The organism is Prevotella sp. AGR2160, assembly GCF_000424185.1.
Classification (GTDB): Bacteria; Bacteroidota; Bacteroidia; order Bacteroidales; family Bacteroidaceae; genus Prevotella.
Genome location: NZ_AUJK01000003.1, coordinates 57,672 through 115,342 on the forward strand (window position 1 = coordinate 57,672; position 57,671 = coordinate 115,342).

Here is a 57,671-nt window from a genome sequence, read left to right on the forward strand (position 1 = left end):
GGCATTGTGGAAGGCCTTTTCGGTGAATCCATACAGCTCCATCAGGATTATCTCCTGGGTGACGTGTTTCTTGGACGACCCATTGACGTGACTTATTCCTCATGGATCAACTATGTAGTGGAAACCATCGTCTTTCTGCTTTTCATGGCTGGTATCTGTTGCGGTTACAAAGACCGTATCCTTCAGATGCTCCTTTCCTGGTTTGCCATAGATCTGCTGATTCATGTCGTCCTCGGCTTTGGCCTCAATGAGGTAGCCATCAACGGCGGCCATTGGATGTTCATCATCCCCGTAGCCCTCGCTTGTCTGCTCCGAAAGCTTCCGACCCGTTATGTCTCCGGCTTCAGTTTCGCCATCAAGCTCCTGACGGTGTATCTCTGGGGATATAATGGTTATCTTATTGCGTGGTATATGGTATAACGTAGGGACATGATTTATCATGCTCCGAAGGGCGGAACATGATAAATCATGTCCCTACGATAGTGCCACCATTCTCTATTTTCCATTCTCCATTATACATTTCTTCAGCCTTCCTCCCCGACGGAGGATCTCGCCCTGGGCACGGCAGCGGTCAAGCATTCTGCTGTATTCCTCATCGGTGATGGCAGCGATGCGCTCCGGCAATTCCTTCAGACTGGCCACAGCGATGCCAAGGCCTTCACGCGTGATAAACTCTGCCTCAGCACTCTCCTTCCATACAATGACCGGGATACCCATAGCGAGATAGAGCGACAACTTATGAGAGGCGATAAGCCGGAGATACTCGCCGAGGTCGCCCTCGCAGGTATCTATCGACGTGCCGTCCCATACCAGTCCCCAGCCGCCGAGGACCGTTGCGGTATGATTGCTTTGGAAAATGCCGCAATACTGCGTATTACCGCCAGCCTGAAAGCCCTCATCCACCTTTCCATAAAGATGAAACGTGAGATCACCGAAATCATACGCCGACAAAGGGGCGAAGAATGATGACTTCTTGAGATACCCGGCAAAAACAATCTCATTCTTCCGTTTCAGCAAGTCCTCCTTCGGCCGGAAATCATCATCGGTATAATAGTCAAAAAGCTGCGTGAATGCTGTCGGTGTCTTTACGCCATGATCCTTTATCCAGCGACTCATGGCCTCGGTGTGGGCAATGAGTTTATTGGCCAGCCGAAAGACACGGAGGTCAGGTTTAAGATCACGGCCGTTGCGTATGGTCTGAATATCATGAATAAGGATGGTCACCTTGTTTCCCAACAGCCGCTGCAGCCGCAGCACCCAGGGAAAGATTACCTTACTCGACACGGGATACTGCACAATATACTCCGTCCCCAACGGATGGCGGAGGATCATGGCGATATTCTTCAACAGTCCCATCACATTGGAAAGGAACGGCACACGATATTGTTTGCAGAGAATCACCTCCACATCATAGCCGCAATCCTTCAGCGTGCGGTTGACATCATCACGGGCCTTGCCCAAAGCGCTGATCTTCGAATAGGCCTTAAACTGGATCGTCTGGTTGACAACAACTTTTTTTGCTTTCATGATGCAAAAATACAACTATATTTTGTTCCTTCAAAGAAAATATCGTACTTTTGCAAAGATTTCATACGAACAATGAACATTTGGCAAACCATCAATACGACCCTTTTCCATATCAACCGGAAAAAGGATCTCAGCTCCTGGGAGCACGCTTACACGGGCCATCAGCCCATCTACGGCGTCTACCATATCTTCTGTGCCGAGGGATGGGAGCAACTCGTGCCCCTGCAGTTGGACCGGCTGCGCAGAAGCGGCCTCGCCGCGCAGACGAAGACCTTATTGGTCAGCATCATCTATCGTCAGGAAGAAGACCTCGTGAAGCTCCGTGAGATGCTTGAGGGTATCCGTTATGAAATTGCCGCCAGCACCACCGAAGCCCATCAGTTCGAATATCCCGCTTTGGATATCGTCTATCGAAAGGCACAGGAGGAAGACTGTCTCATCTATTATTTCCATACGAAAGGCGTATCCTACCATGGTCCCCAACAGACCGACCGCCACTGGCTCTATTTCAAGAAGAAGGTGGAGGCCTGGCGTGAAGTGATGGAATATTACAACATCGACAAATGGCAAGTTGCCGCTAATGTCCTCAGCGACGGCTACGACACCTACGGTTGCCTGCGCTATCCACCCCGTCCTGCCACCTACACCATGTATGCTGGAAATTTCTGGTGGGCCCGTGCCTCTTATCTCCGCACCCTACAGCCCCTCTGCGAAGAAAAGCGAAAAGACCGCATGCTAGCAGAGACTTGGATCTTCACCGGCAAGCATCGCGACTATAGCCCCTTTGATACCCTCGCCTTACTCTATCGCACATCTCCCATCTGAACTATACAAAGAAGGACAAAAGGCAACGCTAAAGGAGCGCTTACTTTTCGTTTGGGATTTCAACTACTCAAAATTACACAAGAAATTATTCCATTACAATTTCATCAAACGTAATAACGCTATTTATCAAAAGATTGGATGAGCACACTGAAAGAAAAGACTGCATCAGGACTCTTCTGGGCAGCCATGAATAATGGCAGCATGCAGATACTGAATGCCGTCATCGGCATCTTCTTAGCACGCCTGCTTGACCCCGCCGACTACGGATTGGTAGGCATGATCACGATCTTCACCGCTATTGCCGGTTGTTTGCAGGACAGCGGGTTTACAACAGCCCTTATCAACCTCAAAGAGCCTGAGCACAAAGACTACAACTCCGTCTTCTGGTTCTCTCTGCTCATGGGCTGTAGCCTTTATCTCCTTCTATTTTTTTGTGCGCCATTGATTGCAGAGTTCTACCATCAAGAGAAGCTGACTTTACTATGTCGTATTGCCTTTCTTTCTCTGCCTCTTTCAGCCTTTGGTATCGTTCCTCAGGCATATCTTTCGAAACGCCTCATCATCAAGCCCGTCACCATACAACGGATCGTCGTCCTCACTATCAGTGGTATAACAGGCATAACTTTGGCTCTCAAAGGCATGGGCTATTGGGCACTCATAGTTCAGCAACTTGTCTACACCGGTCTGCAAAGCTTTGGCAAATATTTTCTTATGCCCTTCCGACCTACCCTGGACATCGACTTTACTCCCGTGAAACGGATGTTCGACTTCAGCAGCAAGATTCTGATTACGAATATCATCTCACAAGTCAGCCAAAATATCCTCACCGTCATCTTCGGACGCATCTTCCCCGTCAAGACCGTCGGCAACTTCACCCAAGGATGGAAATGGAACAATATGGCTTCCGGATTCGTCTCGGGAATGTTGGCGCAGGTAGCTCAGCCAGTGTTTGTCTCAATACAAAATGAAGAAGACCGGCAACTGCATATTCTGCGTAAAATGACACGCTTCACTGCCTTTCTCGCCTTTCCGGCTATGTTCGGCCTCGCCATCATTGCCCCAGAGTTTATCGTCCTGCTTATCTCTGATAAATGGATCGACAGCGTCCCTATCTTGCAGATTCTCTGCATTAGCGGAGCATTCATCCCCATCTACCTGCCCATGCAACAGCTCATCGTCAGTCAAGGCCGGTCCGACATCTTCATGTGGGCGAACATCGCACAAATTGCCATTCAGATAGGTGTCATCCTCATCTTCGCACAGCAAGGCATCATCGCCATGGTAACAGCTTACTCGGCCTTTATCGCCCTTTGGACTATCGTCTGGCAGTTCTTCACGAAGAAAATCGTCGATTACCGTTTCCTCGACCTTCTCAAGGATCTTCTGCCATTCTTGTTGTCGGCTCTTGCTGTCTGTGCCATTGCTTATATCGTTGCAAGTCTTCTCCCCGGCATGCTGCTCCGCATGGTTGCGAAGATTGTCATTGCCGTAATACTCTATGCTATCGTCATGCAGATAGCCGGTGCGCAGGTTATGAAAGAATGTTTAGGCTATCTACTGCATAAGAAAGGAAAGAAGTCTACAGAATCAGGTCTTGGGCAATAAATTACGCAAATACCAACAAGAAGTTATGGGGAAAATCAATGCATAAATGATATTAAAAGGATCACGTCCTTTCGTATGGAAAATCTGCTCCCTGTGCTTCAGACAGAATTTCTGTAATCTAAAGAAACCGATGAGTCCAGGCTCTTGTAGTAGCCTGTTTAACTCTAATCCGTCCTGTGCAATCTGCGTATGTGCATTCAAATCACAGATAAGCCTTTCCTTGGTAACATAGGTTGGCCTTCCGCATTTTCTTAACTGACGGTAATGGCATGTACACCAAAGAAAGATTCTTAAGGCATTAGACTTCTTAGGAATCTCATTCTGAGGTATATAGGTTGCCTCCTCCTGAAAGTACCTATGCCATACTAACGGATGAAGTTGGCGGTCATCCTCGACAGAAGGAGTTACCCACACGATGTCATCGGTAACAGCGGCTGTAAAAGACAAAGCATAGTCATACATTCGTTCTTTAAAGATGGGATTACTGAAGGGAAGACTCTCAAACCAATCCCGACGCATCAAAATAGTATGCCCAGGTATTTCAGCATCGCATGTGATACGCAGTAAATTATAGTTAGGCGTACGTGTATCCGATTGAGGCCTCCGGTCGTCGCCATTAAATCTGATACTTAGGCCTGAACACATGGCCTTATCGCCAATGGCATTGATCTGCCGTTCTATCTTGTCAAGACTCCAAACATCATCTTGATCACTAATGGCAATGTAATCGCCGGTTGCCCGATGCATAGCTGAATAAAAATTTTGGTTTATACCGTGTTCTCCCTCATTATGGAAAAGCTTGACCATGGCGTTTCTTGCTGCATATTCCTTGAGAATAGCAACAGTCGAATCCGTCGATCCGTCATCCTGTATGATCATCTCATAGATAGGATAGGTCTGTCGGAGAATGGAGTCGAGTTGCTCGCGAATATATTTTTCGCCATTATAAGTACACATGACGATAGAGACTAACTTTTTATTCATTTCTATTTTGACCACAGTTTAACTCAAACATCTTCATGACCTTCTCAATGACCGGGGCCATGTCGTAATACTTATATTCTGCCAGACGGCCACCGAAGATGACATTCTCCTGGCGGGCGGCCAAAGCACGGTATTTCTCAGCCAGTTCATTGTTCTTCTCGTCATTGACGGGATAGTAGGGTTCCATGCCCGGCTTCCACTCCGTACTGTACTCACGGCTGATGACGGTCTTCGGATTGTCGTAGACGGCCTGACCGAAACTCTCAAAATGCTTATGCTCGATAACACGGGTGTAAGGGACCGTTGCCTCCGTATAGTTGACGACGGCATTGCCCTGATGGTTCGGCTCACCGAGTACTTCGGTCTCAAAACGGACGGTGCGGAAGTTCAAATGTCCGTATTGATAATCGAAGAACTCATCGAGCTGGCCCGTATAAACGATCTTGTCGGCCAAGGCGTCGAAGGCTTTGCGATCAGAGAAATAATCGGTATTCACACGCGTCTCCACGCCGGCCAGCAACGCCTCGATCAGTTTGTTGTATCCGCCGATAGGGATGCCCTGGAAACTGTCATTGAAATAATTGTTGTCGAAGACGAGACGCACGGGGAGGCGCTTGATGATGAAGGCGGGAAGATCCGTACATTTCCGGCCCCACTGCTTCTCGGTATATCCCTTGATGAGTCGCTCGTAAACACTCTTACCGATGAGCAGCTGCGCCTGTTCCTCCAGGTTCCGCGGCTCCTTCACGCCCTCGGCATCCAGACGGGCACGCATCTCGGCACGCTCCTCGTCGAGCTTGGCCTGCGCCTGGGCAGGTGTCGTCACGCCCCACATCTGATAGAAGGTGTTCATGTTGAACGGCAGATTGTAGAGCTTACCCTGATAGTTGGCCACGGGAGAATTGGTGTAACGGTTGAACGGTACGAGCGCGTTGACAAAGTCCCATACCTTTTTATTAGAGGTATGGAAGATGTGGGCGCCATACTGGTGGACATGGATTCCCCCCACATCCTTGCAGTAGACGTTACCGCCGAGCTGCGGCCGCTTGTCGATCACGAGACAGCGCTTGCCCTGTTTGTGGGCGAAATAGGCAAAGGTCGCGCCGAAGAGACCAGAGCCGACAATGAGATAATCGTATTCCTTCATAGAAACCATGGTTCTTTTTTCTTCGACAAAAGTAAGGAAAATTGCTGAAAGTAACAACATTTGCAGGCGCCCTTCATGTTAAATATACGGAATTGAGTTAATAATTCATAAATATAGTATCTTCTCCTCGCGCGATCTTAAATAAAAGTTGTACCTTTGCACACCGATTGTGGGGACGCGTCTTAGAATCCCCGCAGCCCGATGGTGTTAATAGCTCTTTCCATGGCCGGGAAGAGTGGTTAGTGAATCCAGCGGACATCAGAGAGAATGCTGTGGATGGTCTCTTTTAGACTGGAGGCGCCGCGAGGTCTCTGTTATCATGTGTTTAATTCATATTTACATTAAAATTTCAAGTTCAAAAAATGGACACATTAAGCTACAAGACTATTTCCGCCAACAAGGAGACAGTAAAGAAAGAGTGGGTCGTAGTAGACGCCAGCGACCAGATCGTCGGTCGCCTCTGCTCTAAGGTTGCAAAGCTGCTCCGCGGAAAGTACAAGCCGTCTTTCACTCCCAACGTAGATTGTGGAGACAACGTCATCATCATCAACGCCGCCAAGGTCGTCTTCTCCGGTAAGAAAGAGACAGACAAGATCTACACGCGTTATACTGGTTATCCTGGTGGCCAGCGTTTCAATACTCCTGAGGACCTCCGCAAGCGTCCGGGCGGTATCGACAAGATCATCCGTCACGCTGTGAAGGGTATGCTCCCCAAGGGCCGTCTCGGTCGTGCCCTGATGGACAACCTCTATGTATTCGAAGGCGCTGAGCACGACAAGGAGGCTCAGAAGCCCAAGGCTATTGACATCAACCAGTACAAATAAAGAAGAAAGATGGAAATCATTAACGCAATCGGTCGCCGCAAGAGCTCTGTCGCTCGTGTTTACCTCACAGAAGGTACCGGCAAGATCACTATCAATAAGAAAGATATCGAAACATACTTCCCCTCTGCTATCCTCCGTTACATCGTGAAGCAGCCGCTGAACCTCCTCGAGGCTGACGGAAAGTATGATATCAAGGTAAACCTCGACGGTGGCGGTTTCACCGGTCAGAGCCAGGCTCTTCGCCTCGCTATCGCCCGTGCCCTCGTCAAGATCAATGCTGACGACAAGAAGCAGCTCAAGGATGCCGGCTTCCTCACCCGCGACAGCCGTGCTGTTGAGCGTAAGAAACCGGGTCAGCCGAAGGCTCGCCGTCGCTTCCAGTTCAGTAAGCGTTAATCTACTGGACCTCCGTTTAGTATCTAAACCGACAGGATTCCTATGGACTACCTGTCGGCTGATTCTGAACTTCTCCCTTGTAGGGACATGATTCATCATGTTCCGCCAAGGGAACAAAATTAGAATTCAAAAAGAAAGTAAACAATTTAAAAGGAAAACAATGTCAAGAACAAATTTTGACCAGTTACTGCAGGCAGGTTGCCATTTCGGTCACCTCAAGCGCAAGTGGAACCCCGCTATGGCTCCCTACATCTTCATGGAGCGTAACGGTATTCATATCATCGACCTCAACAAGACCGTCGCCAAGATCGACGAGGCTGCAGAGGCTCTCAAGGGCATCGCCAAGAGCGGCAAGAAGATCCTCTTCGTCGCTACGAAGCGTCAGGCTAAAGACATCATCGCCGACAAGGCACAGAGCGTCAACATGCCGTATGTCAACGAGCGTTGGGCCGGTGGTACGCTGACCAACTTCCCGACCATCCGCAAGGCCGTGAAGAAGATGACAAACATCGACAAGCTCATGGCTGACGGTACCTTCTCTAACCTCAGCAAGCGTGAGCTCCTGCAGATCAGCCGCCAGCGCGCTAAGCTGGAGAAGAACCTCGGTTCTATCGCTGACCTGACTCGCCTGCCCGCTGCCCTCTTCGTCGTCGACGTCATGAAGGAGCACATCGCTGTCAAGGAGGCTAACCGCCTCGGTATCCCCGTATTCGCTATGGTTGATACCAACAGCGATCCGAAGAACATCGACTACGTTATCCCCGCCAACGACGATGCTAAGGACTCCATCGAGGTCGTCCTCGACGCTGTCTGTGGCGCTATCGCCGAGGGTCTTGAGGAGCGTAAGGCTGAGAAGGCTGACGAGAAGGCTGCTGCTGAGCAGAAGGAAGAGGCTGCAGACGCTAAGCCCCGTCGTGCCCGCAAGGCAGAGGCTGCTCCCGCTCAGGAAGAGCAGGCTCCCGCAGCAGAGTAATCCGCACACCCTTTGGTAGGTGGCCGCCATGTTGCGGCCACGCGCCCATATTGCCGGCCACCTACTGTCAAACAAAAAGAATATTTAACCGCCTCCTGAAGCCTTCCCTAAAGGGGGAGGATTTTGAAGAGGCTCCAATAAATCAATAATTATGGCTTACAAACCAAGTATGGACGATATCAAGAAGCTGCGCTCCATGACGGGTGCAGGTCTTGGTGATGTCAGAAAATCATTGATTGAGGCAGAAGGCGACTTCGACAAGGCCAAGGATCTCCTCCGTGAGCGTGGCCTCGCTATCGCTGCCAAGCGTTCCGACCGTGAGACTTCCAATGGTTGCGTCCTCGTCAAGAAAGTTGCAGGCTTCGCCGCTATGGTGGCTGTGAAGTGTGAGACCGACTTCGTTGCCGCAGGCAAGGATTTCATCGATATGGTACAGCAGATCCTCGACGCTGCCGTCGCTGCTAAGGCGAAGAGCATCGATGAGGTGAAAGCTCTCAAGCTCGCCAACGGCGAGGATGCCGCTACCGCTGTTCAGCAGCGCTCCGGTATCACGGGTGAGAAGATGGAGCTCGACGGCTACAACTTCATTGAGGGTGACAACGTGGAGGTCTACGACCACATGAACAAGCACACCCTCTGCACCATGGTTCAGCTCAACAAGGACAATGCAGAGGCCGGCCATAAGGTCGCCATGCAGGTCGCTGCCATGAAGCCCGTCGCTCTCGACGAGGCCAGCGTTCCCCAGTCTGTCAAGGACGAGGAGCTGAAGGTCGCCATCGAGAAGACGAAGGAAGAGCAGGTAGAGCGCCAGGTTGTCAACGCCATCAAGAAGGCTGGCATCAACCCGAACCTCGTTGACTCTGATGATCACATCGAGAGCAACATGGCTAAGGGCTGGCTCACGCAGGAAGAGGCCGACAAGGCTCGCGAGATCAAGAAGACCGTCGGTGAGCAGGCTGCCGCCAACCTCAAGGAGCAGATGATCCAGAACATCGCTCAGGGCCGTATGAAGAAGTTCTTCAAGGAGAACTGCCTCGTCGACCAGGAGTTCCAGTTCGGTGACGGCGACAAGATCTCCGTCAGCCAGTGGCTGAAGAACCAGGACAAGGATCTGACGATCGTTGACTACAAGCGTTTCTCTCTCTCCGCAGACTAATTGGTCGTTGTGACCACCTGAAAATAAGATTGCCTCCCACGAGTATAACTCCGTGGGAGGCGTTTTTTTAATGGAGAATGGAAAATGGAGAATAGAGAACGGAAAATGAAAAAGGGCGGGTTTCACAACTCGCCGTTTCCGTAACTTATATCAGATCGATTCAAATTAAATGAAGATGAAAGGTTGAGGAAAAGATTAACAAACTATACTTAATCGCATGAATAAAGGAGGTTATGGAATGATTACAGCCTTACCCTTATGGATATAGACGCCATGGAAAACGGGCTTGGCGATACGGACGCCCTGAAGGGTATACCAATTTTCATCCATGGGCTTCTTCACGCCGGAGACCGTGCGGATATCCGTGGTGGGATCTTCGCGGAGATACTGCGCACGTAGCGTCTTCATCTCATCCATGGTAATGACATTATCCATGCTGAACCAGTTCTGCCACCAGTCACTGCCGGCCCACTGGTGTTTCTGTCCCATCTGATACTGATAGTGATACCACGGCATGGCATAGAGCCATCTAGCGCCGGCAGCCCACATATCCGTCATCATCGGGGAGTTGCCGCACTCGGAGAGCGTCAGCATCTTATGCGGATAATAGGTGTGCATGAACTCGAAAGACCAACTGGCGGAGTTGTATTTCGCCTGTTCATCAGTACTGTCTTTCGGTGTGGCTGTATAATTGTAAAGATCACGGCCAATGATATCGACATAGTTATCACCGGGATACCAGTCATCATCATTGATCTGACAGTTCCATACCCAGATGAGGTTGTGCAAGCCACGCTGCTGGAAATAGTCGTACATGATATGCCAGAGCTGCTTACAAGGCTCCGGGCCGTCGGCTCCCCACCAGAACCACGCCTTTCCATCAGGGTAGATGCCGCTGTTGCCGGCAGCCTCATGGAAGGGGCGCCAAAGGACAACGATACCCGAATCCTGGAGAATCTCCAGTCGGTCGGCAACCTTCTTCAGGTCTGCCATGAGGAAGTTATGCTGCCAAGTACCTTCCTTCACGGCCTCTTTGGGTGAGAAAGTAGTTGAGGGGGAGCCGCCGCTCGGAGCATAGAAACCATCATACGATGGCGGGTCTTTCACGGTGTCTTTTTGATAAGCGTCCCACTGAGCCTCTGTGCTCGGCGCACGCCAATGCCAGCAGATGGTGACGAGGCCGCCCATATCCCACCATTCCTTCACAGGCGTGATGTCCTTATACGGTTCCCAGCCGTAGGTGAGATGAATATAGTCAAAGCCATTCATGGCAGGATACTTGCCGGTCCAAGCCTTCACGTAACCGGCTTCCTTATAGTTCCAGTTGACTTCCGCCATGGAGCAGGATATGGCTTTCTTGCCATAGACATCCCGCAAGAGTTGGTAGATCTGCCGTGTGCGCCATGATGCATTCTTGTCGCAGAGGTCATCATAGCCCACGCGGGTATCGGCGGGACGGGAAGTACGCAGCACGATCTTCGTAATGGTGAAGTTCGAGCCCGAGAACATCATGGAGTGATGCTTCATCTGCTTGGCGATAGAGTCAGTAATGGCAAAGAAGAAATCTCCCTTGACGAGGAAATAGGACAGCGCGGGAGTGAGTTCCTTCCATCCGTTCTGCTTGTCGCGAACGGAGCACTGGGGATAATTACCGAGATCCTTGACAGAAACGAGGATCGAGTCACCGGCAGCAAGGCCGGCATATTTCATGGGGTCGATGCAACACTCGGGGCCCCATGTCATCTTATATTCTCCTTCAAGCAAAGTAATATTCCTCGCCGACAGTGCGCTCACTGCCAGCAGGGATAAAAGGAGAGAGAAAATAGCTTTTCTTATCATTTAAACGATCGAATTTTCAAGTAATGAGGACCTGTCCGCCAAGGGACAGGTCCTTGGATATTAACGGATAACCTTCATGGTCTTACCACCCTGCTTGATGATATACATCTGACGACGACTGTTGTCGAAGTGATAGATGCGCTGTCCAGAGAGGGTATAGATCTCTACAGGAGTGTTGTCATCGAAGCGGCTGTCATCGGCCGTGATATTATCGATACCGGTGATCACGTCGTTGCGGTGCCATACCTCTACGGATTTCAGAATGCACTTCGTACCCTTCAGGCCCATACCGACACTGTTCAACTGCGCAGCCTCATCAGCCGTGACGGTGAACCAGAAGCGCGGAGCCTGAACACCAACATTCTTGAAGTTAGAGCGGATAGCCTCCCAGCCCTTGAGGTAGACAATCTGCAGCTGAGCCATCTCCGTGGCATTGGTCTCCGTGAGGTTAAACACCACACGGTCGCCTTCCTGCAGCCCGGCAGCCTTGAACTTAGCAGGCTGGATCTTCGTCAGGGCGTCATCACTCCACATACCCATATCGAGACCGCCACCCTTCGGTGAGAACACAGCCTTTGTGGTATATTCATACTGCGGAGAGGCCGTCTCAAGGACAACACTCGTCAGCGTACAGTTCTGGCCCTTGATACGGAGGCCACCATCCTGTTCGCCATTGAGGAGGTCATCGACGTTCTCGGCGTTAAGCGTGAACTCATAAGTGGTCTTTCCCTTCTTGATATCCACGCAGCCCTGGCCTTCCTTGCCTTCAACCATGGCACTGTAGCCACTGTTGCCGATCTGCAGCTGCGGGCCCTTCTTGCCGGAGTAGACAGGATCTGAGATCGTGAAGATCAGCTTATCACCCTTCTGAGCACCATCGAAACGGTAACCGAGGAGTTTCAGGCCGTTGCCGCTCCACTCAATGGGGAACGAGCCTTCCCAAACCGTCACGCGATAGCCATTCTCAACGGGAACGATAGGATCGTTGCCACCCTTGACATAGCGCTTCTTGTTCATGGCGGTGATGGTATAGCCACTGCCGGCGAGCTTCCAGGTACTTGTCAGTGCGGAGAAGTTGGCATCGGTGATCGCCAGACGATAGTCACCATTGAAGGAACCGGAGGCGATGGTCTTGCCAGCCTTCGTCTGAATCGTCAGCGTGCCGCTGCCGGAGCCCTTGAACTGGATGGTATCACCTACCGCAAAGCCGGCAGCAGAGAAGATCTTACCGTCACCCGCCGTAGCGCTACCCGTCCAAGGCAGATAGTTGGCATCGGGATCGGTTGTGCCACCACCCTTGATACCGCTGAATAGGGAGCACTCCTTAGAGGTCTCTTTAATACCGTTGTGTCCAAGGATGATGCACTTACCATTCTCCTTCATGTCGGAGTCATCATAGCCACCGAACATATCGCAGGCCTCCGTGCCATCACCGTTACCGGTCCATGACCAGCCGAGATAGCCGACGCTCTTAGCCTGACAGTGATCGAGGATCTCCTGCCATGCCACGCTCTGTCCCTTGTGATTATAGGAGAACTCGCCGACGATGACGGGCGCGCCTACCGTGAGGGCATTGTCGATAGCCGCATCCACCTTGGCAGCGGTGGGGAAGCAGTCGTAGAGATGCTCGGAGAAGATCATATTCTTATCGGGATCGGAAGCGAGGACGCCAGCGCCGGCCTCAGGAATAGAAGCGGGATACTGGCCGTAGCCGGCACAGTCAACGATGAGGGTATTCTTGATACCCGCGTTACGCAGCATCGGGATCACCTTCTCATAACCGGCAGCCCAGGAAGAAGCCTCCCAGTTGCCGTACCACTCATTACTGATATTGATGAGGACATAAGCGCGGTTAGCGTTGAGAATATCCTTCATGGAAATCCAGAAGTTAGCGGCGCGCTCAAGATCAGACTCCTTGTTGGAACCAGTCTCGTCATGCGTATTGAAGATTGCGATCAACTTGTTGTCCTTACAGAGCTTGATCAGATTGCTCAGCTCGGCTGCCGTAGGCTTCTTCCAGGAACGGTTGCCGCCATCAGCGAGCTGAATACGGATGACGTTAGCGCCCTGACGCTTAGCTGCGGGGATGACATCATCGGCGGTGTTACCATCGCCATTGCCATACTGCCAGCACCAAGAGTAGTTGACACCACGCATGATGAACTCATTGCCATTGGCATCAAGAAGTTTCGTGCCACTGGTATGGAAGCCCTTACCAGAATAGTTGGAGCTGCTGCCGGAGTTACCGCTGTCACCACTGGTACTGCCCCCCGTATTACCGCTGTCGTCACCACCGGAGATGACGGTCACTGAGGTGAGCTTGAAGTTCTGTCCTTTCACATTAACGCCCTGACTAAGGGTGGAGGCGTTGGAGGACGTCACATCGATGGTATAGGTACCATCGAAAGAGGCGTAATCGCCGGTGAACTTCGTCTGCCAGTCCTTCGAGCAGATCTGAATCTGCGCGTTGGAATAGGCGTCACCCTTGAAAACAATCTTGTCACCGCTGGAGACGGATCCGATGCTCACTTCCTGACAACTGTTCCAGTTGTTAGCATCGAAAGCACCGCTCCATACGACGGAAGATTTTGCGTAGACCATGAGCGTGAAGAGGACCACACCCAGGAATAGCAAGTTTAACTTTCTTAGCATGATAAATAAATATTAGTGAATATTAAAGGATAACTTTTTTCACTGTTCCGTCCGACAACTTGACGACCGTAAGGCCATGATGACGGCTGCTGACCCGACGGCGACTTCATATAGTCCCATTTCACGCCCTGAGGTCCGGAGACACGGAACTGAATCTCGCAACGGCTCGGATCCTGTCCACCCGGCATGATCTTGTCGCCCGTAAGGTCGAGGTCTACATAGTAGATGCCATCCTTTCCTGTCGGCAGCAACTTGGAGATCTTCACCGGCTTCTGAGCGTAGTTGCTCTGCGTAGTGAAGTCGTTGGCTGTCTTGCCGGCCTTCAGAACATCGCTGATATCATAGTAGACACGCACATGAAGCTTATCCGACACGCGAGCGGGCCATGCCGTATGGTTGCGTACGATGATCTTCAACTCCACGAAGTTCGTCTGATTCTGAGAATCCTGGCAGTTGATACCACTCTCTACGAAGAACTCCTTGCCGTCGGGTGTCTCGATGGCGCTGGGATCAGCGACCTTCTTCACACCGTTATTTTCAAAGACGGCAGCGACCATACCCGTATAACAGGCATTGTAGTCGCAGGCCACCTCATTAGTCTCGTAGTTGTTGCGGACATCCTTATAAGAGCTGTCATCGCCACTGGAAGGACCACCGACGACGGCGCCTTGGAGGACATGACGGTTCTCATCGGGCAGATCAGCCATATTGTTGTTCCAGGAGCCGTGAGCCGTACGGTGATGCTCATGGGTAGGATAGTTCGTGCCGTAGCCGACATGGAACACCTGACCGCTGCTGCCGAGGACATAGTTGGTGACGGTCTGGGCAAATTCATTGGCAGCCTGCTTATAGTCAGCCTTGGCCTTGCTCCATTTGGCGTAAACCTCACCCATGAAGGCGGCACCGGCGGCATATCGGATGGAACCCCAGTTACTCATCACGGGCAGGCCGCCCTGCGTGCGGTTGATCGGATTGGAGCCTTTCACGCCGTTGCGTCCGTTCCAGTAGTCGATCATGTTCTCAATCGGCTTGGCGTAGGTCTCGTCGCCCGTCAGCTCGGCGAGCTTCATGCAGGCACCGAGATGCACGTCATCCCAGCAGATCGGCCAGGAATAGGATGTCTCCGTACCGCCCTGGAACTCCTTACCGAAGTGAGTAGCGTAGTCCTTGGCCTTGTCGAGGTAGGTTTTGTCGCCCGTAGCCTGGTAGAGCCAGCAGGAGGCGAGGGCGTCCACCTCATAGACGCCGTTATCCTCCGTACCGGCCCAGAAGGTCCCATTCTTCGTGGGGAAGAGGCTGATGACATCCTCGGAGACGTAATGGTTCCGCTCGTCCTGGATATGGATCAGACGGGACTGGTTGCCGGCAGAATGCAAGAGGGAGAAACTGCTTTTGTGATATCCGATGAAGATCGTACGAGTCTGTGGATCCGCATACAGTGACTGGATATGATTACTAGACAGTCCGTTGACGAGAGGAGCCGTCTGCTCGATCTGCTGACAGAAATTGCCATAGGCGTCAAAGACATACAGTCCGTGGTTGGAGGTCGCCACGACGATTTTTCCTGCCGCGTCACGCTCAATGCCCATGATATCGGGGGCAACGTCACCATAGGTCTTCCACTGCCGGTGGGCAACGTCGTAACGCATGAGCTTACCATTTCCGCGCAGCCATATATTCTGACGGCTATCAGTGGCAAACTGTATCTTCGGATCATAATCAATCGGTTCCGGTAGGGATGTCAGAACATGACAGGAGACGCACCCACCCTGCAGCGACGCCGTGAAGAGATGACGGGTCGTAACGACATACATCCGCCCGCCGGCACGGGCGACATCAACGATGCGGCCCGAAGAGGCGGGGAAGGCATAAAAGGCACGCTTGCGGCTTTTGAAGTCAAAGACGGTCAGGATCTGCTGAATGATGATCGACAGGTCGTGAGGACGTTTGTAAGCGGTAGGATTACTGCTGAGAAGCTGCGGATAGGTCATCAGTCCTTTCGACGTGCCCACCCACAACAATCCGGTATGGTCCTTATACAGACTATACACACATAGCGACCGCGTCTCTATACGCTGGTAGAGATTGTCACCTTTTACGGAAAGTGCCACCACACTCTCCAACAGAATGAGAAACAGGATAATCACCTTGTGAATATTCCGGTTCATAAGATTTTAATTAGTTTTGTTTTTGCTAAAATAACAAAATGTACATAATTATGCAACAATTTTCTTAAAATAAACAACTATGGGATAAATCAACCCCAAAAAATAGACAAATAAACGACCACAATCGTAACATAAAAATCATTGACTACACTGCAGCAGATTGATTTCAACTTTTTTGTTTTTGTTTCCACTGTTTTTCTTGTATGCCTCAAAAAAAATCACGACCTTTGCAGACAGAAATATAAAAGATTACAATTATGAAGATATTCGCCATCGGGATGAACTACTCCCGGCACAATAAATCGATGGGACACCCGTTATCCAGACCACAGGAGCCCGTGATCTTCCTCATGCCCGACACGGCCCTGCTGAAGGACCACAAACCCTTCTTTATCCCCGATGACCTCGGGCGGATAGAGTATGAGGCGGAGGTCGTCGTGAGGATCTGCCGCCTCGGCAAGACGATTCCCCAGCGCTTCGCCCACCGCTACTACGACGCCGTGACTGTCGGCATCGACTTCACGGCCCGGGAGCGCCAGCAACAGGCCAAAGCCGCCGGAAAGCCCTGGGACCTCTGCAAGGGCTTCGACGGCGCCGCACCCATCGGCGAATGGATCCCGAAGGACCAGCTCCTCGACCTGCAGCACCTGCCCTTCCACCTCGACATCAACGGCCGGACGGTGCAGGAGGGCTGTACGGCCGACATGCTCTTCAAGATCGATGAGATCATCGCCTATATCTCCCGTTTCTGGACCCTCCGCACGGGAGACCTCCTCTTCACGGGCTGTCCCGCCGCCTGTGATGCCGTCCACGAGAACGACCATCTCGAGGGGTTCATTGGAGATAGGAAAGTGTTGGAGTTCGATTGCAAGTAGGGACATGATTCATCATGCTCCGCACCCTACGGTGGAAGAAATATAAAATTTATGAGAAAGATACTATCCCTTATCATACTGTTGCTCACTGTGCTCCCCCTGGCTCTTCAGGCCCGGGAGATCAGGGAGATGGTATACCTCGGCAGCAACACGGCGCGCGTCGACTCCACCCTACCCGCCTATGTCTATGCCCTCCCCGTGGACGGCAGCTACCGCGACAGCACCTATACCGCCACCCTCCTCTATCCCGAGTTCATCGACCTCGCCCCCTCGGAGGTGGAGCGTTACCAGCGGCTCAGCGACGGACAGCAGACCGGCGACATGCCCGCCGTCTCGCAGCGCCTCTCCTTCGACCGCAAGCGCGGCTCCATCGTCTTCTCCTTCTGTCCCGTCGTCTTCCGTAACGGTAAATACCAGTTTCTCGTCTCCTTCCTCCTTGACATCAAGGCCGAAGCGAAGGCCACGCCTACGGCCCGGAGCAAGGCCGCCCGGACGGCACACCTCAGCAGTACGCCCTCCAGCGCTGCCTCGACGACATCAGCCGCCGACCGCTATGCCACCACCTCCGTCCTCGCAACAGGCTCCTGGGCGAAGATCCGCGTGAAGAACACAGGCGTCTACCAGCTCACCGACGCCCTCATCCGCAAGGCCGGCTTCTCCGACCTCAGTAAGGTGAAGATCTACGGCTGCGGCGGCAACCTCATCCCCGAGAAGCTCACCGAGGAGAGTCTGAAGGCCCATGACGACCTCAAGCAAGTGCCGCAGTGCATCATCGGCGGCAAGCACCTCTTCTATGCCCGCGGCCCCGTGAGCTGGGCCAGCAAGACCAGTGGCGTGCGTACCCGCAACCCCTATTCCTCCTACGGATATTATTTCATCACCCAGAACAACGACACCGTCGCCACCGTCGACAGTGCCGCCTTCGAGGGCGCGCAGCATCACAACGACGACTACCACGCCCTCTACGAGAATGACGGCTACAGTTGGTATCCCGGCGGCCGGAACCTCTTCGACGCCGACGCCATCGCGGCCGGGAAGACGAAGACGCTCACGTTCACCGTCCCCAAGGGCACCACGCAGACCACCCTCTATGTCGGTATCTCCGGTAATACCAAGAAAGGTGCCACGGCACAGATCCTCGCCGCCGACTCCATCCTCGGCACCATCACCACGAAACAGCTCGGCGATTACGACAAGGGCGCTGCCGCCTACCGCACCTATGTCCTCCGTGACTCCCTTGCCTCGGCCGCCATCACGATCAAGAATACGGGCAATGAGGACATCCGCCTCGACTATGTCTCCGAGACCTGGAACGTACCCATGGACCTGCCCCTGCTGAGCAAGGTCACGCAGGCCCCCGAATACGTCTACAACATCAGCAACCAGAACCACCATGGCGACAGTCAGGCCGACATGATCATCATCATCCCCGCCTCACAGAAGCTCAAAGCCCAGGCCGAACGGCTGAAGGCCTTCCACGAGAGCCATGACGGACTGCGCGTGAACATCGTGCCCGCCGACGAGCTCTACAACGAATTTTCCAGTGGCACCCCCGATGCCGCCGCCTACCGTAACTATCTGAAGATGCTCTACGACCGTGCCGGGACGGAGAGCGACCAGCCGAAATACCTCCTGCTCTTCGGCAACGGCGTCTGGGACAGCCGTCTCCTCACCCCCGAATGCAAGAACCTCGATGCCGACGATCTCCTACTGATGTATGAGAGTGAGAACTCCTTCAATGAGATCTACTGCTATTTCGATGACTCCTGGTTCGGACTCCTCGACGACGGCGAAGGCGACAACCCCGCCCAGCAGCAGATCGATGTCGCCGTGGGACGTTTCCCCGTGGCCAATGCCGACGAGGCGAAGATTGCCGTCGACAAGACCATCAACTATGCCGCCAACAGCAATGCCGGCAACTGGGAGAACAGCCTCGTCTTTATGGGGGATGACGGCAACAACAACCTCCACATGAACGACGAGAACAACACCGCCGAAATCATCAGCAGTGCCTATCCCGACTATGCCGTCCATAAGGTGATGTGGGACGCCTATACCGAGAATTCCACCTCCACGGGCAACAGCTATCCCGACGCTACGAAATATATCAAGAAACTGCAGAACAACGGCGCGCTCATCATGGACTATGCCGGTCACGGCAATGCCACGCAGCTCTCCCATGAGGCCGTATTGAAACTCAGTGACTTCACCTCCTTCGCCAACGAGAACCTGCCGCTGTGGATCACGGCAGCCTGTGACATCATGGCCTACGACGGCGTGGAGCAGAATATCGGCGTGTCGAGCTTCCTCAATGCCAACGGCGGTTCCATGGCTTTCTACGGTACCACCCGTACCGTCTATGCCAACTACAACCGCTTCATCAACCGCGCTTTCCTCCGCCGCGTCCTCAGCTTCGACAGTGATGGCAAGGCCATGACGATCGGTGAGGCCCACCGCCTCTCGCAGAACGACATCATGCTCGGCCGCTATCAGGACCTGGAATGGCAGTATACCAACAATCAATGGGAGTTGAAAACAGTGACAGAGCTCGACAATACCGTCAACCACCTGCAGTACTCCCTCATCGGTGATCCTGCGCTGCGCCTGAACCTCCCGTCGATGAAGGTCGTCATCGACTCCATCAACGGCACTGCCGTAGCCTCCGCCGCTACCCTGCCGGCCCTCAAAGCCGGTGGCATCGCCTCCGTGAAGGGGCATATCGCCAAGACGACGAGTGCCACGGACGCTGCCACAGCCACGACAGCCACGGACTTCAACGGCCTCATCACCCTCACCGTATGGGACAACAAGGAGCTCGTCACCTGTAAGGGCAACACCTCCGCTGCCGTCACCGACACCGTCTTCACCTATTACGACCGCACGAAGACGATCTACCAAGGGCAGAACACCGTGAAGGACGGCACCTTCGCGTTCTCCTTCGCCGTTCCGAAAGATATCAACTACAGTAATGAGAACGGACTGATTACCGCCTTCGCCGTCAACAGCGACAAGAGCGTGACGGCACAGGGATCCTCCACGGCCTTCACCGTCGGCGGCAGCGCCCTGGCCGAGAACGACTCCATCGGGCCCAAGGTCTACGCCTATCTCAACAGTCCCACCTTCGTCGACGGCGGCAGCGTGAACAGCACGCCCTATTTCGTTGCGGAGATCAGTGACAGCGACGGCATCAACGCCTCCGGGGCGGGACTCGGGCACGACCTGCAGCTCGTCATCGACAACAGCGCGGCGATGACCTACAGCCTCAATGTCAACTTCACCTATGCCTTCAACTCCTACACCGAGGGCACGACCTGGTATTCCATCCCTGAGCTCACGGCCGGCAGACACCAGCTGCGCTTCACGGCATGGGATATCCTGAACAACGCCACGACGACAGTGCTCAACTTCAATGTCGTGAAGAACCTCGAGCCGAACATCCTAGAGATCACGGCCACGGAGAACCCCGCGAAGACCTCCACGACCTTCATCATCTCGCATGACCGCGCCGGAAGTACCGTCAACACGGACATCGAGGTCTACGACATGGCCGGACGCCTCGTATGGGAGCATAACGAGGAGAGCACTTCGTCGGACGGCACGACAGCAGTAACGTGGAATCTCTGTTCCTCCGCCGGCTCACGGCTGCCCGGTGGCATCTATATTTACCGCGCCAAACTAGGCTGCGAGAGCAGCAGCAAGGTCTCGAAGGTGAGAAAACTCATCATACAATAAAAGTATGATCTTTCCGTTATCCCAGAAAACAAGAAAGAATGAATCGAAATCGCATCGCTACACTCCTCCTGCTGGCCCTTGCCGCTACCGGCGCCAAGGCTGATGACGGCTCGGGGGACTATAAGAGAAGCACTTACAACCCCGTGGAATATTCCGTCATCTCACAGATGATCGCCCCTGACGCACGCGCCGGTGGTATGGGTGATGTCGGTGCCGCCACGGATCCGGACGTCAACTCCCAGGCCTGGAACCCGGCAAAATATCCGTTCTGTATCTCACGGTCGGGGGTCGCCCTGAACTATACGCCATGGCTGCGGAAACTCGTCAACGATATGAATATGGCCTATGTCGCCGGATACTACCGCATCGGTGACTACAGTGCCATCTCCTCCTCCCTGCGCTATTTCTCCCTCGGTGATGTCTACTACTCCAGTGCCGGGGATGACAACTACGACATGACCATCAAGCCTTATGAGATGTCCCTCGACGTCGCCTACTCCCTGATGCTCAGTGAGAAGTTCTCCATCGCCGCTGCCGTGAGATGGATCTACAGTGACCTGCGCTTCAACCCCACGGAGGACAGCTCTCCCGCCTCCGCCTTCGCAGCCGACCTCGCCTGTTACTATCAGAACTATATCACCCTCGGACAGCGGGAGTGTCAGCTCGGGCTCGGACTGAACATCTCCAATATCGGTAGTAAAATCACCTACTCCGGTGAGGAGGACAGCCACTTCATCCCGACGAACATGCGTATCGGTGCCTCACTGATGGTACCTATCGACAACTATAACCGCATCTCCTTCTCCGCCGATGCCAACAAGCTCCTCGTGCCCACGGTGCCGACGATGCAGCAATTTGACGACTATATCGACCAGCATAAGGATGATGCCAACGCCGAATATACGGAGGCCGACAAGGACCAGCAGAGTCCCTACCGCCAGTGGGTGCTCGAACAGTATAATAACGTGTCGAGCATCAGTGGTATCTTCAAGAGTTTCCATGATGCCCCCGGTGGCTTCAAGGAGGAGCTGAAGGAGATCCAGTGGAGTGTCGGCGCGGAATACAACTACAACGACCGCTTTGCCGTTCGTGCCGGTTATCACGACGAGAACAAGGACAAGGGTAACCGAAAGTATTTCACTGTCGGTGCCGGTTTCAAGATGAGCGCCTTCAGCCTCGATGCCGGTTATGTCATCGCCACGTCGAAGAGCAACCCTCTCGACGAGACGCTCCGCTTCACCCTCACCTTCGATATGGACGGCATCAAGGATTTACTGCACAAATAATATACAACCATGTTTAGAATCGGAATGGGATATGACGTCCACAAACTCGTGGACAACCGCGACCTCTGGCTCGGCGGTATCAAGATTGACTATGATAAAGGCCTGTTGGGCCACAGCGATGCCGACGTGCTCATCCACGCCATCGCCGACGCCCTCCTCGGTGCCGCCAACCTCCGCGACATCGGCTACCACTTCCCCGACAACTCGGAGAAGACGCTGAACATGGACTCGAAGATCATCCTCCGGGACACCGTCAGACTCCTCGCCGACAAAGGCTATGCCGTCGGGAATATCGACGCTACCGTCTGCGCCGAACGGCCGAAACTGAACCCGCACATTCCCGCCATGCAGCAGTGTCTCGCTGAGGTCATGGGCGTGGATCCCGATGTTGTCAGCATCAAGGCCACGACAACGGAGAAACTGGGTTTCACGGGCCGCCAGGAGGGCATCTCCGCCTATGCCGTGGCGTTGATTGTTAACAAGAATTGATATAAATCAAGAAGATTATAATATTTCTAAATTTCTTATCGGAATATTTGCAGCGTACGGAAAAAGTCCGTACCTTTGCAAACGTCAAAAGGTTAATAGATTGTTTAGGTTAGTAGTAATAGATTTAGGTTTTTAGTTATTAGGTTAAGGTAATTAGATGATTGTTTAACGGTAACATAAGGTGTCGCGAGACAACTTAAATTACACGAAATTATTTTTCAAGTTAAACATAAAGTTTAGGCCGCAGCTCGCTGAGAGTTGCGGCCTAAATGTTTTTAGCCCCCATTGCGGCCTGAATGTCTTATTTCCCGTAAATCATGAATACGAATGTCAACACCCACGCCAGGACATCGAGCTGCACGAAATGATCCGTCAGGATGAGCTTCGTCGGGTTGCCACTCTTCTCGTCAACCACCGTCACCTGGATATACCGCAGCAGACCGATGAGGACGAAGACGGACGTCAGATAGAGGTTGCTGTTATGATAATGGTTCTGCACCTCCGGACTCACCGTATACATGATATAACAGACGAGGGTCACCGATGCCGTGATGGTGATGGCCTGGTTGATGAACGTGAGGTTATAACGGCTCGTATTCTTCCGCGGCGCCTCCCCCGTGGCATTCATCCGCAGCACATCATCACGGCGCTTGGCAAAGCCCATGAAGAGAGTGATGAGGAACGTCATGAGCACAATCCATTTGCTCAGTACCACATCCGTGGCAAAACCTCCGGCGAAGAGGCGCAGCACGAAGCCAAAGGCAACGATGCACACGTCGACGACGGCATACTGCTTCAGACGGGCACAATAGGCCAGGTTCATCAGCCAATAGAACACGATGACAGCCCCCACGCGCCACACACGACCGTCACCGGCCTCCGGAATCAGCGACAGGACACCCACGAAAGTCAGTGAGAGGAGGAAAAGGACGGCCATGAGACCATAGGCCGTGGTAACGGAGATAGCCCCCGAGGCGATGGGACGGTGACATTTCTCAGGATGACGGCGGTCGTCGGCGACATCATGGATATCGTTGAAACAATAAATGGACGACGCCACACAGCTATAAGCCAGGAACGTCAGCAGGCCTTCCACGAGGGAACAGCCGTTGAACAGTTCACCGCCGAAGAACAGCGGTCCAAAGACAAAGAAATTCTTCACCCATTGTTTCGGGCGGATCAATTTTAGATATGCTTGCATAGAGTTTAATACTTCTGCCTTTTGCAGGGGTCTGCCCCTGCAAGAGGATCATATTTTTACTTTTGAGACAATCTTGTGTAAAATCCACGCCAAGGGCAGCGTCAGCGCGATACATCCGAAGAAGGTCGGCCAATACGACCAATTACCGGGCAGCCATGTCAGTACGAAATGGAGATGGATAAGGTAAGCCTCGAGACTCAGTGAGCCGACGAAACGGAACGCGTAATTGATCTTATCCGGCAACCGGCGGAACACACGGTTGAGCAGAAGGATCGTCGTAATCGTCAGCGGGATATAGAGCATCCGTTCCACATAGAGCGGGAAGAGACCGTGGAGCCGCTGCTCAAGGAAGATGCTCGAGAGGAGCGACATGAGGAACATGAGTATGATCATCCATATCGACGCGCCGTCCATCGTCTGTTTCTGACGGACCATCTCACCCATATTGATACCAATGAAGAAGATCGGCACACGGCTCCAGAAGATCTCCAGATGGCCCACGACGGCATGGATCGGCGTGACATACTGTACGAGGATGCACCACATGATCATCACCACAGGAAGCCAACGATAGATGGGATGGCGGCGGATAAGTTCCATATACGGTGGCGCGAAGAGATAGAGCACCATAATGGCGGGGATATACCAGAACGTCAGCTCGTCGCGCAACCAGAACTCCCAGTTGAAGAGGACCTCACCGATCGTATCGATCAACGACCAGACTGAATGACTGCCCCTTATATAAATAGGTACATAGTAGAGCAGCGCGATGATCAGCCACGCGGGATAGATACGCAGCAGACGGCGCCGGTAGAAATGCTTGTAAGACGGTGTCTTCACCCACGAGAACCACAGACCGATGCCGGAGAGGAAAAGGAACATGTCCACTCCGATATTTCCCATCCGTCGCAGACCGAAGAACAGGTCATTACGGGCCAGGTCGATATGAAACAGGATGATAAACACCATCGCTATTCCCATCAGCTCACCACGGAACCGAGAGATATTCGCCAGTTCTATATCTTTGATCTTCATCATATTTTCGTTTTTGTCGGAACATGATCAATCATGTCCCTACATCTTCGGATTCGGGATCTTCCGCATCAACTGCTTGAACAACCACGCCAGACAGACAGACGCCACGATATACAGCAGCAAGCCCGCATAGAGATCTCCCCCACGGCTGATGGGGATAAAGATTTTTCGTGTGATGGGATGGCAGACGAAGAGGGCCGCGCTGATGCCTCCCATCCACTCCAGCCAGTGGGCCAGTGTACGTGGCAACAGTTTCCCCATTGCCACAGCACCCGTACAGATAAAGACGGGCACGAAGGTCCAGCCGATGAAACTCATACTAAGGAAATAGCTGAGCAAGACGGAGAATATCAAGATGATGCCATCGGCCTGACGGGCATTATGACGCTCACGCCATGCCATGATCTGCTGTTGGTAGCGGCCCATCAAGAGGCCCAGACCGAAGGGCAGCATACCGCCCATGAAGTTATAACGGTAACGGTTCATCGCCTCGCCCTCAGGATCGAGGAAGAGCTGCAGCAAGACACAGACAGCCATCAGTACCACCGTCACCCAGGTCTTCTTTCGATAGAGGAAGAGGCGGTAGACGAGGTAGAGCTGCAGCATCAAGCCAAAGAACCAGTACGGCCCCGGCCAGATGATCTTGTCCGGATGGGGTAATACATTATTGAACATGCCAAGCTGTGCCACAACATCCATGGCCGCATAGTGATGAGCTCCGGGCGTAATCTGGTCGAGCATGGTGAAAGCCACGAACCCGACGATCATCATCTTGAAGAGTTTCAGAAAATGATAGCGTACGAAATCGAAGGCATTCGGCTCCACACGCCGCTCTCCTTCCGGCAGGCCCAGTCCGTCCTCATATTTCATCACGAGACCGTAAGCACTCAGGAAGAGGAATACGGGCACGCCATAATGACCGAAGAACGACAACAGGTGAGCCGGGAGGGAGGCATCGGGCGACACGAGGACTCCGTTGAGTCCCGTGACATTCGAACGGAAGAACTGATATTCGTTCTCCTTCACCATCGGCCCGAGCCAGTGGCAGTAGTTATGCAGGAAAATGCCGATGATGGCGATTCCGCGCAACACGTTACATTCAGCACGCGATAAGAATTCAGCGTTCATAATCAAATCGTTGCGGATCATGATAAATCATGTCCCTACGTTTACTTTTTTAATTTTTTACTTTTTACTTCTCAATACGTCGTAGTCGGCACTGTTCTTCAGGATGCGCGGACGGTTCTCATCATACTCCGGACTGATGAGATCATACTTCGCATGATAGTCCTTCGCATGAATACCCGCAAGGTCGAGGAGCAGATGCGGCAGAGCATCCGTCATGAACTTCTTATGACGGGCACGGATGATGCTGCGGAAGATCTCACGATGCTGACGGCGGTAGGACGGTGAACAGTAGATCCAGAACGGAATCTCAAACTCATAATGGGCCAATGGCCAGTCGATCTTCGCGCTATGGTTGCGGCAGATAAAGCCACGGTTGCCCTCGTAACATTCCTCTCCATGATCAGGCATATAGATCACGACGGCATTCTCACGACGAAAACGTCTGACAATCTGGTTGACGATGGAGTCGTTATACCGGCATGCATTGTCATAATAGGACAGGATCTTGCGCTGACGGTCACTGAGATCGGGACGCTTGTCCTCATAGCTGCTGGCCCAGAAGTAATTGCGGCCTTCCGGATAACGGTCCTGATAAGCCACATGCTGTCCGATGAGATGGAAGATGATGAGGTTATAGTCCTTCTTGCCGCCGAGCTTGATCTTTCCTTGTTTCACAAAGTCATCATAACAGTGCAGCAGGCCCTCATCATATTGATAGAGCTTCGTATTGCGGAGGTCAAACTCATATTTGCTCAGTGCCGGGTCGTTGAGGAAGAAACCACCGCTGAAGTCATACACCGCCTGTTTGGCAGCGGGGAGGAACTGATTCGTCAGGAACGTCACCTGATAGCCGGCCTTGCGGAACAGCTCGGGGAAGAGCGGATAGTCGCACCACTCTCCCGGCTCGCCGACAACATGGAGTGACAGGAAGTTTTTGAACACGTAGCTCGTCAGGTTCCAACAAGTCACAACATCGTCAAACTTGATGAGCGATCCCTGCTTTTGCATCCGCACCTGATTGGGCGTCGTCTCCATGAAATAACCATACTGCTGACTGTGCTGGCGGCCATAGCTCTCACCGATGATCAATACGATCGTCGGTGACTTATAGTCACAACTGTCCACCTTCACCGTCCCGGCGGCCTTCAATAGCGTCGTCAACTGCTGACCGGCGAGATGATTGGCATAAAGGCTGAAGACCAGACGGTAGATCGGCTCATAGAGATTTCCGTGGTCCTTCTCCGTCAGCGTATGTTCCACCTCTCCGATCGACGTGCCACTAAAGAGTTTATGCAGCGCTATCTTGTTCGGCCAACTGGCGACGGCACTCCATACCACAAGGACAAGGACGATAGAGCCCATGCACCGCGGGATAAGCTTCAGCTGATGACGGAACACATAGGCCACATGCTCATGAATGGCCGCCACCTTTTGGTCGACATGGAGCTTGCGGAAGATCCAGTGGCGCATGCGGAAGAGGATATGACAGAGAATCAGCAACAGGATCCAGCCCACATTACTGAGGACGAGGTCGGCATCGATGAGGGAGGAGAAGAAATCGCCTACCTCACGGCTGTCGGTCTCATTGACCAACATGAGCATCGACGGATTCAACGTCGAGTCAAAATTCACGAAGCAGTAGACATCCACGAGGGCCGTGACATAAAGAATGATATACAACAGTCCCTTGATAATGTTACGCACGCGCGTCGGGATCGGCGTCAGAATCAGACAGACGACATAAAGGTCGAAGAACAGCTCCAGATAGAGATTGTCATAAATCTGCGGTCCGTGGCCGCCGGGCATCGTACACAACGCACAGAGGACACCCAGGGCATACATGAAACCAAAAAAGATCGGATTGGTCTTGATCGGCACGAGGACCTTGTCGACAATGGTAAATATCTTCTTGATCACACTCATTTTCTTATCTTCATCAGTTGTTTATTTGATAGGATGGCGGAACATGATCAGTCATGTCCCTACGTAAGCCTTGATTACCCTCTTCTCAATCGCTTCGGGTACAAGGCCATGGATCGGAGCTCCGGCACGCACACGCTCACGGATCAGCGTACTGCTCACGGGCAACAACGGCGTATGGACTATCTCCACGCCACGAATAGGAAGACCATGGGGCAGTGGGGGATCGACGGGATGCTCCTCTCGGGGATAGACGATGATCTTATAATCCCGGAGGATCTCCTCATAGCCATACCAGTGGTCGAAGGCTGCCCAGTTGTCGCCGCCGATGAGGAGCACGAACTCCGTATCGGGATAGTCTTTTCTCAGGGCTCGCAGCGTATGGAGGGTATAGGATGGTTTCGGGAGATGAAACTCGTAGTCACTGGCCACAAGACCGTCCTCGCCCCGTACGGCGTCACGCACCAAGGTCAGCCGCTCCTCGTCGTCGAGGAGGTCCGTCTGTTGCTTCCACGGGTTCTGCGGCGTCACGAGAAACCACACCTCGTCAAGCCCGCCCTCTTTCCGGAGTGCCTTGGCCAACGCGATATGCCCCACATGAATAGGATTAAAACTGCCGCCGAAGAGGCCCACGCGACGTTGATGATTCATCAGTTTGCTTCTTATTTCTTCAGAAACTCCTTAATTAGCTGATAGGTCTGCTCCTCCGCCGTCACCAAGTTGTCATTGACAACGACATGATCGAACTTCGGAGCAAACGTCAGCTCATAACTGGCCTTTGCCAAGCGTTGCTCGATGACCTCAGGGGCATCGGTGGCACGGCCGACGAGACGGCGGCGCAGCTCCTCGATCGACGGCGGCTGGATGAAGATGCTCATGGCATGGTCGCCATAGAACTGCTTGATATGGCAGCCACCCTTCACGTCAACATCGAAGACTACATTCTCGCCACGCGCCGTCTGCGTCTCCACCTGTGACTTCAGGGTGCCGTAGAAACGGTTCTCATAGACCTCCTCATACTCCAGAAACTCGCCGGCGGCAATCTTCGCCTTGAAAGCCTCGGGAGTGAGGAAGAAATACTCCACGCCGTCACGCTCCGTCCCACGCGGGGCACGGCTCGTACAACTGATGGAGAAGGCGAGCTTCAACTCCGGGTGCTCGCGCATGAGCCACTGCACGATCGTGCTCTTCCCCGATCCGCTCGGGGCTGAGAAGATAATTAACTTTCCTGCCATAACATTCTCTATTTTTTTACAGGGCATTGAGAACCTGCTCCTTGATCTGCTCCAGTTCGTCCTTCATCTTCACCACGATATTCTGCATCTCGGCATTGTTGCTCTTCGAACCCGTGGTGTTGATCTCACGGCCCATCTCCTGAGCGATGAAACCGAGCTTCTTGCCGACAGGACGCTCCTCGTCCATCGTCTCACGGAAATATTTCAGATGATTCGTCAGACGCTGCTTCTCCTCACTGATGTCGAGCTTCTCAATATAATAGATCAGCTCCTGCTCCAGGCGGTTCTTATCATATTCTACCTCGGGAATCTGCTCCAGGCCCTTGATGATCTGCTCCTTAATCTTCGGCACACGGCTCTTCTCAAAAGGCTCGATACTCTTCAGCAGCGCCTCGATATTGTCGACCTTCTCATGGAACTTCTTCTCCAGGGCAGCTCCCTCCTGACGGCGGAAGGACTGCAGGGCGGCAATCGCCTCTTCAATGGCCTTCGAGGCAACGGCCCACTCCTCATCATCGAGGGTCTCCGTCTCTGTCGTCGTCAGCACGTCAGGGAGACGGAGGAGGACAGAGAACCAGTCCTGCGGCTCGGGGATGCCCGTTCTCTGGGCGAGTTCCTTAATCTGATGATAGTAGTTTTCCACCAGTTCACCGTTGACCGGCGTGGCATCCGTTCCGGCTTCCTTCTCTACCCAGATGGCGAAGTCTACCTTGCCGCGCTCCAGCGCTTTCGTGATGGTCCGGCGAATCTCCATCTCCTTCTCACGGTAGATCGGGGCAATACGTGTGGAGAGATCAAGACTCTTCGAATTCAGTGATTTAATCTCTACATTGATCTTCTTTCCTTTGTAAGTGACTACGGCTTTTCCATAGCCAGTCATGGATTGTATCATAATAGTTCACGTTAAATTTCTGCAAAACTACAAAAAAATCGGGAAAAATCAGTAAATTTGCACCTTATAATAAGAAAATATTTTTTATGTCGGTCATATTAAACATTGAAACGAGCACGAACGTGTGCTCTGTCGCCGTCTCTCAGAACGGTGAATGTATTTTCAACAAAGAGGACCACAGTGGTCCTAACCATGCTGAGCAGTTGGGTCAGTTTGTTGACGAGGCGCTCTCTTTCACGGACAACCACGCCATTCCTTTCGATGCCGTCGCTGTCAGTGGAGGACCCGGTTCCTACACGGGACTGCGCATCGGCACGTCCATGGCCAAGGGTATCTGCTACGGCCGTAGTCTGAAGCTCATCGCTGTGCCGACCCTCGAGCTCCTCTGTGTCCCCGTTCTCCTCAAGGAGCTCATCCCCGAGGAGAATGCCCTGTTGGTACCGATGATCGATGCCCGCCGCATGGAAGTCTACGCACAAGTCTTCGACCGCAGCCTGAAGGAGATCCGGCCCATCCAGGCCGATGTCGTCGACGCCGATACCTATAAGGAGTATCTCGACCGCGGACCCGTCTATTTCTTCGGCAATGGTGCCGCCAAGTGCATGGAAGCCATCAACCATCCCAATGCCCATCTCGTCCCGAACATCGAGCCACTGGCCAAGAACATGTTCCCGCTGGCCGAGAAGCGCATCGCCGAGGAGCACTACGAGGATGTAGCCTATTTCGTGCCGTTCTATCTGAAAGACTTCGTTGCCAAGAAACCCAAGAAACTTTTATAATATGAACATACAAGGATTGGACTATAATACCCAGCGCGAACAACTCGTGCTCCCGGAATACGGCCGTGTGGTACAGAACATGGTCGATTACTGCGTCAACATCCCCGACAAGGCTGAGCGACAGGTATGCGCCGAGACCATCGTCACCATCATGCGACGCATGTTCCCGGCCGACCAGGATGCGGAGGACTACGACCGAAAACTGTGGGACCATCTCGCTATGATGAGTCATTTCAAGCTCGACATCGACTATCCTTATGACGTAGAGAAAGCCCGTCAGGTCCGTCAGACGCGTCCGAATCCCATCGAGTATCCGATGAAGCGCATCCCCATCCGCCATTACGGTAACCTGATGTTCGAGGTTTTCGACCAACTCAAGCACATGGAGCCGGGACCAGAGCGTGACGAGCTCGTGCGCATCACCGCCAACCAGATGAAGCGTGACCTCATGCAGTGGAGCCACGGCTCCTGCGATGACGAAAAGGTCGCTTCCGACCTCGCGCGGTTCACCGATGGTGTCATCCAGCTCGACCTCGACAGTTTCCAGTTTGACCACATCAAACCGGATAGCGGCAATACGAACAACAACGGAAAGAAGAAACGCAGATAGGCCTATGGAGTCGTTCATTATTGAAGGAGGACATCCCCTCCGCGGAACCATCAAGCCTCAGGGCGCCAAGAACGAGGCCCTGGAGGTGATCTGTGCCACTCTGTTGACGACAGAGCCGGTACGTATCGACAATATCCCGAACATTCTGGATGTCAACAACCTCATCAAACTGCTGCAGGATATCGGCGTAAAGGTCACGCGCCACAGTGCCCACGACTATACCTTCCAGTCGGATGAGCTGGACCTGCACTATCTCGGCAGTACCGATTTCGTCCATAAATGCGCGCAGCTCCGTGGCAGTGTGCTGATGATCGGTCCGCTCCTCGGCCGTTTCGGCAAGGCTACGGTAGCGCAGCCCGGTGGCGACAAGATCGGACGCCGCCGTCTCGACACCCATTTCCTCGGTTTCAAGCATCTCGGCGCGAAGTTCGTCCGTGATGAGGAGCGCAATGTCTATGAGATCCAGGCCAAGAAACTCAAGGGCACGTACATGCTCCTCGACGAGGCCTCCGTCACGGGTACGGCCAATATCATCATGGCCGCCGTCATGGCGGAAGGGACGACAACGATCTACAATGCCGCCTGCGAGCCCTATATCCAACAACTCTGTCACTTGCTGAACCACATGGGTGCCAACATCAGCGGCATCGGCAGCAACCTCGTCACCATCGTCGGCGTGAAGGAGCTCCATGGCGCCACACACCATATTCTCCCCGACATGATTGAGGTGGGTTCCTTCATCGGCATGGCTGCCATGTGCGGTGAGGGCGTCCGCATCAAGGACTGCTCGGTGAAGAATCTCGGCATCATCCCCGACGCCTTCCGCCGCCTCGGCGTGAAGATCCATGTGGAGGATGACGACCTCGTCATTCCACAACAGAAACACTATGCCGTGGAGTCGTTCATCGACGGCACGATCATGACCCTCGCTGATGCTCCATGGCCGGGACTGACACCAGACCTGCTGTCCGTGCTCCTCGTTGTAGCGACACAAGCCAAGGGCACCGTCCTTATCCATCAGAAAATGTTCGAGAGCCGCCTGTTCTTCGTCGATAAGCTCATCGACATGGGCGCGCAGATCATCCTCTGCGATCCCCACCGCGCCGTCGTCGTCGGTCATGACCGCCATCGTACGCTCCGCGCCGGCCGTATGAGCAGCCCCGATATCCGTGCCGGTATCGCCCTGCTCATCGCTGCCATGGATGCCCATGGCACGAGTCGCATTGAGAATATCGCGCAGATCGACCGTGGCTACGAGGATATTGAGAACCGTCTCAACCGCCTCGGCGCCTGCATCCGCCGCGTCAGTGAGTAGGAGGCCTCTCCCAACGATCCCCTTGCAGGGGCCGTCCCTTGTGGCGGCCCGATGCCGGAACGGCATTCAAAAAGGGAACATAACGGAAAAATAATAAAATAAATGATCTCCAGAGACTCTATATATAAAATAGGTGTAATCGGTAAACCTCACGGCGTAAAAGGAGAGGTGACGTTCAACTTCGACGATGATGTTTTCGACCGTACGGATGCCGACTACCTCATCCTCGACGTCGACGGAATCCTCGTGCCGTTCTTCATGGAGGAATACCGATTCAAGAATGACGAGATGGCCCTCATGAAGTTCGAGGATATCGACACCCAGGAACAGGCACGCACATTGACCGGCTGTGAGGTCTTCTTCCCACGGGAGAAAGCCCAGGAAGCAGAAGGCGAAGCCTCTCTCTCACAGCTCGTCGGTTTCACCCTTGTGAATGCTGAGGAACTTACCGCTGACGCCGAAAAGGCCAACGGTACTGCTGCCGACGATTCCACCGGTACGCCCGTCGGTACGATCCGCGCCATCGATGACAGTACCGCCAACCTTCTCTTGGAGGTAGAGACGCCCAATGGCCGCCAGCTCCTCATCCCCATGAGCGATGATCTCATCACGAATATTGACTGGGAAGGCCATCGCCTCGTCATGCGCATCCCCGAAGGCCTCCTCGATCTCAACTAGAACAACAATGAAGAAACAACAGATATGTATCCTCGGCTCCACCGGCTCCATCGGTACCCAAGCCCTCGATGTCATCGCACAACACCCCGACCGTTATGAGGCCTACTGCCTCACGGCCAACAACAGCGTGGAGAAGCTCGCCGCCCAGGCCCACAAGTTCCATCCTGCCGCTGTCGTCATCGCCAACGAGGCCCATTACGACGAACTGCAGCAGCTCCTCGCCGACGAGCCCGACATCAAGGTCTATGCCGGCAAGGAAGCCCTCAACGAAATTGTCGAGGCTGAGCCCATCGATATGGTCCTCGCGGCCATGGTCGGCTTCGCCGGTCTGACGCCGACAATCCATGCTATCCGTGCCCATAAGAAGATCTGTCTGGCCAACAAGGAGACACTCGTCGTTGCCGGTGAGCTGATCTGTCAGTTGTCCCAGGAGAACCACGCGCCCATCCTTCCCGTGGACAGTGAGCACAGCGCCATCTTCCAGAGCCTCGTCGGTGAGGATCAGAATGAGATCGACAAGATCCTGCTGACCTGCAGCGGCGGTCCCTTCCGTCTCTTCTCACATGAGCAGTTGAAGACCGTCACCGCCGCCGACGCCCTCCGCCATCCGACGTGGGACATGGGCGCAAAGATCACCATCGACTCGGCATCTCTGATGAACAAAGGTTTTGAGGTCATTGAGGCCAGATGGCTCTTCGGCGTTCCCGCGGAGCAAATCGAGGTACTCATCCATCCGCAGAGCGTCGTCCACAGTGGCGTCCAGTTCAAAGATGGTGCCGTGAAGGCCCAGCTCGGCGTCCCCGACATGCGACTGCCGATCCAGTACGCCTTCTCTTTCCCCGAACGGCTGAGTCTCAACGGCGACCGTCTGAACCTCTTCGACATTCAGCATCTCGACTTCTTTAAGCCCGACACGAAGAAGTTCCCGTGCCTGGCCCTGGCCTACGATGCCATCCGGAAGGGCGGCAATATGCCGTGCATCCTCAATGCCGCCAACGAGATCGTCAATGCTGCCTTCCGCCGTGGCTACTGCTCCTTCCTCGGTATGGCCGACATCATCGAGAAGACCATGGCAAAAGCCACCTTCGACAAGAATCCGGACTACGACGTCTATATGCAGACCGACGCCGAAGCCCGCAAAATAGCAACATCACTCTTATAAGACAATGGAAATTTTTCTGATCAAGGCCCTTCAGTTCGCCTTGGCCATCTCTCTACTCGTACTCCTCCACGAAGGAGGACACTTCTTCTTCTCCAAGCTCTTCGGCGTAAGAGTGGAGAAGTTCTACCTCTTCTTCGATCCCTGGTTCCATCTCTTCGAGTTCAAGCCGAAGAACAGTGAGACGACCTACGGCATCGGCTGGCTGCCCCTCGGTGGCTACTGTAAGATTGCCGGTATGATCGACGAGAGCTTCGACACCGAACAGATGAAGAAGCCCGCACAGCCGTGGGAGTTCCGTTCCAAGCCAGCCTGGCAGCGTCTGCTGATCATGGTCGGTGGTGTCCTCGTCAATTTCATCACGGCCCTCGTGATTTATGCCGCTATCATGTTCCACTGGGGCGAGACCTATGTCGCCACGAAGGACATGACTTATGGTATGCAGTTCAACCAGGAAGCCAAGGCCATGGGCTTTCAAGACCACGATATTCTTCTCGGTACCGATAAAGTAACCTTCAAGGACTTCAATGTCGATGTCTACCGTAAGATCAGTGAGGCCAAGCGTGTCGATGTGCTGCGCCATGGAAAGAAAGTCAGCATCTCTCTCTCCGGCGATATCAATCTTCTGGACATGCTGAAGAACAAGCCCGCCTTCATGGTCCCCTATATGCCCAATACGGTCGACAGCATTGTCAAGGGAGATCCAGCAGACAAGGCCGGCATCCGCCACGGCGATAAGATCCTCGCTTTCAATGGTAAGAAGATCACGACCTACACGGACTTCATGCTTGCCATCAAGGCCAAGCAGGACGATCTCAACAAGGGCATGAGCCATACCGACAGCGTGAAGATCCTCACCGTTCCCATTGTCTTCCAGCATGCCGGAGCGGCAAAGGCCGACACGGCAATGATCACGCTGACACCTGACGTGAAGATCGGGGCCGTCTTCACGAATGTCGTCAAAGATTACAAGCAGACCCACATCACCTACTCCTTCCTGCAGAGCATCCCCGCCGGTATCAAATATGGCTGGAACGTGCTGAAGAGTTATGTCGACGACATGAAGTATGTATTCTCCGCCGACGGCGTGAAGAGTCTCGGCGGCTTCGGCGCCATCGGAAACCTCTTCCCCGCACAGTGGGACTGGTACATGTTCTGGAAGATGACGGCATTCCTGAGCATCATCCTCGCCTTCATGAATATCCTGCCGATCCCCGCCCTCGACGGCGGCCACGTGGCCTTTCTCCTCTATGAGATGATTACGCACCGCAAACCGAGTGAGAACTTCCTCGTCAAGGCGGAATATGTCGGCTTCGCCATCCTCATCGTCCTCCTGATCGTGGCGAACCTCAATGATATCCTCCGGGCATTAGGATATATGTAAAAGATGTAGGGACATGATTGATCATGATCCGCAATAAGACGGAACATGATCAATTATGTCCCTACATTCATTTTGTAATTTGGCACCCGAATAACCTACCTAAAAACACGTTAAAACTGCATAATTATGTATTTTTCCTTAATAATCGTAAGTTCTTAAAAATTTATTATTATATTTTTCGCCTTTTTTGAGCTTTTTTGAAATAAAACATGTATCTTTGCAACCAAATTGATAGGAAATAGATAATTTCTGAATTATAATACTAGCGTTTATGGCAAAAGGATTGTATAATGCGTCCTACGAGCACGATGCGTGTGGCGTAGGAATGGTCGTGAATATCCACGGCAACAAGAGCCATGATCTCGTCGACAACGCCTTGAAGGTTCTCGAGAACCTGCGCCATCGTGGTGCAGAGGGAGCCGACGGCAAGACGGGTGATGGTGCCGGAATCTTACTGCAGATTCCTCATGAGTTTATTCTTCTGCAGGGTATCCCTGTTCCCGAGAAGGGAAAATACGGTACCGGACTGGTCTTTTTGCCTAAGGACGAGAAGCGCCAGCAGCAGATCCTCTCCATTATGATTGAGGAGATTGAGCGTGAGGGCCTGTCCCTGATGCATCTCCGTAATGTCCCCACCAATCCCGACTGTCTCGGTGAGGCAGCCCTGGAGTCGGAACCGGACATCAAGCAGGTCTTTGTCACTGGTGTCACCGATGATAAGGTGCCGACTTTCGAGCGCACGCTCTATATCATCCGTAAAAAGATTGAGCGCCGCGTTCACGACAAGGACTTCTACATCTGCTCCCTGTCCAGCAAGAGCATCGTATATAAAGGTATGCTCTCCTCCTTGCAGCTTCGTCAGTATTATCCTGACCTGACCAATAACTACTTCACTTCCGGTCTGGCACTCGTCCACAGCCGTTTCTCCACGAACACCTTCCCGACCTGGTCACTGGCCCAGCCGTTCCGTATGCTCGCCCACAATGGTGAGATCAATACCATCCGCGGCAACCGCGCCTGGATGAAGGCCCGTGAGAGCGTCCTCTCCTCCCCCACCCTCGGCGATATCCATGATATCAGCCCGATCGTTCAGCCGGGAATGAGTGACTCCGCAAGTCTCGACAATGTCTTCGAGTTCTTCGTCATGAGTGGTCTGTCACTGCCTCACGCCATGGCTGTCATGGTTCCTGAGAGCTTCAACGACAAGAACCCCATCTCCGAAGACCTGAAGGCCTTCTATGAATATTACTCCATCCTCATGGAGCCGTGGGACGGCCCTGCCGCCCTCCTCTTCAGCGATGGCCGCTATGCCGGTGGTATGCTCGACCGTAATGGTCTGCGTCCGGCCCGCTACACCATCACAAAGAACGACACGATGGTCGTTGCCTCTGAGGCCGGTGTCCTTGACTTCGATCCTACGGAGATCGCTGAGAAAGGACGTCTGCAGCCCGGTAAGATTCTCCTCGTCGATACGCAGGAAGGAAAGATCTACTATGATGGCGAGATCAAGGAGCGCCTCGCTGCCGAGCATCCCTACCGTCAATGGCTGAACACCAACCGTATCCAACTCGAGAAGATCCACAGTGGCCGTAAGGTCTCCAACGCCGTTGAGAACCTCACGCGTAAGGAGATTGAGTTTGGATTTGGAGAGGAGGATGTCGACGGTACGATTGTGCCGATGGCCACGAAAGGTCAGGAGCCTACCGCTTCCATGGGTAATGACACGCCGCTGGCAGTCCTCTCCGAGAAGCCGCAGATCTTCTTCAACTATTTCCGTCAGCAGTTCGCCCAGGTCACGAACCCGGCAATCGACTCCATCCGTGAGAACCTCGTGATGAGTCTCACCGAGTATATCGGTCGTGTCGGTACGGGAATCCTCAACCCCGATGAGACCAACTGTAAGATGGTCCGTCTGCCCCACCCGATCCTGACAAATACCCAACTTGATATTCTTTGTAATATCCGTTATAAAGGCTTCAACACCATCAAGCTCCCCATGCTCTTCGAGCGTGAGAAAGGTGCCGAAGGTCTCCACGAAGCCCTCGACAAGCTCTGTAAGGCTGCCGAGAAGAGCGTCGATGACGGATACAACTATATCATCCTCTCCGACCGTGATGTCGACGAGACGCATGTCGCCATCCCGTCACTCCTCGCCGTGAGTGCCGTACACCACTACCTCATCAATGTCGGCAAGCGTGTACAGACGGCGCTGATCGTGGAGAGCGGTGAGATCCGCGAGGTGATGCATGCCGCCCTGTTGCTCGGCTATGGCGCCAGCGCCCTCTGCCCGTATATGACCTATGCCGTACTCGACGACCTCGTCAAGCGCGGCAAGATCCAGGAGGACTATCCTACTGCCGAGGCCAATTATATCAAGGCCGTGAAGAAGGGCCTTTACAAGATCATGGCCAAGATGGGTATCTCTACCATCCGTTCCTACCGTGGCGCTCAGATCTTCGAGGCTGTCGGTCTCTCCGAGAGTCTGCTGAAAGCCTACTTCGGTACAGAGACGAGCAGCATCGGCGGTATCGGTCTGAAGACTATCGCAAAGGATGCCATTGCCTTCCATGACAAGACCTTCGGCAAGGGTGAGCACCGCAACGCGAAGGGTGAGCTCGTCGGTCCGAAATTCCTGCCGAACTTCGGCCAGTTCCACTATCGTAAGGACGGTATCAAGCATGCCTGGAATCCGGAGACCATCGCCACACTGCAGCTTGCTACACGTAAGGGCGACTATAACCTCTTCAAGAAATATACTGATCTCGTAGACCATAAGGAAGAGCCGATCTTCATCCGTGACTTCTTCGACTATAAGAAGAACCCCATCGATATTAATAAGGTGGAGCCGGTAGAGAAGATCGTCCGTCACTTCGTTACCGGTGCTATGAGTTTCGGTGCCCTGTCAAAAGAGGCTCATGAAGCTCTCGCTCTGGCTATGAACTACCTCGGTGCACGTAGCAACACCGGTGAAGGTGGTGAGGACAGCGAGCGCTTCCACGAGACCGTCGACGGTATCTCCCTGAGTTCAAAGACCAAGCAGGTGGCCAGTGGCCGTTTCGGTGTCACCACCGAATACCTCGTCAATGCTGAGGAGATTCAGATCAAGGTTGCCCAGGGCGCTAAGCCTGGTGAGGGTGGCCAGCTGCCGGGCTTTAAGGTTAACGAGATTATCGCCAAGACCCGTCACTCTATTCCGGGCATCTCCCTCATCTCTCCGCCGCCTCATCACGATATCTACTCCATCGAGGATCTGAAACAGCTCATCTTCGATCTGAAGAATGTCAACCCGAAGGCTGCCATCAGCGTGAAGCTTGTTGCTGAGAGCGGTGTCGGTACGATTGCCGCCGGTGTTGTGAAGGCAAAGGCAGATCTGATCGTGATCTCCGGCGCTGAGGGCGGTACGGGTGCAAGTCCTGCCTCCTCCATGCGTTTCGCCGGTATCTCTCCAGAGATCGGTATTGCCGAGACCCAGCAGACGCTCGTCAAGAACGGCCTGCGCTCTCTCGTCCGTCTGCAGGTGGATGGACAGTTGAAGAGTGGCCGTGACGTCATCATGATGGCGCTTCTCGGTGCTGAGGAGTTCGGTTTCGGTACTGCCGCCCTGATCACCCTCGGTTGTGTGATGATGCGTAAGTGTAACCAGAACACCTGTCCGATGGGTGTCGCCACACAGGATCCGAAGCTCCGCGCTCATTTCCGTGGCGATTATCACTACGTCATCAACTTCTTCAAGTTCCTCGCTCAGGAGGTTCGTGAATACCTCGCCGACATGGGCTTCACCTCTCTCAACGATATCGTTGGCCGTACGGACCTCATCGTCCCGAAGCATACCGACAACGAGAAGTGGGAGAGCCTCGACTTCCATAACCTCCTCCATCAGGAGAAGGGTGACAGCAGTCTCTACTGCACGAAGACGCAGGAGCACGACCTCAGTGGTATTCTCGACCAGCAGCTCATCAACGCTTGCCAGAAGTCTATTGAGGACAAGGAAGAGGTCAACCTCGACTATGCCATCCGCAATACGAACCGTGCCGTCGGTACGATGCTCAGCGGTGTCATCGCTTCTAAATATGGTGAGGCCGGTCTGCCCGACAAGACCATCAATGTGAAGTTCAAGGGCTCCGCCGGTCAGAGTTTCGGTGCCTTCCTCGTGAAGGGTGTCGACTTCAAGCTCGAGGGCGAGACCAATGACTACTTCGCCAAGGGTCTCTCCGGTGGTCGTATCTCTATCCTCCCGCCGATCCGCAGCAACTTCGCTGCAGAGGACAACATCATCGCCGGTAACACCGGTCTGTATGGTGCTACGAGTGGTGAGCTCTATATCAACGGAAAGGTCGGTGAGCGTTTCGCCGTACGTAACTCCGGAGCCATCGCCGTCATCGAGGGTGCCGGTGACCACTGCTGTGAGTATATGACCGGCGGACGTGTCGTCGTCCTCGGTGAGACAGGCCGTAACTTCGCCGCCGGTATGAGTGGTGGTGTCGCTTACGTCTGGGATAAGAACCACAACTTCGACTACTTCTGTAACATGGATATGGTGGAGATCAACCTCGTCGAGGAAAGTAGCTACCGCAAGGAGCTCCACGAGCTCATCCGCCAGCACTATCTCTACACCGGCTCAAAGCTCGCCCGCACGATGCTCGACGACTGGAACCACTATGTGGAGGACTTCATCCAGGTTGTACCTATCGAGTACAAGCGTGTCCTCCAGGAGGAGCAGGTGAAGAAGCTCCAGCAGAAGATCGCAGATATGCAACGTGACTATTAAAAAGACAAGACAATGGGAAATCCAAAAGCATTTTTAACGATACAACGCAAGGAGGCGGGATACCGTCCCATCAACGATAGAATTCACGACTTCAGTGAGGTTGAACAGACCCTGAACAGCAATGACCGCCGCCTGCAGGCCAGCCGTTGCATGGACTGTGGCGTTCCTTTCTGCCACTGGGCCTGTCCGCTGGGCAACAAGCCGCCTGAGTGGAACGACGCCCTTTACAAGGGTGACTGGAAACTCGCCTACGAGTTGCTGACCTCCACAAACGACTTCCCCGAATTCACCGGACGTATCTGCCCGGGACTCTGTGAGAAAGCGTGTGTGCTGAACCTCATGGAGCACGAGCCGACAACGAACCGTGAGGACGAGGCTGCCATCATCGAGCATGCCTTCCAGGAGGACTATGTGAAGCCGAACATCCCCATGCGTAATGGCAAGAAGGTTCTTGTCATCGGTGCCGGTCCTGCCGGTCTCTCCGCCGCTACCCAGCTCAACCAGATGGGTTATCTCGTGACCGTCATCGACGCCCGCGAGAATGCCGGCGGTCTGCTGCGCTTCGGTATTCCTAACTTCAAGCTCAACAAGGCCGTCATCGACCGCCGTATGGCCATCCTCCGCGAGGAAGGCATCGAGTTCAAGTTTGGCATCCGTGGCGTCTCCAAGACAGAGAAAGAGCATCAGCCCATTCAGAACGACCCGACGCTGGCCAACGACAAGATCGTGGTCATCGAGGATATGGCGAAGAAATATGATGCCGTCGTCGTCTCTACCGGTACGCCGACAGCTCGTGACCTTCCTATCCCCGGCCGTGACCTCAAGGGCGTCTATTTCGCCCTGGAGATGCTGAGCCAGGAGAACCGCGTCCTCGCCGGTGAGGATATCAAGAAAGAAGATCTCGTCAACGCCAAAGGCAAGAACGTACTCGTCATCGGTGGTGGTGATACCGGTTCCGACTGTATCGGTACGGCACACCGCCAGGGCGCCAAGAGCGTGACGCAGATTGAGATCATGCCGAAGCCGCCGGTGGGCCCCGAGGATCCGAAGAATCCGTGGCCGAACTGGCCGCGCACGCTGAAGACGACATCGTCTCACGAGGAAGGTTGTGTCCGCCGTTGGAATATCAACTCTTTGGAGTTCCTCGGCAAGGACGGCAAGCTCACAGGCGTGAAGGTACAGGAGATCACATGGGTACCGAACCCCGATGGTGGCCGTCCGCTGATGAAGCCGGCGAAAGAGCCGGAGATCATCAAGGCAGAGATGGTGCTCCTCGCCATGGGCTTCCTCCGTCCCCAGCAGCCGGAGTTCCCCGAGAACGTGTTCCTCGCCGGTGACGCCGCCAGTGGTGCCAGTCTCGTCGTCCGTGCCCTCGCCAGTGGCCGTAAGGTCGCTAAGGACATCGACACGTTCCTGAGCAAGTAAATAAAAGGTTGCAGAGCAGCAATACTGCAAGTAAGATACTGCCCTAAAAGTTGCCGGACCACAAACCGGCGACTTTTCCTATCAATTTCTATACAGGCAGCCAGAGCGGAACCTCAGTGGAGGTTCCGCTCATTTTGTTGTAATTAAGTAGAGACATGACACTTTTTTGACACCACAAAACTGTTCATATTGCCCACGGAAATCACGAACCGTAGAATCGCTCGCAAATACGAGATTCTCACGACATTTGCACAACGCTCTGATTATCAGTTTGATAATAATTCGTGCCCTTCTTACGACTCCAAATCTTACATAAATATCCGCATAACACTATAGAAACAGAGCCGGAAATCAATAAGTATGCAAATTTTCAATGGTATTTACGACTCATAAACACGGCATTTACGACCCGTATCTTTCGTAGATAATTTTCTAAACACGATGTTTACGAAATTTTCTCCGTTATTTGTCCTCGTCAAGTCCGAAAACCAGCCCGATTTCTTCTAGAACTAAAATTTTCCCGTAGAAAAATATGGGGTAAAAAACAGTCAGTGGGGAATAAAACTTACACAGAGAAAATAAGAAAATGTTGTCCTACGCGGATTCGAACCACGACTGACAGAACCAAAAACTGTAGTGCTACCATTACACCATGGGACAATTCTGGCTGCAAAGATAATACATTTTTATCTTTTGACCAAATTTTCGGGGGAATAATTGCTTATCCCCCACATACGTTAGTTGTGTTTGTGACAACAGTCACGAAAGCCCTCTCGTGAAGGGCCTTTTCAGGTAGAGTTGAGTGGCATGACCACTGATGATCACGCCGTTTTTATAATGATGAGAAGTGTTATCTTGATTTGCGGGTGCAAAATTACAACATTTTCTCAATTTCTGAAGAAATTAAAGACGTAAAAAATGTTAAGATTTTTACAGGGCCGCCACAAGGGACGGCCCCTGCAATAGGATCAGATATTCTTCACCGTTCCCGTGCGTTTCAGCACGCCCCACTGTTGCAGTTCGCCCTTGATGGCTTTCAGGTAACTGCGGAAGAGAACGACGTACATGATCCAACGATAGCAGAGACGCTGGGGAATGATCCACAACAGGCTCCACAGATGTTCGTGCTCGTAGACATACGCCATGATGGAGATGCTCGCGTCGACGATGAGGAAGAGACAGTAGTAAAGCAATACCTTTCCGATATTTCCCGAAAACAGTCCCACGATCATCAACAGATCAGCGATCGGCGAGAACGTCGGGATGATGAACTGGAACAACAGCATGTTCGGCAGCGCCCACATGCCGAGGCCTTTATAGCGGCGTTTGAACATCTCCCCACGATGTTTCCAGAATGTCTGCATGATACCGAAGCACCAACGCGTACGCTGTTTCATAAACTGTCCGAGTTTCTCCGGCGCCTCCGTGAGGGCAATGGCGTGGTTCTCATTGCCGATGACATAACCGGCTTTGAGGATGCGCATGGTCAGATCGCAGTCCTCGGCAAGCGTATCCGTCGTCAGTCCACCGGCATCGAGGATCGCCTTGCGGCGGAAAGCGCCGATGGCACCGGGGACGACGGTGATGGCATTGATAGCGGCATAAGCCTGACGGTCGAAGTTCTGACTCGTCGTATATTCGATAGCTTGCCAATAAGTCAGCATGTTCACCTTATTACCTACCTTCACATTACCGGCCACAGCACCCACACGGCCTTCCTTATCGGCGAAGAAATGGCGCATAAGGAGGCTCACGGCATTATGATAAAGCTGTGTGTCGGCATCGATGCACACGACGAAGTCAGCTTTCGTATGCGAAATACCATAATTCAGCGCCGATGCTTTTCCGCCGTTCGGTTTCGTGAGCAACTGCATCTTCGGATGGCCCTTGAACGCCTGGGTCACTTTCTCATAGGTATGATCCTTACTGCCGTCATCGACGAAGACGATGTCGAAGTTTGGATAGTCCTGCTTGAGCAGGTTGTTGAGCGTATTGACGACGTTCACCTCCTCATTATAGGCCGGCACGATGATCGACACCAGCGGAGCCTCAGCAGGGATATTGTTTGGCAGGGCAAGGTTCTGCTTATGCTCCTTGATGACGAGCGCCAGCATGAAGAGCAAACGACCGATGCCGAGGACGAGGAAGACGATGAAGAGAGCATTGATAAAATAACCGAGATAATAGACGCCCTCTGCCAGCGTGAGGTTCGCCTGCATGGCGTAATATTCCTGTCCCTTATCGATATCGGGCATAAGCACGGCCTTACTCTTATGGAGATACTGCGGCAGCGTGATGAACTTGTAGCCGCGGGCCTCCAGGGTATCGATGATGCGCGGCAGTGCCTTCAGCGTCTCCTTTCGCGTCGTGCCACCGGCATCATGGAGCAGGATGATATGCCCGTTGCCGTTCTCCACGCCCTTGATGACACGCTCATAGATCTGGTCGGCCTTGACACCCGGCTCCCAGTCCTCCGGATCGATGCTCTCACCGACATCGAGGTAGTTCTCGTTGCGGGCCTCGATGAGCGGCAGCAATTCGTCACGCCCCGACGGATCACTGTCGGCATTATACGGCGCACGGAAAAGAATGGTGGTATGACCGGTGATACTCTCGATGAGCAGACGCGTCAGCCGCAGTTCCATGAACGTACGGCGCGGAGTGCACTCGGCGATATTCGGATGGTCGAAGGTATGGTTGCCGATGATATTCCCGGCATCGAAGACCTTCTTGACAATCGGCAGGTTCTTCTCGATATTCACGCCGACCATGAAGAAGGCGGCGTGAAGGTGATGTTTCTCCAATATCTTCAGCACCTGCGGCGTCCAACGGGCGTCAGGGCCATCATCAAACGTCAGCAACAGTTCTTTCGGACCACAGCTGCCGAACTTCTGCAATTCATAAGACGTCGGGATCGTCGTATAGTCCTCGTCGGCGATGAGGACATCATCATTATCCATATCGATATGACAGCGGCCGTCTTTCGGCGTACCGATCAAGTCGAGGACTTCACCCTCGCCGATATAGTTGGCAGAATGGTTACCGGGGAGATGCTCAAGGGTACCGATGGGCAGACGGGCCGCCATCGTCTTCACGAGGTCCTTATGATAGAACGACCAAAGACGACTGTCCTCGGTGCCGAGGCGCCATACGGCGAAACCGGCGAGACCATAGTCACAACCGAAGCGCATGGTGTTGAAATTTGTGGCGGCATCATTGAAATAGACCTCATGCTTTACATTGCGGTCGTCATAATAAGCATAGTTGAGTCCATAGCTGTCCTCGTCGAACGTAATCTTGTCCCCACTGTCGGCCGCCGTGGAGATAGCGTCATGATAGGATACGCTCTGGTTGTTGTCGCCCTTCGCCGTCCAGTCGTAGCCATAGGCGGCCATACAGAGCACGATCTTCTCGTTGGGGATCTTCGCGGCGATAGCATCGACACTCTTCTCGATGAACTGCTGCGAGGAGATGTCACCGGGCCTCGAGAGACTGTTATGCTCATCGTAAGCCATGAGGAAGAGGTAGTCATTGTATTTAGCCAGTTCCCTGACATCATAATCCTCATTGTCGGGCATGATATCCTGCGTGAGGTAGAGATTATTGCTATGGAAGGCATCGGAGAGCTGACGGACAAAGGCCGTGAGCGTGCTGTTGTCGTTATCCGTCAGTTCCTCAAGGTCGAGGTTCAGTCCGGCGAAATGGTTCTTCTTACAGAGCGTGAGGAGATTCTGGATCAGCGCTTTCGTGCGACGGGGATTATGCAAGATCTTCTCAATGCCCTGCGCACGGAACTCTCCGTCCCAGGCATTCGTCAGCATCGGCATGATCGGCACACCGGCACGGCGCATCAGCGACAGGCCTTTGCCGTCGATCTTCGACTCTACCTTCAGCGTCTTCGGGTTGATGAAGAACCACTCGGGAAGGACGAGGTTCATCTTCGAAATACCTTGTTTCAGGGACGCGTACGACTGTGGATCCCACGTGACATAGAAGCCGGCACGGATACCGGCTGACATCTGCGTCCAACTGTCGATATTCTTATACTCCGCAGAGCCTTTCTGTCCGGCAAAGCGGTTGATCTTTTTCAATCCCTGCTGTTTCCATTTCGCATAGTTCTCATGGGCTTTCTCTGTCTCGAAGAACTTTCGGAAGCCTTTATACTCCTCGGCCATCTTGTTATGCCGCATGAACGGCTTGTCGGCGGAGAGGGCACTTCGGAAACTGTCGTGGAACGGGAATCCCGGCGCACGGTCTACAAAGAGCATCGTGATAAACACAGCAACGAGCAGTACAATGATCGTGAGCAGGGTGCTGACAGTGAGCTTAAATCTGTTCCAGCGTGACTTTGAGTCCGTCTGGAACACTTGTCTTTCCTTCATTTTATCCTAAATACAATCAACTTCGGTTAACATGTCGCCTTGCGGAACATAATAAATTATGTCCCTACAACTGAGGCAATGAATCATGTCCTTTTTCCGGCGGCAAAATTACAGAAAAAACATGTTCGTCAGCATTTTTCACCGCATTATTAACGATGTTTACACATTGCCACCGTAGGGTGCGGCCCTTGTGGCCGTCCTCAATTCAATTGCAAGGGCCGTCCCTTGTGGCGGCCCGTCGGCGATAACGCCGAACGATCCTATGCCCTCTCGAATGCCGTTCCGGCATCGGGCCGCCACAAGGGACGGCCCCTGCAAAAGGATAAAATTATGATGCCACAAAATTACAAAATTATTTCTTAATGATCCTACGCTCTTCTAAAAAAATTCTGTATATTTGTGCACAAATAGAAAGGACAAAACTATGAAGAAGATGATGATTCTCGCGGCATCACTGCTGGTGGCAATGACGCTGCACGCACAGAGCAACCGCACTGTTGAGACCCAGCGCGATCAGTATGGACATATCACGGGCACGGCGGAGACAACGACTGACAGCCGTGGCAACCAAACGACGGTCTATAAGGATCAGTACGGACATATCACGGCACGCAGTGAGACGCGCCCATCGTATAACGGCTCCACGACAACGACCTACAAGGATCAGTATGGTCATATCACGGGCACGAGCAACACGCGCCCGTCCTACAACGGCTCTACGACAACAACCTACAAGGACCAATACGGCCATATCACCGGCAGCAGCGAGACGCGCCCGTCATACAACGGTACGACCACAACTTATAAGGATCAGTACGGCCATATCACGGGCACGAGCACGACGAGATAATTATTTCACGACCGTCGGGATGCGCTTATCGGAAAGGATGCTCCTCCCGGCGGCACGCTCATCGAACTTGACTTTGCGGGCCGTGAAATCGGGTGTGTTGTAACTATCCAATAAACGGTCATAATACTCCGCGGGATGGCGCTGGGGTAATAGGAACGGTTTACTGATATGTCCCTTGTCGTCGATGCTCGCCAGATAAAGGCGAGTATAGAGGCCATTCTCACGGCGCGACGTGAAGACAAACCAGTGACTGTTGGCGCTCCAGTTATGCCAGCTGTCCGTATTCTTGCTGTTGCACTCCGTCATCGGACGGGCTTTTCCCGTACGAAGATCGAACAGCCAGTTATCAGCCTCTTTATGCCAAATGGGAAAACAACCATAATCACTCAACGTAAACATGATATAACGACCGTCATAGGACGGACGCGGATGATTCGCGCTCTTCCCGATCTGTCGGGCGTTGAAGATCGTATCAACACGGCCGACGGTCTTTCCCGTCTTCGGATCGAAGCCCACCCGACAGAGATTATACCGGATATTCTTATAATGTGCCGGAATATCCCACGCTTGTGAAGAGACGAAATAAAGCGTACGACCATCGGGAGAGAACACGGGATAATTCTCGTAATGATCCTTCGTCATCACCGTCGGATTAAGAACAATCTCATGGGTGGAAGGATGATAGATCAAAATATCTGAACTCTGGTCAAACACCTCAATACGCTCGCTGCGTACGGCATGGAAGCTCTGGTGCGTCTGATTCGTACTGTAAGCGACCCATTGGCCTGACGGATGCCAGTAAGGATAGACCATAGAACCGTGGAGGGAGTCGTTCTTCGCCTGCAGCCATTCATCCTTTCCGTCATGATGGATCAGTGTGGCACCATGATCGCCGCGAACATGGAAGGTGAACTGCGACGGATTAGTACGGTTGGACGTATGACAGTTGACGCAGGCACCAGGGGCGGCGGTATTCTCAAAGATCGCCGTTTCATCAAAGTTACTCAAGTCCCGCTGATAGATTCCCATCATGCCATAGACCTCGTAACCTGGAGCGATACGACGGTAGGTAAGTCCCCAGTCGCCGAGAGCGTAAGGGCTGACAGTCATCGTGAAGTCACGGAATTGCTTCCACTGTCCGTCCTGTTCCACACAGACGGTAAACGTCAGTTTTCCACCTTTGTTCTGGGCCGTCAGGGCGTGCCAGTCGTCGACATCAAAATCGACATCTTCACCATTCGTATGCAGTTCTCCACCCTTGCTGCCTTTCACCGTGACATCGATACAGTCGTAACTGCCTCCGGTGAAGTCAAAATCCATCGGCGCAATCTCAGCAGGGATAGTCACGCCGGCATAGTCGGGATAGATCGCCGGTAGTGTGTCCACTCTCGTGACATTCTCCGGCGTCGAGGAACAGGCAGCCAGCAACAGTGCCGTAACACCGGCTGCCAGATATTTCATATATTTCGTTTTCATCATGAATTAATATATCGCTTTACTCTTTTCTTTCTCGGGCCGCAGCTGGACCTTTACGAGCATATAGCTCCAGAAAGTATTGCCAAGGGGCGGCGTAATCAAAGACGGATCCTTTTTGTTGCGCATATACGTTTCGATAAACTGCGCCATGGCCTGCTGCCACTGCGGATCAATACTGTAAGGCATACCATCGAAACTGTTATGCTTCTGTGTCCAGTCGTAGAGCAGGCCCTGCTGGATGGCGTATGGGATATGATCCGTATAACCGGCAAAACGACCGATAGGATAATAGGCCATAAACTTCTGCATATTCCGGTTGACGAGCTCGCAGGCCATCAAATATTCGTAGGCATTCTTATTCTCGTGACAGTGGCTGAAGAGGAGACCAAGCATCTGGTCCATTTCCGTATCACTGAAGAGATAATCCTTGGTCACACGATAGCGGCGCAACTTCCCATAGACGGGATCGGCATTGATGAGATTCTCATGCCCCAACAGAGCTAACTGACGGTTGGCCCATGCACTATAGAATAAGGTATGCTGAAGTTCATGAAGCAGTTTCTCGGCCACAGCGTAATGACCATTGATGATCTCACAGGCGATGATACGCTGTTCCAAACGACCACTGCGACGGAAATTAGGGATGGCCTGCTGGGCCTCAAACATATATCGTTCGGCATCATTGACCATACCCAGGGAATAGAAGATCTCCCCCGTAGAGACCGGTGAAAGCATATCACGCGTGAACGGTGGGAAGAGGCCCTCTTCCCCATTCTGATAGAACTCGAAGAGGCGGTCGCAGAGCTGGCCTTGCTGACTGAGCGCAAAGTTGACACAAGAGACACCGAGCGGCGTCGTCGGTTGTTGCTTCTCCGCCTTGCTGATAATCTTGTCCCAGGCATGGACACGCACGAGATAGTCGTACTCGACCATCTGATGCTCAAGGTTATTGTAACTATAGAGAATGACGGCAGCACCACCGAAGAGGAACACCATATATTCCAGAAGTACCACCCATATCTTACGAGTCTCCTGCAACAGACTGACGACCACGGGCCACACCGTCACAAGGATCATCATGAAGATCTGGCCCAGCGGCACATAGGCGGGATAACGATAATAGTTAAGTCCACCGAACAGCCGGTAGAGGGGTTCGGGACGGAACTGAGCGATGATGAGAATCACCGCAACGGCATAGATAAAAGTAAAAAGGTAAAAAAGTAAAGAATGAAAATCACGGAAGAGACCGTAGAAGACGAGCATGAGCGTCACGGGACCGAAGAGCCAGTAACCGACGGACTGGGAAAGGACCATGAAGATTACCCTTGCCGTACGTGTGGACAGACGACAGTAAAGGACCATCAGTGCCATCACAGCAATCAAAGAAATGAGGAATGACGGCAACACATGTACGTCACTCATATACCAGAGCATGGCAAGGGCCGGGATAAAGGTCAGCGGATACCAGCCTTTCCGCATGCCGTTTTGTCGGCATAGACAAGCCGTCAGTTGCTGGAAGGTCCAGAACAACAGCGCCGTCAACAAGGCACCCAAGACATAAAGATAGTTGAACTGGGTGATAAACTCGGCAATATAGTCGCTCAGGCCGCCGGGGGCAGCGAGACGGCTACAGAAATAGGAGGGGGTGAAAAGGAACAGCTGATACTGTTCCTGAAAACTCAAGTCGCTGACACCCCAAAGGGCAAAGAAAGCAAAGATGAGCAGGGCAAAGATCACCGAAGAGAGGAAATCAGTATGCCGAAAGACGGACAGCGTTTTTTTCATTTTAGGCCATGCTTATAAAGTTACTCTGCAAAGGTAAACAAAAAATCGCAAAGGACAAAAAAACACGGGGGCTCCGCAGGTAAAAAGAGCCCCCGTGCAATATTATGGAGAAGAGATTTTATTTCTTCACGACGAAATGCCAGAAGGTACCCTCACCACTCGGAGTGGTGTGCTGGGCACGGATATAAAGATCGGTATCCGTCACCTTCGTGATCTCGAAGTTGTGGCACTCCTTGTAGTTCTCGTTGATAAGGTACGGGAATACAATGTTGCCGGCTCCACTCGTGATGAGATTGCAGATGACATTCGTATTTGCGTTGCGCGTAGAGAAGTCGAGCTTGAAAGTACCTGTACCACTCTTGTCACCACGGGTGTTGCTCTCATCGTCAATCGTCGTGGTCAGCGTGCCGTTCTTCCAGGAGAACGTCATCTCACCGTAGGAACCACCCTGACCCGTTACATCAGTTGTCCACCAACTGCCTGCGGCATCGGTGCTGGCACCGTTACCCCAGTTGTTGCCTTCAGAGAGAACCCAGGTCTTCGTATTGTCAGCCGTAGAGGCATCCTTCGGGTCACAACCGGTGATGAGCTGGATCTCTGCCGGTGCCTCCGTATAGGTCTTGGCGGTATAAGAGCCGAGATCGTAGGTCTTCGTGTTACCAGCGGCATCCATGATATCCACAGTGAGCTCCTGCGGAGTGTCAATACTGTAGGTCGTCAGCGAGCCGATGTTCTTGTCGAGGGTCGTAGAGCCCCAGTGGAAGGTGCAGAGCACAGGGTTGACATTGCTGACAATGTTCAGCTTGTTGCCAAGCTTGCCATTGGCATCCTTGTCCTGCTCCACCTTGATCAGACTCTTGTCGAAGGTACGGCCAAAATGATCGGGCGCACCCGTCTGACCGACACACAGACGTGTCTTGAGCTCATCCGTAAGATAGGTAATAGTATCCACCTGAACGGTAAGGTCCTTCTCTGCCGGCGTGCCACCGGTATTGGTGGTGAGACACTTGACAGTGTTCTGACCGAGCTTCGTGAAATAGATCGTTGCATCGGAAGATACCGTGTTGGTCGTATTCTCGATCAACTGGTCAGCCTGCCAGTAGACATTCGTCGGAGAAGAGCAGACAACATGTACCTGGTTGGAGTTCTTGCCATCCACCTGGACCGGCGTGGCAGAGACCTGCAGCTGGTCGGCAGAGACATCGCTCCATTCTGAACCGCCCTCAATGTCGGACGGGTTGCATGATGCCAGTGCCAAGGCGAGCAGAGGCGCAGCAAATAATATCTTTTTCATACTTAGATAGCTTGTTAAACGTTTGACTCTTTACCAGCCCTGATACTCAGAACTGTTGTCCCATCCGGGATTCTGCTCAACACTACCCAGGGAGACCTGGTTCTCCGGCATCTTGAAGAAACCGGCAGTAGCATTGTAACGGGCAGCATAGCCTCCATTATGGGCCGTATTCTTCGCAGCCTTGCCACAGTAGTAGATCGGCTGGTTGTTCTGTGCCTCCAGAGCGGCGGCAGCGATATGCCAGCGACGAATATCATTCCAACGGACACCCTCAAAGGCCAACTCATGACGGCGCTCGTTCTGAAGAGCCTTCAGCGAGTAGGCTGCGATCGGTGCCAGACCGGCACGGGCGCGGACCGTGTTGATACCACTGACATTCTCCTCCAGCTCACTCTGCATCAACAGGACATCGGCGAAGCGGATCAGCACGAGGTCGTGGATGTTATCGAGCTGCATGTTATTACCATAACCGCCGCTCAGACCACCTTTATCTCCGTACATGATATCCTCGAAACAGCAGACATATTTGCCGTCACTGGTCTTGGCGCTGACAGGAGCAAGCTTCTTCTCAAAGTAGTCTGTCTCCTGAACGAAATCACTCCAGCCACCTTTCTTATAAGCCGGGAGCTTGTTGACATCTTGAATGGAAGCCTCCAGACGCGGGTCGTTGGGCTCATCAGCCTGCCATTCCTTCACGAGGTTCGGAGCGACAGGACCGGCACCCCAGCCCTGACCGAAGGGGAATGTATTGGCATAATCCTGACCACCACGGATACCGAAGTGGAGGGCATAACCATTCGCGTAACCAATCGTCGTGCTCCAAGAAGAGAGCTTGTTGAACTTAATGGCGAACATCGACTCGGGGTTGTTGTCGGAAGCTGCCGTCTCATCATTCTCTACCCATTTCAGGCCCTGACCTTTGGTATAAGAATAGTCCTCAACGGTACACCGGTTCGTATAAGCCCAGAGGTTACGATAGTCGGGAACGAGAGAATAGCCGGACTGCGTGACACAGGTATCGATGCAGTCGCAGACCATCTTCTTCGTCAGCGTCGTACCGTTAGGCAGGGCAACCTCTTCCAACGGTTTGTATGTCGTACTGGTGAGATCCTTCAGCTCAGTACCATTGCCATACATGCCGGTATAGAACAGCCAGGCACGACCGAGCATAGCCTCAGCGGTATACTTGTCGACATGACCGTCGTTGCGGCGCTTGGCCGGGAGATACTTGGTAGCAGCATCATATAGATCCTGCAGGATCTGTCCCCAGAGGACCTTCACGTCACCCTGTTTGATCACCTTACCGGTAGCCTCTGTCATCAAAGGCACATTGCCGTACATAGAGGCAAGCTCATAATGATAGAAAGCACGGAGGAAGAGGGCTTCTCCCATATCAGTATTACGGACACTCTCGCTGAGCGTCTTAATATTTGGCAGGGCAGCGATGAGACCATTGGCACGCGAGATGCCGGCATAGCGGTCTTTCCAGAACTGCTCCGTCATATTCTGGTTATAGTTACAGAGCAGATCCTCAGCCTGCATAAGCTTATCATTGGTACCGCCACCGCCAAGGTTATCATCACTGGCGAGCATGGAGACGTAGAAGAAAGACGCCTGCGGTGTGGCGGAAACTTGGTTCAGGTTCTCATAGATGGCAGCAAGAGACGCCGTGGCATCTTCCTCCGATGCCGGGAACTTGTCACCGGTAGCCTCCGTGATATCATCGGCATCAAGGGAGCAGGATGCCAGCGTGAGGCTTACCGTTGCTGCGGACAACAGATATAATAGCTTTTTCATTGATTCAGTTTTTAGAATTTAACATTGACACCGATGAGATAGGTACGCGGAGAAGGATAGTTGCCGACATCGACACCCGTCACCCAAGGCTCACTGCTGTTGAGAGCCATACCGTTCTCAGGATCCATACCATCGTAACCGGTGATGGTGAAGAGGTTCTGTGCGGTGACATAGAGGCGGAGCTGCTGGAACGGGCAGGACTTCCAGATATTCTTGAAGTCGTAGCCGAGCGTAATATTCTGCAGACGGAAGTAAGAAGCGTTCTCGCAATAGATATCGGAGATCTGCTGCCAGTTAGGACCGGTGTTACCCGGAGCCAGACGCGGATACTTGTTGGAGGTACCCTCACCATGCCAGTACTTGTACACCTCTGTGGTGTAGTTCTCATACTGTCCATCGGTGAACTTACGCCAGGAGCGCATCACCTGCTGACCTAAAGCGCCATAGGTCGTCACACTGAGGTCGAAGCCCTTGTAACCGACGTTGAAACTGAAGCCCATCGTCACATCGGGGTTCGGATCACCGAGCTCGGTCTTATCCTCTGCCGTGATCTTGCCATCGCCGTTGACATCGACAAACTTCAGATCACCCGGCTTGATATCAGAGCCCTGGAGAGAGTTGGCAGCATCGCCACCGCAGTTCTTATCGAGATAAGCCTGGACATCAGCAGCATTCTGCATGACACCCTCTGTCTTATAGCCATAGAAGTAGCCAATGGGATGACCTTCCTCCATACGGGCCATGATACCCGTGTTCTGAGCCAAGAGGTCATTACCACCTTCATTGTAGTGGTTGGCATTCTTGATCTCCGTAACCTTATTGCTGTTGTAGGCCATATTCCAGTTCACGCCATAGGTGAAGTCCTTACCGATACGGTCGTTCCAATTCAGAGCGAGCTCGAAACCAGTGTTACGGACACTACCGGCATTCTGCCACTGGGTAGAGAAGCCGGAGGTTCCCGGGATCTGAACCTGCACAAGCAGGTCCTTGGTCTTCTTGTAGTACCAGTCGAACGTAGCGCCTAAGCGGCCGTTGAGGAAACGGGCATCCAAGCCGAGGTCAGTCTGCTCACTGGTCTCCCAAGTCAGATCCTCATTGGCCAGACGGCTGAGGTAAGCACCCTGCGTGGCACTCTCCTTAGTATTATCGAAGGAATAGTAACCGAGGTCACCATAAGTATAGGTAGCGAGATAGCCGAAGGCATCACCGATATTCTTGTTACCGTTCTGACCCCAGCCGGCGCGGAACTTCAGGAAGTCAAGCCATTTGGCAGTGGGCTCCATAAACTTCTCATTGGAGATCACCCAACCTGCGGAGAAGGAGGGGAAATATCCCCAGCGATGTCCCTTGGCGAAACGGGAAGAACCATCAGCACGAAGGATGGCGCTGAACATGTAAGTCTCGTTGTAGTCGTAGTTGATACGGCCGAAGTAAGAGTTGGCCGTCTCATCGGTGTAAGGAACACCCGTGACGGTGGCGGCACCATTACGATCCTTCGTCAGAGAGAGGTAGCCGTGAGTGAAGTCACCATAGATACTGTTGGTGGCCATACCAGTGAGGCTCTCTCCCATTCCCGGACGCGTCTGGTAATATTCCGTACCAATCAAGGCATCGAAGTGGTTGTCCTTGATATTGAACTTATAGTTCAACGTATGCTGCATACTCCAGTTCCAGCCCAGACCAGCCTGTTGGTTGGTCTCATCGGTCGTGCGGAAACCATCCTTATTGGTCGTGTTGGCGCTGTAGATGGGGAGGAAGTAACGATAAGAATAAGAGTTCTGGCTGTAGTTGACCTGTCCACGATAGACAAGGCCCTTGATCGGCTGAATCTCAATGTAACCAATGGCATTGAGGTTGAAGTTCCGACTCTTGTTGTTGGCGCTCTGACTGTTGACGAGCTGATAGATCGGGTTCAGCGTGTAAGAGTTATAGTTCATCCAGCCTGCCGTACCGGAATTCTTCAGATCATCGGAATCGAAGTAATTACCGTCGGCATCGTAGATAGGCACACAGGGGTTAGCACGCAAGGCGGTGGAGAGCACGTTGCTGTACTGGTTACCAATCTGAATACCCTGTTTCTCACGATGCTGGAAATAGACATTCTCACCAAACTTCACGACATCGAGACCTTTGTCATTACGATAGATGACATGCTCGGAGTTCAAACGGAAGGTGAAACGACGGAAGTCAGACTTGGCATATTGACCACCAAGAATACCATCCTGATACTGATAGCCGACACCCGTAGAGAACTTGCTGCGGTCACTACCACCCGTGACATTGATAGCATGGTTCGTAGTGATGGCATTCTTGTTGCGAAGGGCATCAAGCCAGTTGGTACCGGGATTCGTACCATTCCGGTAAGCCTCCAAAAGATCGGCATCAATATATTTTGACCAGTCGTAGGCACTGCCACCATTGTTCATGGCCACCATGTCCTGAACCTGCATATACTGCTTGGCATTGAGGAGCTGAGGAATCTTGTACATGTTCTGCCAACCGATGTTACCATCGTAGCTGACCTGTACACGGCCCTGCTTACCTTGTTTCGTGGTGATCAAGATGACACCATTGGCACCATTGGCACCGTAGATGGCAGCAGAGGCGGCATCCTTCAAGACATCGATACGCTCGATATCGGCAGGGTTGAGGTTGTTGATATCGCCACCGGCAACACCGTCGATGACATAGATAGGTTTCGTGTCACTGTTCGTACCAGCACCACGGACGGCAACCTTGAAGCCGTCACCCGGCTGACCGGAGACAGCGGTGATGTTCACACCCGGCGTCTGGCTCTGCAGGGCTCCGAGAACCTGCGTGGTGTTCAACTTCTCGATGTTGTCACCCTTGACCTCGACAGTAGCACCCGTGACCAACTTCTTCTTCTGAACACCGTAACCGACGACGACGACATCCTCGAGGGTCTTGTCGTCAACCTTCATCGTTACGTTGATCTCATTCTGATTACCTACAGGAATCTCCTGCGTCTTGTAACCAATGTAAGAGACGACAACGGTGGCTCCTTGCGGAACATTCAACGTAAAGTTACCATCCAGATCCGTGACGGTACCGTTCTTCGGATTACCCTTCTCAACGATACTGGCACCGATGACAGGACCATCAGCATCAACGATGTGACCCTTGATTTGCTTGGACTGCTGAACAGTCTGAACAGCCTGAAGGGGAGAGGCAGCGAAGACATAGGGTGAGTAACCTAGTCCCAATGCAGTGCATGCACCCATCATCAAAGCTGTTTTTCTGATTTTTAGATCCATACTAGTTCTGTTTAAGTTATTAGATGTTGAATATCTTCTCGATTGTTACATCTGTTATATATATTGTTGATTTTAGTTCTGATCGTATTGTTGTAGCGTAAGGTCGGTTAAGACTTTATGGTTTTGTCGACTGCAAAGATATGGCATTAAATCAAGAATCTTTAATCTTTTCTTAACAAAAACTGACTCTTTCTTGCCAATTTTACAAAAATGCCCCCTTTTAGAAACATTTCAAACCCACACAAATCGGCATTTGTAAAGTCAAGAGAACAAAAAGTAGGGACATGATTCATCATGGCCCGCCAGAATTGCGGATCGTGATGAATCATGCCCCTACGATTGTGGAACATGATGAATCATGCCCCTACTTTCCAAAGGAGAACTTGCTCAGCAAATTGCGCAGCCGACTGTTCTCTTCCTCACGGGCCGTGAAGAAATTCTTGGCCGGATAGGCGTACATCGTCAACAGACAGTTCTGCAGGAACGGCACATCCTTATTCTCCATATTGATCTTCGCCAACTGACCGGCGATATACTGTTCGAAGCGCATCTTATCCTTCTTCGTGTACATATCGTCATGGTCTTTGTTGCCTTCCAGTAGATCTAAAGCAACATAGTTGTTCGGATACAGACGGTAATTACGATGGATCTCATGATCAATGTGCTTAGCGATGGCATCGAAGAGCTTATTCTTCGGTTGGGTAAGGTCGAGCTTCTTCAACCAGTCATCGATACACGGCGCGCACTTGTAGTGGACATGGCCCTTATAGCCCTTGATACCCGTCATCATGCTCTCGATATCATC

General features: G+C 52.8%; 40 protein-coding genes (2 of these 40 cut by a window edge). 20 read left to right on the top strand and 20 right to left on the bottom strand.

The window, feature by feature from the left end; all coding sequences use genetic code 11:
* Positions 1 to 420: the 3' portion of a DUF6080 domain-containing protein gene (locus G604_RS0103125; protein WP_028909282.1), read on the top strand. It extends 945 nt beyond the left edge of the window; 420 of the gene's 1,365 nt are visible here — the last part of the coding sequence; its start codon lies off the left edge, out of view; it ends in the stop codon at positions 418 to 420.
* A 75-nt stretch (positions 421 to 495) separates the two neighbouring features.
* Here the strand turns inward: G604_RS0103125 and G604_RS0103130 are convergent, their stop codons facing one another.
* A complete protein-coding gene (locus G604_RS0103130; RefSeq protein ID WP_028909283.1) occupies positions 496 to 1,527 on the bottom strand; it encodes a hypothetical protein in 1,032 nt (343 codons plus the stop codon).
* 72 nt (positions 1,528 to 1,599) lie between these two features.
* Between G604_RS0103130 and G604_RS13365 the strand changes: the two genes are divergently transcribed.
* Both G604_RS13365 and G604_RS0103140 read left to right on the top strand, forming a co-directional pair.
* Positions 1,600 to 2,352 (top strand): hypothetical protein, encoded by a 753-nt coding sequence (locus G604_RS13365; protein ID WP_081657627.1) that lies wholly within the window; start codon positions 1,600 to 1,602, stop codon positions 2,350 to 2,352.
* Positions 2,353 to 2,490: 138 nt separating this feature from the next.
* Complete coding sequence (locus tag G604_RS0103140) at positions 2,491 to 3,957, top strand: lipopolysaccharide biosynthesis protein (protein WP_028909284.1); 1,467 nt, start codon at positions 2,491 to 2,493, stop codon at positions 3,955 to 3,957.
* Here the strand turns inward: G604_RS0103140 and G604_RS13370 are convergent.
* Complete coding sequence (locus G604_RS13370) at positions 3,940 to 4,941, bottom strand: glycosyltransferase (protein WP_051220185.1); 1,002 nt, start codon at positions 4,939 to 4,941, stop codon at positions 3,940 to 3,942. The genes G604_RS0103140 and G604_RS13370 overlap by 18 nt on opposite strands.
* Entirely contained in the window at positions 4,934 to 6,088 is a 1,155-nt protein-coding gene (glf, locus tag G604_RS0103150) for a UDP-galactopyranose mutase (RefSeq protein ID WP_028909285.1), read from the bottom strand. Before glf ends, G604_RS13370 begins: the two co-directional genes overlap by 8 nt.
* A gap of 362 nt (positions 6,089 to 6,450) precedes the next feature.
* On the opposite strand from glf, the gene rplM reads away from it, so the two are divergent.
* From rplM to tsf, 4 genes are all read left to right on the top strand, one after another.
* On the top strand, positions 6,451 to 6,912 hold the full coding sequence (gene rplM, locus G604_RS0103155) for a 50S ribosomal protein L13 (protein ID WP_028909286.1): 462 nt from the start codon (positions 6,451 to 6,453) through the stop codon (positions 6,910 to 6,912).
* Between the two features lie 9 nt (positions 6,913 to 6,921).
* Positions 6,922 to 7,308 (top strand): 30S ribosomal protein S9, encoded by a 387-nt coding sequence (gene rpsI, locus G604_RS0103160; protein ID WP_028909287.1) that lies wholly within the window; start codon positions 6,922 to 6,924, stop codon positions 7,306 to 7,308.
* A 160-nt stretch (positions 7,309 to 7,468) separates the two neighbouring features.
* On the top strand, positions 7,469 to 8,281 hold the full coding sequence (rpsB, locus tag G604_RS0103165) for a 30S ribosomal protein S2 (RefSeq protein ID WP_028909288.1): 813 nt from the start codon (positions 7,469 to 7,471) through the stop codon (positions 8,279 to 8,281).
* A gap of 151 nt (positions 8,282 to 8,432) precedes the next feature.
* Complete coding sequence (gene tsf, locus G604_RS0103170; protein ID WP_028909289.1) at positions 8,433 to 9,437, top strand: translation elongation factor Ts; 1,005 nt, start codon at positions 8,433 to 8,435, stop codon at positions 9,435 to 9,437.
* Positions 9,438 to 9,668: 231 nt separating this feature from the next.
* On the opposite strand, the gene G604_RS13375 is transcribed toward tsf, so the two are convergent.
* Genes G604_RS13375 through G604_RS14665 form a run of 3 tightly spaced genes read right to left on the bottom strand, consistent with a single transcriptional unit; the run spans position 9,669 to position 16,096 of the window.
* Positions 9,669 to 11,276, bottom strand: coding sequence for a glycosyl hydrolase (locus G604_RS13375; protein WP_081657628.1), 1,608 nt, complete (start codon positions 11,274 to 11,276; stop codon positions 9,669 to 9,671).
* A 60-nt stretch (positions 11,277 to 11,336) separates the two neighbouring features.
* A complete protein-coding gene (locus G604_RS14660) occupies positions 11,337 to 13,928 on the bottom strand; it encodes a cellulase family glycosylhydrolase (protein WP_081657629.1) in 2,592 nt (863 codons plus the stop codon).
* Positions 13,922 to 16,096, bottom strand: a complete 2,175-nt coding sequence (locus G604_RS14665) for a glycoside hydrolase family 9 protein (protein ID WP_051220188.1) — start codon at positions 16,094 to 16,096, stop codon at positions 13,922 to 13,924. The genes G604_RS14660 and G604_RS14665 overlap by 7 nt, the downstream gene beginning before the upstream one ends.
* Before the next feature lie 257 nt (positions 16,097 to 16,353).
* Between G604_RS14665 and G604_RS0103190 the strand changes: the two genes are divergently transcribed.
* Genes G604_RS0103190 through ispF form a run of 4 tightly spaced genes read left to right on the top strand, consistent with a single transcriptional unit; the run spans position 16,354 to position 22,478 of the window.
* Positions 16,354 to 16,971 carry a fumarylacetoacetate hydrolase family protein gene (locus G604_RS0103190; protein ID WP_028909290.1) on the top strand — a complete coding sequence of 206 codons (618 nt, stop codon included), beginning with the start codon at positions 16,354 to 16,356 and terminating at the stop codon, positions 16,969 to 16,971.
* A gap of 51 nt (positions 16,972 to 17,022) precedes the next feature.
* On the top strand, positions 17,023 to 20,703 hold the full coding sequence (porU, locus tag G604_RS0103195) for a type IX secretion system sortase PorU (RefSeq protein ID WP_028909291.1): 3,681 nt from the start codon (positions 17,023 to 17,025) through the stop codon (positions 20,701 to 20,703).
* 38 nt (positions 20,704 to 20,741) lie between these two features.
* Entirely contained in the window at positions 20,742 to 21,989 is a 1,248-nt protein-coding gene (gene porV, locus G604_RS0103200) for a type IX secretion system outer membrane channel protein PorV (protein WP_028909292.1), read from the top strand.
* A gap of 9 nt (positions 21,990 to 21,998) precedes the next feature.
* Positions 21,999 to 22,478, top strand: a complete 480-nt coding sequence (gene ispF, locus G604_RS0103205; protein ID WP_028909293.1) for a 2-C-methyl-D-erythritol 2,4-cyclodiphosphate synthase — start codon at positions 21,999 to 22,001, stop codon at positions 22,476 to 22,478.
* A 301-nt stretch (positions 22,479 to 22,779) separates the two neighbouring features.
* Here the strand turns inward: ispF and G604_RS0103210 are convergent, their stop codons facing one another.
* Genes G604_RS0103210 through G604_RS0103240 form a run of 7 tightly spaced genes read right to left on the bottom strand, consistent with a single transcriptional unit; the run spans position 22,780 to position 29,889 of the window.
* A complete protein-coding gene (locus tag G604_RS0103210) occupies positions 22,780 to 23,679 on the bottom strand; it encodes a decaprenyl-phosphate phosphoribosyltransferase (protein ID WP_028909294.1) in 900 nt (299 codons plus the stop codon).
* 48 nt (positions 23,680 to 23,727) lie between these two features.
* Positions 23,728 to 24,714 (bottom strand): acyltransferase family protein, encoded by a 987-nt coding sequence (locus G604_RS0103215; RefSeq protein WP_028909295.1) that lies wholly within the window; start codon positions 24,712 to 24,714, stop codon positions 23,728 to 23,730.
* A 39-nt stretch (positions 24,715 to 24,753) separates the two neighbouring features.
* Positions 24,754 to 25,842, bottom strand: a complete 1,089-nt coding sequence (locus G604_RS0103220) for an acyltransferase family protein (protein ID WP_028909296.1) — start codon at positions 25,840 to 25,842, stop codon at positions 24,754 to 24,756.
* Between the two features lie 57 nt (positions 25,843 to 25,899).
* Positions 25,900 to 27,765 carry a phosphoethanolamine transferase gene (locus G604_RS0103225; RefSeq protein WP_028909297.1) on the bottom strand — a complete coding sequence of 622 codons (1,866 nt, stop codon included), beginning with the start codon at positions 27,763 to 27,765 and terminating at the stop codon, positions 25,900 to 25,902.
* Between the two features lie 51 nt (positions 27,766 to 27,816).
* A complete protein-coding gene (gene nadD / locus G604_RS0103230; RefSeq protein ID WP_028909298.1) occupies positions 27,817 to 28,413 on the bottom strand; it encodes a nicotinate (nicotinamide) nucleotide adenylyltransferase in 597 nt (198 codons plus the stop codon).
* A gap of 11 nt (positions 28,414 to 28,424) precedes the next feature.
* Entirely contained in the window at positions 28,425 to 28,997 is a 573-nt protein-coding gene (gene gmk, locus G604_RS0103235) for a guanylate kinase (protein WP_028909299.1), read from the bottom strand.
* Between the two features lie 16 nt (positions 28,998 to 29,013).
* Positions 29,014 to 29,889, bottom strand: coding sequence for a YicC/YloC family endoribonuclease (locus G604_RS0103240; protein ID WP_028909300.1), 876 nt, complete (start codon positions 29,887 to 29,889; stop codon positions 29,014 to 29,016).
* A gap of 86 nt (positions 29,890 to 29,975) precedes the next feature.
* Here G604_RS0103240 and tsaB point away from each other — a divergent pair, with 86 nt between their 5' ends.
* From tsaB to G604_RS0103280, 8 genes are all read left to right on the top strand, one after another.
* Complete coding sequence (gene tsaB / locus G604_RS0103245; RefSeq protein ID WP_028909301.1) at positions 29,976 to 30,668, top strand: tRNA (adenosine(37)-N6)-threonylcarbamoyltransferase complex dimerization subunit type 1 TsaB; 693 nt, start codon at positions 29,976 to 29,978, stop codon at positions 30,666 to 30,668.
* A 1-nt stretch (position 30,669) separates the two neighbouring features.
* A complete protein-coding gene (locus tag G604_RS0103250; RefSeq protein ID WP_028909302.1) occupies positions 30,670 to 31,278 on the top strand; it encodes a DUF4290 domain-containing protein in 609 nt (202 codons plus the stop codon).
* 4 nt (positions 31,279 to 31,282) lie between these two features.
* Positions 31,283 to 32,593: a UDP-N-acetylglucosamine 1-carboxyvinyltransferase gene (gene murA / locus G604_RS0103255; protein WP_028909303.1), complete on the top strand. Its 1,311-nt coding sequence runs from the start codon at positions 31,283 to 31,285 to the stop codon at positions 32,591 to 32,593.
* A gap of 102 nt (positions 32,594 to 32,695) precedes the next feature.
* On the top strand, positions 32,696 to 33,271 hold the full coding sequence (rimM, locus tag G604_RS0103260; RefSeq protein WP_028909304.1) for a ribosome maturation factor RimM: 576 nt from the start codon (positions 32,696 to 32,698) through the stop codon (positions 33,269 to 33,271).
* A 7-nt stretch (positions 33,272 to 33,278) separates the two neighbouring features.
* Positions 33,279 to 34,433 (top strand): 1-deoxy-D-xylulose-5-phosphate reductoisomerase, encoded by a 1,155-nt coding sequence (locus G604_RS0103265; protein WP_028909305.1) that lies wholly within the window; start codon positions 33,279 to 33,281, stop codon positions 34,431 to 34,433.
* A 4-nt stretch (positions 34,434 to 34,437) separates the two neighbouring features.
* A complete protein-coding gene (rseP, locus tag G604_RS0103270; protein WP_028909306.1) occupies positions 34,438 to 35,814 on the top strand; it encodes an RIP metalloprotease RseP in 1,377 nt (458 codons plus the stop codon).
* 271 nt (positions 35,815 to 36,085) lie between these two features.
* Positions 36,086 to 40,582, top strand: a complete 4,497-nt coding sequence (gene gltB / locus G604_RS0103275) for a glutamate synthase large subunit (RefSeq protein ID WP_028909307.1) — start codon at positions 36,086 to 36,088, stop codon at positions 40,580 to 40,582.
* Positions 40,583 to 40,594: 12 nt separating this feature from the next.
* A complete protein-coding gene (locus G604_RS0103280) occupies positions 40,595 to 42,007 on the top strand; it encodes a glutamate synthase subunit beta (protein WP_028909308.1) in 1,413 nt (470 codons plus the stop codon).
* Between the two features lie 968 nt (positions 42,008 to 42,975).
* Here G604_RS0103280 and G604_RS0103290 read toward each other — a convergent pair.
* Positions 42,976 to 46,389, bottom strand: a complete 3,414-nt coding sequence (locus G604_RS0103290; protein ID WP_028909309.1) for a glycosyltransferase — start codon at positions 46,387 to 46,389, stop codon at positions 42,976 to 42,978.
* A 424-nt stretch (positions 46,390 to 46,813) separates the two neighbouring features.
* Here G604_RS0103290 and G604_RS0103295 point away from each other — a divergent pair, with 424 nt between their 5' ends.
* Positions 46,814 to 47,239 carry a hypothetical protein gene (locus G604_RS0103295; protein ID WP_028909310.1) on the top strand — a complete coding sequence of 142 codons (426 nt, stop codon included), beginning with the start codon at positions 46,814 to 46,816 and terminating at the stop codon, positions 47,237 to 47,239.
* Here G604_RS0103295 and G604_RS0103300 read toward each other — a convergent pair whose 3' ends face one another.
* From G604_RS0103300 to G604_RS0103325, 6 genes are all read right to left on the bottom strand, one after another.
* Positions 47,240 to 48,718, bottom strand: coding sequence for a TolB family protein (locus G604_RS0103300; protein WP_410524364.1), 1,479 nt, complete (start codon positions 48,716 to 48,718; stop codon positions 47,240 to 47,242).
* Positions 48,719 to 48,721: 3 nt separating this feature from the next.
* A complete protein-coding gene (locus G604_RS0103305; protein ID WP_028909312.1) occupies positions 48,722 to 50,500 on the bottom strand; it encodes a DUF6057 family protein in 1,779 nt (592 codons plus the stop codon).
* Positions 50,501 to 50,618: 118 nt separating this feature from the next.
* Positions 50,619 to 51,794, bottom strand: coding sequence for a hypothetical protein (locus G604_RS0103310; RefSeq protein WP_028909313.1), 1,176 nt, complete (start codon positions 51,792 to 51,794; stop codon positions 50,619 to 50,621).
* Between the two features lie 30 nt (positions 51,795 to 51,824).
* Complete coding sequence (locus G604_RS0103315) at positions 51,825 to 53,591, bottom strand: RagB/SusD family nutrient uptake outer membrane protein (protein WP_028909314.1); 1,767 nt, start codon at positions 53,589 to 53,591, stop codon at positions 51,825 to 51,827.
* A gap of 11 nt (positions 53,592 to 53,602) precedes the next feature.
* On the bottom strand, positions 53,603 to 56,866 hold the full coding sequence (locus tag G604_RS0103320; RefSeq protein ID WP_028909315.1) for a SusC/RagA family TonB-linked outer membrane protein: 3,264 nt from the start codon (positions 56,864 to 56,866) through the stop codon (positions 53,603 to 53,605).
* Positions 56,867 to 57,230: 364 nt separating this feature from the next.
* Positions 57,231 to 57,671, bottom strand: the 3' end of a protein-coding gene (locus G604_RS0103325) for a 1-acyl-sn-glycerol-3-phosphate acyltransferase (RefSeq protein WP_028909316.1). Its footprint extends 762 nt past the window's final position; 441 of the gene's 1,203 nt are visible here — the last part of the coding sequence; its start codon lies off the right edge, out of view; its stop codon occupies positions 57,231 to 57,233.

Bases quoted from the DNA above. Each gene is read 5' to 3' on its own strand.
- G604_RS0103300 (WP_410524364.1), bottom strand. From the start codon at position 48,718: ATGATGAAAACGAAATATATGAAATATCTGGCAGCCGGTGTTACGGCA.
- G604_RS0103140 (WP_028909284.1), top strand. From the start codon at position 2,491: ATGAGCACACTGAAAGAAAAGACTGCATCAGGACTCTTCTGGGCAGCC.
- G604_RS0103190 (WP_028909290.1), top strand. From the start codon at position 16,354: ATGAAGATATTCGCCATCGGGATGAACTACTCCCGGCACAATAAATCG.
- G604_RS0103265 (WP_028909305.1), top strand. From the start codon at position 33,279: ATGAAGAAACAACAGATATGTATCCTCGGCTCCACCGGCTCCATCGGT.
- G604_RS14665 (WP_051220188.1), bottom strand. From the start codon at position 16,096: ATGAACCGGAATATTCACAAGGTGATTATCCTGTTTCTCATTCTGTTG.
- G604_RS0103290 (WP_028909309.1), bottom strand. From the start codon at position 46,389: ATGAAGGAAAGACAAGTGTTCCAGACGGACTCAAAGTCACGCTGGAAC.
- glf (WP_028909285.1), bottom strand. From the start codon at position 6,088: ATGAAGGAATACGATTATCTCATTGTCGGCTCTGGTCTCTTCGGCGCG.
- G604_RS0103130 (WP_028909283.1), bottom strand. From the start codon at position 1,527: ATGAAAGCAAAAAAAGTTGTTGTCAACCAGACGATCCAGTTTAAGGCC.
- porV (WP_028909292.1), top strand. From the start codon at position 20,742: ATGAATCGAAATCGCATCGCTACACTCCTCCTGCTGGCCCTTGCCGCT.
- G604_RS0103305 (WP_028909312.1), bottom strand. From the start codon at position 50,500: ATGAAAAAAACGCTGTCCGTCTTTCGGCATACTGATTTCCTCTCTTCG.
- rpsI (WP_028909287.1), top strand. From the start codon at position 6,922: ATGGAAATCATTAACGCAATCGGTCGCCGCAAGAGCTCTGTCGCTCGT.
- G604_RS0103250 (WP_028909302.1), top strand. From the start codon at position 30,670: ATGAACATACAAGGATTGGACTATAATACCCAGCGCGAACAACTCGTG.
- G604_RS0103240 (WP_028909300.1), bottom strand. From the start codon at position 29,889: ATGATACAATCCATGACTGGCTATGGAAAAGCCGTAGTCACTTACAAA.
- gmk (WP_028909299.1), bottom strand. From the start codon at position 28,997: ATGGCAGGAAAGTTAATTATCTTCTCAGCCCCGAGCGGATCGGGGAAG.
- porU (WP_028909291.1), top strand. From the start codon at position 17,023: ATGAGAAAGATACTATCCCTTATCATACTGTTGCTCACTGTGCTCCCC.
- ispF (WP_028909293.1), top strand. From the start codon at position 21,999: ATGTTTAGAATCGGAATGGGATATGACGTCCACAAACTCGTGGACAAC.
- rpsB (WP_028909288.1), top strand. From the start codon at position 7,469: ATGTCAAGAACAAATTTTGACCAGTTACTGCAGGCAGGTTGCCATTTC.
- G604_RS0103320 (WP_028909315.1), bottom strand. From the start codon at position 56,866: ATGGATCTAAAAATCAGAAAAACAGCTTTGATGATGGGTGCATGCACT.
- G604_RS0103295 (WP_028909310.1), top strand. From the start codon at position 46,814: ATGAAGAAGATGATGATTCTCGCGGCATCACTGCTGGTGGCAATGACG.
- G604_RS0103315 (WP_028909314.1), bottom strand. From the start codon at position 53,591: ATGAAAAAGCTATTATATCTGTTGTCCGCAGCAACGGTAAGCCTCACG.
- G604_RS13365 (WP_081657627.1), top strand. From the start codon at position 1,600: ATGAACATTTGGCAAACCATCAATACGACCCTTTTCCATATCAACCGG.
- G604_RS0103215 (WP_028909295.1), bottom strand. From the start codon at position 24,714: ATGAAGATCAAAGATATAGAACTGGCGAATATCTCTCGGTTCCGTGGT.
- gltB (WP_028909307.1), top strand. From the start codon at position 36,086: ATGGCAAAAGGATTGTATAATGCGTCCTACGAGCACGATGCGTGTGGC.
- rimM (WP_028909304.1), top strand. From the start codon at position 32,696: ATGATCTCCAGAGACTCTATATATAAAATAGGTGTAATCGGTAAACCT.
- G604_RS13375 (WP_081657628.1), bottom strand. From the start codon at position 11,276: ATGATAAGAAAAGCTATTTTCTCTCTCCTTTTATCCCTGCTGGCAGTG.
- G604_RS0103280 (WP_028909308.1), top strand. From the start codon at position 40,595: ATGGGAAATCCAAAAGCATTTTTAACGATACAACGCAAGGAGGCGGGA.
- tsf (WP_028909289.1), top strand. From the start codon at position 8,433: ATGGCTTACAAACCAAGTATGGACGATATCAAGAAGCTGCGCTCCATG.
- rplM (WP_028909286.1), top strand. From the start codon at position 6,451: ATGGACACATTAAGCTACAAGACTATTTCCGCCAACAAGGAGACAGTA.
- tsaB (WP_028909301.1), top strand. From the start codon at position 29,976: ATGTCGGTCATATTAAACATTGAAACGAGCACGAACGTGTGCTCTGTC.
- G604_RS14660 (WP_081657629.1), bottom strand. From the start codon at position 13,928: ATGCTAAGAAAGTTAAACTTGCTATTCCTGGGTGTGGTCCTCTTCACG.
- G604_RS0103225 (WP_028909297.1), bottom strand. From the start codon at position 27,765: ATGAGTGTGATCAAGAAGATATTTACCATTGTCGACAAGGTCCTCGTG.
- G604_RS0103310 (WP_028909313.1), bottom strand. From the start codon at position 51,794: ATGAAAAAGATATTATTTGCTGCGCCTCTGCTCGCCTTGGCACTGGCA.
- nadD (WP_028909298.1), bottom strand. From the start codon at position 28,413: ATGAATCATCAACGTCGCGTGGGCCTCTTCGGCGGCAGTTTTAATCCT.
- G604_RS0103210 (WP_028909294.1), bottom strand. From the start codon at position 23,679: ATGCAAGCATATCTAAAATTGATCCGCCCGAAACAATGGGTGAAGAAT.
- G604_RS0103220 (WP_028909296.1), bottom strand. From the start codon at position 25,842: ATGAACGCTGAATTCTTATCGCGTGCTGAATGTAACGTGTTGCGCGGA.
- murA (WP_028909303.1), top strand. From the start codon at position 31,283: ATGGAGTCGTTCATTATTGAAGGAGGACATCCCCTCCGCGGAACCATC.
- rseP (WP_028909306.1), top strand. From the start codon at position 34,438: ATGGAAATTTTTCTGATCAAGGCCCTTCAGTTCGCCTTGGCCATCTCT.
- G604_RS13370 (WP_051220185.1), bottom strand. From the start codon at position 4,941: ATGAATAAAAAGTTAGTCTCTATCGTCATGTGTACTTATAATGGCGAA.